The organism is Paracholeplasma manati, assembly GCF_025742995.1.
Lineage (GTDB): Bacteria > Bacillota_I > Bacilli_A > Acholeplasmatales > UBA5453 > Paracholeplasma > Paracholeplasma manati.
Window position 1 is genome coordinate 57,672 of the sequence record NZ_JAOVQM010000004.1, and the last position, 57,671, is coordinate 115,342.

56 protein-coding genes and 1 riboswitch (2 of these 57 cut by a window edge) are annotated in these 57,671 nt (G+C 39.2%); of the genes, 44 read left to right on the plus strand and 12 right to left on the minus strand.

What is annotated here, in order from left to right:
• Positions 1-984, minus strand: partial view of an Rqc2 family fibronectin-binding protein gene (locus N7548_RS06080; protein WP_263608577.1) — the 5' portion only. It extends 558 nt beyond the left edge of the window; 984 of the gene's 1,542 nt are visible here — the first part of the coding sequence; it begins with the start codon at positions 982-984; its stop codon lies beyond the left edge, outside the window.
• Between the two features lie 153 nt (positions 985-1,137).
• Here N7548_RS06080 and gmk point away from each other — a divergent pair, with 153 nt between their 5' ends.
• From gmk to N7548_RS06105, 5 genes are read left to right on the plus strand one after another with little or no spacing between them, the layout of a single operon-like run.
• Positions 1,138-1,758 carry a guanylate kinase gene (gmk, locus tag N7548_RS06085; RefSeq protein ID WP_263608578.1) on the plus strand — a complete coding sequence of 207 codons (621 nt, stop codon included), beginning with the start codon at positions 1,138-1,140 and terminating at the stop codon, positions 1,756-1,758.
• 4 nt (positions 1,759-1,762) lie between these two features.
• Positions 1,763-1,996 carry a DNA-directed RNA polymerase subunit omega gene (rpoZ, locus tag N7548_RS06090; protein ID WP_263608579.1) on the plus strand — a complete coding sequence of 78 codons (234 nt, stop codon included), beginning with the start codon at positions 1,763-1,765 and terminating at the stop codon, positions 1,994-1,996.
• 47 nt (positions 1,997-2,043) lie between these two features.
• Positions 2,044-3,819 carry an excinuclease ABC subunit UvrC gene (uvrC, locus tag N7548_RS06095; RefSeq protein WP_263608580.1) on the plus strand — a complete coding sequence of 592 codons (1,776 nt, stop codon included), beginning with the start codon at positions 2,044-2,046 and terminating at the stop codon, positions 3,817-3,819.
• A complete protein-coding gene (locus N7548_RS06100) occupies positions 3,816-4,655 on the plus strand; it encodes a 3'-5' exonuclease family protein (RefSeq protein WP_263608581.1) in 840 nt (279 codons plus the stop codon). Before uvrC ends, N7548_RS06100 begins: the two co-directional genes overlap by 4 nt.
• Before the next feature lie 2 nt (positions 4,656-4,657).
• A complete protein-coding gene (locus N7548_RS06105; RefSeq protein WP_263608582.1) occupies positions 4,658-5,362 on the plus strand; it encodes a methyltransferase domain-containing protein in 705 nt (234 codons plus the stop codon).
• 22 nt (positions 5,363-5,384) lie between these two features.
• On the opposite strand, the gene N7548_RS06110 is transcribed toward N7548_RS06105, so the two are convergent.
• Positions 5,385-7,088 carry a ribonuclease J gene (locus N7548_RS06110; RefSeq protein WP_263608583.1) on the minus strand — a complete coding sequence of 568 codons (1,704 nt, stop codon included), beginning with the start codon at positions 7,086-7,088 and terminating at the stop codon, positions 5,385-5,387.
• Between the two features lie 114 nt (positions 7,089-7,202).
• Here N7548_RS06110 and N7548_RS06115 point away from each other — a divergent pair, with 114 nt between their 5' ends.
• Positions 7,203-7,979: an HAD-IIB family hydrolase gene (locus N7548_RS06115; RefSeq protein WP_263608584.1), complete on the plus strand. Its 777-nt coding sequence runs from the start codon at positions 7,203-7,205 to the stop codon at positions 7,977-7,979.
• Here the strand turns inward: N7548_RS06115 and coaD are convergent.
• Positions 7,971-8,459: a pantetheine-phosphate adenylyltransferase gene (gene coaD, locus N7548_RS06120; RefSeq protein WP_263608585.1), complete on the minus strand. Its 489-nt coding sequence runs from the start codon at positions 8,457-8,459 to the stop codon at positions 7,971-7,973. The two genes, N7548_RS06115 and coaD, sit on opposite strands and share 9 nt — an antisense overlap.
• A 93-nt stretch (positions 8,460-8,552) precedes the next feature.
• On the opposite strand from coaD, the gene N7548_RS06125 reads away from it, so the two are divergent.
• The 4 genes from N7548_RS06125 to N7548_RS06140 all read left to right on the plus strand — a co-directional run bounded on the left by N7548_RS06125 (position 8,553) and on the right by N7548_RS06140 (position 13,130).
• Entirely contained in the window at positions 8,553-8,951 is a 399-nt protein-coding gene (locus N7548_RS06125; RefSeq protein ID WP_263608586.1) for a hypothetical protein, read from the plus strand.
• Positions 8,952-9,075: 124 nt separating this feature from the next.
• Entirely contained in the window at positions 9,076-10,854 is a 1,779-nt protein-coding gene (locus N7548_RS06130; protein WP_263608587.1) for an ABC transporter ATP-binding protein, read from the plus strand.
• Positions 10,841-12,715: an ABC transporter ATP-binding protein gene (locus tag N7548_RS06135; RefSeq protein WP_263608588.1), complete on the plus strand. Its 1,875-nt coding sequence runs from the start codon at positions 10,841-10,843 to the stop codon at positions 12,713-12,715. The genes N7548_RS06130 and N7548_RS06135 overlap by 14 nt, the downstream gene beginning before the upstream one ends.
• On the plus strand, positions 12,702-13,130 hold the full coding sequence (locus tag N7548_RS06140) for a MarR family winged helix-turn-helix transcriptional regulator (protein ID WP_263608589.1): 429 nt from the start codon (positions 12,702-12,704) through the stop codon (positions 13,128-13,130). The genes N7548_RS06135 and N7548_RS06140 overlap by 14 nt, the downstream gene beginning before the upstream one ends.
• 43 nt (positions 13,131-13,173) lie before the next feature.
• Here N7548_RS06140 and N7548_RS06145 read toward each other — a convergent pair whose 3' ends face one another.
• Genes N7548_RS06145 through N7548_RS06160 form a run of 4 tightly spaced genes read right to left on the minus strand, consistent with a single transcriptional unit; the run spans position 13,174 to position 15,945 of the window.
• Positions 13,174-13,548: a Fur family transcriptional regulator gene (locus tag N7548_RS06145; protein ID WP_263608590.1), complete on the minus strand. Its 375-nt coding sequence runs from the start codon at positions 13,546-13,548 to the stop codon at positions 13,174-13,176.
• Position 13,549: 1 nt separating this feature from the next.
• Positions 13,550-14,359, minus strand: coding sequence for a metal ABC transporter permease (locus tag N7548_RS06150; protein WP_263608591.1), 810 nt, complete (start codon positions 14,357-14,359; stop codon positions 13,550-13,552).
• On the minus strand, positions 14,352-15,011 hold the full coding sequence (locus N7548_RS06155) for a metal ABC transporter ATP-binding protein (RefSeq protein ID WP_263608592.1): 660 nt from the start codon (positions 15,009-15,011) through the stop codon (positions 14,352-14,354). Before N7548_RS06155 ends, N7548_RS06150 begins: the two co-directional genes overlap by 8 nt.
• A gap of 1 nt (position 15,012) precedes the next feature.
• Positions 15,013-15,945: a metal ABC transporter substrate-binding protein gene (locus N7548_RS06160; protein ID WP_263608593.1), complete on the minus strand. Its 933-nt coding sequence runs from the start codon at positions 15,943-15,945 to the stop codon at positions 15,013-15,015.
• Between the two features lie 195 nt (positions 15,946-16,140).
• Here N7548_RS06160 and rimP point away from each other — a divergent pair, with 195 nt between their 5' ends.
• The 24 genes from rimP to N7548_RS06280 all read left to right on the plus strand — a co-directional run bounded on the left by rimP (position 16,141) and on the right by N7548_RS06280 (position 41,814).
• A complete protein-coding gene (gene rimP, locus N7548_RS06165; RefSeq protein ID WP_263608594.1) occupies positions 16,141-16,581 on the plus strand; it encodes a ribosome maturation factor RimP in 441 nt (146 codons plus the stop codon).
• A 16-nt stretch (positions 16,582-16,597) separates the two neighbouring features.
• Positions 16,598-17,674, plus strand: coding sequence for a transcription termination factor NusA (gene nusA / locus N7548_RS06170; protein ID WP_263608595.1), 1,077 nt, complete (start codon positions 16,598-16,600; stop codon positions 17,672-17,674).
• 12 nt (positions 17,675-17,686) lie between these two features.
• The gene (gene rnpM / locus N7548_RS06175; protein ID WP_263608596.1) at positions 17,687-17,956 is read left to right on the plus strand and encodes an RNase P modulator RnpM; all 270 of its coding nucleotides are present in this window, start codon (positions 17,687-17,689) and stop codon (positions 17,954-17,956) included.
• Entirely contained in the window at positions 17,949-18,227 is a 279-nt protein-coding gene (locus N7548_RS06180) for a L7Ae/L30e/S12e/Gadd45 family ribosomal protein (protein ID WP_263608597.1), read from the plus strand. Before rnpM ends, N7548_RS06180 begins: the two co-directional genes overlap by 8 nt.
• Before the next feature lie 14 nt (positions 18,228-18,241).
• Positions 18,242-20,068 (plus strand): translation initiation factor IF-2, encoded by a 1,827-nt coding sequence (infB, locus tag N7548_RS06185; RefSeq protein WP_263608598.1) that lies wholly within the window; start codon positions 18,242-18,244, stop codon positions 20,066-20,068.
• A gap of 2 nt (positions 20,069-20,070) precedes the next feature.
• Positions 20,071-20,415, plus strand: coding sequence for a 30S ribosome-binding factor RbfA (gene rbfA, locus N7548_RS06190; RefSeq protein WP_263608599.1), 345 nt, complete (start codon positions 20,071-20,073; stop codon positions 20,413-20,415).
• A 129-nt stretch (positions 20,416-20,544) separates the two neighbouring features.
• Positions 20,545-20,928: a hypothetical protein gene (locus tag N7548_RS06195; RefSeq protein WP_263608600.1), complete on the plus strand. Its 384-nt coding sequence runs from the start codon at positions 20,545-20,547 to the stop codon at positions 20,926-20,928.
• Positions 20,928-21,383 carry an NfeD family protein gene (locus tag N7548_RS06200; protein ID WP_263608601.1) on the plus strand — a complete coding sequence of 152 codons (456 nt, stop codon included), beginning with the start codon at positions 20,928-20,930 and terminating at the stop codon, positions 21,381-21,383. The genes N7548_RS06195 and N7548_RS06200 overlap by 1 nt, the downstream gene beginning before the upstream one ends.
• A gap of 21 nt (positions 21,384-21,404) precedes the next feature.
• Positions 21,405-22,343 carry an SPFH domain-containing protein gene (locus N7548_RS06205; RefSeq protein ID WP_263608602.1) on the plus strand — a complete coding sequence of 313 codons (939 nt, stop codon included), beginning with the start codon at positions 21,405-21,407 and terminating at the stop codon, positions 22,341-22,343.
• A gap of 80 nt (positions 22,344-22,423) precedes the next feature.
• Positions 22,424-24,697, plus strand: coding sequence for a replication restart helicase PriA (priA, locus tag N7548_RS06210; RefSeq protein ID WP_263608603.1), 2,274 nt, complete (start codon positions 22,424-22,426; stop codon positions 24,695-24,697).
• A 10-nt stretch (positions 24,698-24,707) separates the two neighbouring features.
• Entirely contained in the window at positions 24,708-25,643 is a 936-nt protein-coding gene (gene fmt, locus N7548_RS06215; RefSeq protein ID WP_263608604.1) for a methionyl-tRNA formyltransferase, read from the plus strand.
• Positions 25,621-26,172, plus strand: a complete 552-nt coding sequence (locus tag N7548_RS06220) for a phosphatidylglycerophosphatase A family protein (RefSeq protein WP_263608605.1) — start codon at positions 25,621-25,623, stop codon at positions 26,170-26,172. The genes fmt and N7548_RS06220 overlap by 23 nt, the downstream gene beginning before the upstream one ends.
• Positions 26,173-26,192: 20 nt before the next feature.
• Positions 26,193-27,470: a hypothetical protein gene (locus tag N7548_RS06225; protein ID WP_263608606.1), complete on the plus strand. Its 1,278-nt coding sequence runs from the start codon at positions 26,193-26,195 to the stop codon at positions 27,468-27,470.
• Positions 27,471-27,534: 64 nt separating this feature from the next.
• Positions 27,535-27,631: riboswitch (SAM riboswitch) on the plus strand.
• A gap of 55 nt (positions 27,632-27,686) precedes the next feature.
• Positions 27,687-28,838: a methionine adenosyltransferase gene (gene metK / locus N7548_RS06230; protein WP_263608607.1), complete on the plus strand. Its 1,152-nt coding sequence runs from the start codon at positions 27,687-27,689 to the stop codon at positions 28,836-28,838.
• Between the two features lie 18 nt (positions 28,839-28,856).
• A complete protein-coding gene (locus N7548_RS06235; RefSeq protein WP_263608608.1) occupies positions 28,857-29,693 on the plus strand; it encodes a DUF3137 domain-containing protein in 837 nt (278 codons plus the stop codon).
• A 12-nt stretch (positions 29,694-29,705) separates the two neighbouring features.
• Positions 29,706-30,266: a LemA family protein gene (locus N7548_RS06240; RefSeq protein ID WP_263608609.1), complete on the plus strand. Its 561-nt coding sequence runs from the start codon at positions 29,706-29,708 to the stop codon at positions 30,264-30,266.
• Positions 30,267-30,378: 112 nt separating this feature from the next.
• Positions 30,379-32,871, plus strand: a complete 2,493-nt coding sequence (secA, locus tag N7548_RS06245; protein ID WP_263608610.1) for a preprotein translocase subunit SecA — start codon at positions 30,379-30,381, stop codon at positions 32,869-32,871.
• A 56-nt stretch (positions 32,872-32,927) separates the two neighbouring features.
• Entirely contained in the window at positions 32,928-33,335 is a 408-nt protein-coding gene (locus tag N7548_RS06250; RefSeq protein WP_263608611.1) for a DUF1801 domain-containing protein, read from the plus strand.
• Between the two features lie 63 nt (positions 33,336-33,398).
• On the plus strand, positions 33,399-34,490 hold the full coding sequence (gene prfB / locus N7548_RS06255; protein ID WP_263608612.1) for a peptide chain release factor 2: 1,092 nt from the start codon (positions 33,399-33,401) through the stop codon (positions 34,488-34,490).
• Entirely contained in the window at positions 34,491-35,348 is an 858-nt protein-coding gene (locus N7548_RS06260; RefSeq protein ID WP_263608613.1) for a YitT family protein, read from the plus strand.
• Positions 35,329-36,717, plus strand: a complete 1,389-nt coding sequence (locus tag N7548_RS06265; RefSeq protein WP_263608614.1) for a S41 family peptidase — start codon at positions 35,329-35,331, stop codon at positions 36,715-36,717. The genes N7548_RS06260 and N7548_RS06265 overlap by 20 nt, the downstream gene beginning before the upstream one ends.
• On the plus strand, positions 36,707-37,483 hold the full coding sequence (locus N7548_RS06270) for a regulatory protein RecX (protein ID WP_263608615.1): 777 nt from the start codon (positions 36,707-36,709) through the stop codon (positions 37,481-37,483). The genes N7548_RS06265 and N7548_RS06270 overlap by 11 nt, the downstream gene beginning before the upstream one ends.
• Entirely contained in the window at positions 37,464-39,314 is a 1,851-nt protein-coding gene (glgB, locus tag N7548_RS06275) for a 1,4-alpha-glucan branching protein GlgB (protein ID WP_263608616.1), read from the plus strand. Before N7548_RS06270 ends, glgB begins: the two co-directional genes overlap by 20 nt.
• Positions 39,315-39,405: 91 nt before the next feature.
• Positions 39,406-41,814, plus strand: a complete 2,409-nt coding sequence (locus N7548_RS06280) for a glycogen/starch/alpha-glucan phosphorylase (protein ID WP_277617926.1) — start codon at positions 39,406-39,408, stop codon at positions 41,812-41,814.
• Positions 41,815-41,854: 40 nt separating this feature from the next.
• On the opposite strand, the gene N7548_RS06285 is transcribed toward N7548_RS06280, so the two are convergent.
• The 5 genes from N7548_RS06285 to N7548_RS06305 all read right to left on the minus strand — a co-directional run bounded on the left by N7548_RS06285 (position 41,855) and on the right by N7548_RS06305 (position 45,338).
• Positions 41,855-43,024: an ABC transporter permease gene (locus N7548_RS06285; protein ID WP_263608617.1), complete on the minus strand. Its 1,170-nt coding sequence runs from the start codon at positions 43,022-43,024 to the stop codon at positions 41,855-41,857.
• The gene (locus tag N7548_RS06290; protein ID WP_263608618.1) at positions 43,024-43,797 is read right to left on the minus strand and encodes an ABC transporter ATP-binding protein; all 774 of its coding nucleotides are present in this window, start codon (positions 43,795-43,797) and stop codon (positions 43,024-43,026) included. Before N7548_RS06290 ends, N7548_RS06285 begins: the two co-directional genes overlap by 1 nt.
• Before the next feature lie 12 nt (positions 43,798-43,809).
• Positions 43,810-44,220 (minus strand): DUF2178 domain-containing protein, encoded by a 411-nt coding sequence (locus tag N7548_RS06295; protein WP_263608619.1) that lies wholly within the window; start codon positions 44,218-44,220, stop codon positions 43,810-43,812.
• 2 nt (positions 44,221-44,222) lie between these two features.
• Positions 44,223-44,420 (minus strand): helix-turn-helix transcriptional regulator, encoded by a 198-nt coding sequence (locus N7548_RS06300; RefSeq protein ID WP_263608620.1) that lies wholly within the window; start codon positions 44,418-44,420, stop codon positions 44,223-44,225.
• Between the two features lie 99 nt (positions 44,421-44,519).
• Positions 44,520-45,338, minus strand: a complete 819-nt coding sequence (locus N7548_RS06305; RefSeq protein WP_263608621.1) for an HAD family hydrolase — start codon at positions 45,336-45,338, stop codon at positions 44,520-44,522.
• A gap of 128 nt (positions 45,339-45,466) precedes the next feature.
• Between N7548_RS06305 and N7548_RS06310 the strand changes: the two genes are divergently transcribed.
• The 10 genes from N7548_RS06310 to topA form a co-directional block, all read left to right on the plus strand.
• A complete protein-coding gene (locus tag N7548_RS06310) occupies positions 45,467-46,258 on the plus strand; it encodes a hypothetical protein (RefSeq protein WP_263608622.1) in 792 nt (263 codons plus the stop codon).
• Entirely contained in the window at positions 46,239-48,341 is a 2,103-nt protein-coding gene (locus N7548_RS06315; RefSeq protein WP_263608623.1) for a DNA translocase FtsK, read from the plus strand. The genes N7548_RS06310 and N7548_RS06315 overlap by 20 nt, the downstream gene beginning before the upstream one ends.
• On the plus strand, positions 48,338-49,144 hold the full coding sequence (gene lepB, locus N7548_RS06320; protein ID WP_263608624.1) for a signal peptidase I: 807 nt from the start codon (positions 48,338-48,340) through the stop codon (positions 49,142-49,144). Before N7548_RS06315 ends, lepB begins: the two co-directional genes overlap by 4 nt.
• Positions 49,141-49,992: a ribosome biogenesis GTPase YlqF gene (gene ylqF / locus N7548_RS06325; protein WP_263608625.1), complete on the plus strand. Its 852-nt coding sequence runs from the start codon at positions 49,141-49,143 to the stop codon at positions 49,990-49,992. The genes lepB and ylqF overlap by 4 nt, the downstream gene beginning before the upstream one ends.
• Entirely contained in the window at positions 49,970-50,599 is a 630-nt protein-coding gene (gene rnhB / locus N7548_RS06330; protein WP_263608626.1) for a ribonuclease HII, read from the plus strand. The genes ylqF and rnhB overlap by 23 nt, the downstream gene beginning before the upstream one ends.
• Complete coding sequence (locus tag N7548_RS06335; RefSeq protein ID WP_263608627.1) at positions 50,596-51,657, plus strand: glycerophosphodiester phosphodiesterase family protein; 1,062 nt, start codon at positions 50,596-50,598, stop codon at positions 51,655-51,657. The genes rnhB and N7548_RS06335 overlap by 4 nt, the downstream gene beginning before the upstream one ends.
• Before the next feature lie 149 nt (positions 51,658-51,806).
• Entirely contained in the window at positions 51,807-53,810 is a 2,004-nt protein-coding gene (locus N7548_RS06340; RefSeq protein ID WP_263608628.1) for a response regulator, read from the plus strand.
• A 6-nt stretch (positions 53,811-53,816) separates the two neighbouring features.
• A complete protein-coding gene (locus N7548_RS06345; RefSeq protein WP_263608629.1) occupies positions 53,817-54,473 on the plus strand; it encodes a hypothetical protein in 657 nt (218 codons plus the stop codon).
• 18 nt (positions 54,474-54,491) lie between these two features.
• Positions 54,492-56,642 (plus strand): glycosyltransferase, encoded by a 2,151-nt coding sequence (locus tag N7548_RS06350; RefSeq protein ID WP_263608630.1) that lies wholly within the window; start codon positions 54,492-54,494, stop codon positions 56,640-56,642.
• Positions 56,643-56,826: 184 nt separating this feature from the next.
• A protein-coding gene (gene topA, locus N7548_RS06355; RefSeq protein ID WP_263608631.1) for a type I DNA topoisomerase crosses the window boundary here: on the plus strand, positions 56,827-57,671 show its 5' portion. The gene runs 943 nt beyond the window's last position; only the first 845 of its 1,788 coding nucleotides appear in the window; its start codon is at positions 56,827-56,829; its stop codon lies off the right edge, out of view.

Below are 57,671 nucleotides of genomic sequence, written 5' to 3' on the forward strand. Positions count from 1 at the left end.
ATAAAGCGATTGAGCATTTTCATTCAATGTTTTTTGACTGTCTAAATGAATATCCCCCAATTGGCTGAGTTTTGAACTCAAATCAGCACCAGACTGATAAATACCATCGGCTTGAATCTTATATTGTTCATAACCCAAATTAGCATTTAAATCCGCGAATAAATGACTGAGTTTTAAATCCAATCGCTTTAGTTCTTTATCAATGAGTTTTTCAAGATCACTGTATTTGGGTGTATCGCTTTGATAAAAAGCTTCCATCAACTTAGATAAACTATCGAATCTTAGATGGGGTTTGGATGGGTCTGGATTGAATGGATAAATTTGTTTTTTAGGTTCAAGTACTAAGGTTGGATTGACAGGTATATCTAAAGGGTTTTGACGATGTTCAATCACATAGGTTGCTGTATCTAAAGCGAACCCAATGTATGTATTCATGAATTGTTTTGGGCTTTCAATTTGATACATCAAAGGCACATCTTCCATGGTGAACAACTTTTTATCGGATGGAAAAAAAGAAAACTCGCTCTTATTTAAAATGCTGCGTTTATCGATTGAAAACTGTTTATAGTATGCCTCAACAACCAGATGATTCTCGAGTAAAATCAGGTTTGTCGTACGGCCCATGGTCTCATAGACAAGCTGATAATGCTGATAGCCGAATATCGCATCCAACTTTTGGAAATCAAACACCATTACACGGTCCATCAAATGTTGTGATATTCGCGTGATTTCGGCATTTTCCAAATATCTTTTCAACGCATTCAGCAGGTTTGAAGATTCATCACCATAAGGTGCATTGTCGGATAATCTAACGTGACTTTTATTGGGGTTTAGTTCAAAAATAACGTAGTGTTCGCCTTTTTGATAATAGCTCAAAACAAACGTATCTTTTGACGTCTGTCTGACTTTTTTGATGCGTACCCCGAGAAGGGCTTGATTGAGTTCTTTGGTTAAATGGTACATGAAATACCCATCTAGTGGCATACAATCACCCCTTGTTAGTATAACACAGTTAAATTTTTTTATTCCCCCTAATGTAAACGTATACTTCGGAAATTGCGTGTAATGGCTTTACTATTATGAAATAATCGGTTATAATTTATAAAAGTCAGTGTAAATGAGAAAGGGGTAGATACTGTGAAGTTAAACGATCGTGGTTTACTAATCGTCATCTCCGGTCCATCTGGTGTCGGTAAGGGTACAGTACGCAAAGCCCTCTTTGAAATGAAAAATCATGACCTCATTTACTCCGTTTCGATGACGACCAGACCACCTCGTCCAGGTGAGGTGGATGGGGTAGATTACTACTTTGTCACGAAGGAAGAATTCTTAAAACGCATCTCTGAAGGTAAGTTTTTAGAATGGGCTGAATTTGTTGGAAACTATTATGGCACCCCACTCGATAAAGTGGAAGAACAACTCGATTTGGGTAAAGAAGTTGTCCTTGAAATCGAAGTTGAAGGGGCTCTACAAGTGAGACAAAAAGCCAAAGATGCTGTCTTTATTTTCATTGTACCGCCAGGTAAAAAAGCGCTTTATGACCGTTTAATTAAACGGGGTACCGATTCACCAGAAATGATTAAAAAACGCATGGAAAAAGCAGATCGTGAATTCATCCTTGCACACAAATATGACTACATCGTTGTGAATGATGATGTCAATAACGCTGCGGATCGAATCATGGCGATCATCCGTGCTGAACATGCGAGAACAGAACGCACCATTCATGCTTATATGAAAATGCTCAAGGAGGACTAAACGTATGATAGAACACAAAAATGGGATGAGATATCCTTCGATTGACGCCTTACTAGAAAAGGTGGACTCCAAATACAAATTGGCTTATATTTCAGCCAAAAGAGCGAAATCCATTCAAGAAGATAACGACCATTCATCGATTGATAAGCCGTTATGCAAGAAACCAGTTGGGATTGCGCTAGAAGAAATTTTACAAGACAAAATCCAAGTAGAATTCGTAGACAAAGTAGCCGAGTAATGGCTACTTTTCTTTTTTTATGTTAAAATATGTCCGAGGTGTTTAGTTTGGATTTAATCAAAGAAAAGCTCAAAACACTCCCGGAATCACCGGGTTGTTATATGATGCTGAATGCGAAAAACGAAATCATCTATGTCGGTAAAGCCAAAAACCTGAAAAATCGCGTCAGAAGCTATTTTACCGGTTCTCATAACTTAAAAACAACAAAACTCGTCAGCGAGATTGTTGATTTTAATTATGTCCAAACCAATACCGAACGCGAATCATTGATTTTAGAGCTCCATTTAATCAAAGAAAATTTACCAAGATATAACATCAAACTGGTCGATGACGCGACTTATCCATTCATCACAATCACCGATGAAAAAGACCCTCGTTTGATTGTTGAACGTGAATCCACCAGACATTTAGGCAAGCGCTTTGGTCCGTATCCGAATGTCTATAAGGCTAGAGATACCGTCAAATTACTGAATAAAATATACCCCTTACGCAAATGTGATAAAATGCCCAAAAAGGCATGTTTATATTATCATTTGAATCAATGCTTAGCCCCATGTATCCAAAAAGAACCGATTGACTATAAACCCATCATCCAAGAAATAACCGCTTTCTTAAAGGGCGATACCAAAAAGGTGGTTCAAGACCTGAAGACAGAAATGTATAAAGCGTCTGATGCAATGCAGTATGAACAAGCCTTAGAATACAAAGAAATGATCGATTCGATTGAGTTTACGACTGAAAAGCAACTGATCAGTTTAAACGATTTCCAAGACCGTGACTTTATTGCTTACCATGGCGATCATGAAGATGTTTCAATTCAGATATTGAAAATGCGTGCGGGCAAAATCATCGATGTTAAGTCGGAAATTTTCGGTTATGTCGGTGCCATTCAAGACGCTGTCAATGAGTATGTTTTACAAACCTATGAAGATAAAACCAAATGGCCAGATGAACTCTTGTTTTCCGATTTATTCTTATTAGCCGACATCGAAATGATGTTTGGGAAAAAAGGATCCATCCCGAAAATTGGAGATAAAAAGAAATTGGTCGACATGGCGTTTAAAAACGCGAAATATGATTTTGAAAATTACCGCTATCTAAACCGTATCGAATCTGAAAAAACCAAAGAAGCCGAAGACGCGTTTAAAGCACTGATTGGTTTAGAAAACATCGAACGTGTCGAAATCTTTGATAATGCTCACTTATTTGGTGACGCTAGTGTATCCGCGATGGTTGTGTTTAAAGCCGGTAAGCCATCGAAGTCGGATTATCGTAAATACCATATCAAACAAGCAGCGAAAATGGATGACTATGGCGCGATGCGCGAAGTCATCTATCGCCGTTACCAAAAAGCATTGATGGAAAACACCCCATTACCTGACCTCATCATCATCGATGGTGGGAAGGGACAAGTCTCGGTTGCGAAAGATGTCACAGAATCGCTGGGTTTAACCATTCCGATGATTGGTTTGAAAAAGAATGATAAGCATCAATTAGAAGCGATTGTGTATCAAAATGACGTATTTCCACTCGATAAATCGAGTTACTTATATACCTATTTAGGTAAAATGAGCAACGAAGTTCATCGTTTCGCCATCTCTTTTCACAAACAAACACGCGCCAAAGCATTGATTCGAAGCCAACTCGATGGTATCATAGGAATTGGTGAAAAGCGTAAAACGAAATTATTAGAAACCTTTGTTACCATCGACGCGATGAAACAAGGCGATCTTGAAACCTATCAAAGTATCGGCATCAATGAAACCTTGCGTGAGCGAATTATCACCCACTTAACGCTATTAGAAAAGAAGGAAACTGAATGAAACGAGTCATTCATCAAATCAACGAAGACCACCACTACTTTACCTGTATCGTCGATGGTAAAGAAGAAGCCTATTATTTAACCAAAGCCCAAGCCAAAAAGTTCTTTGATTATTTAGACCGTGGCTATATAGTCGATTTTGAATTATACAACAAAAGAAAAATCATTTTCGGTCGTTATGCTTGGCAAGTCGCGTATTTTTCCGCGATTGAACGCCCCGCTTACCGAACCAACAAAATGCTCTATGATTTATCCAACATCAGACATCAAATGAAATCCATTTTACAAGGGTTTGGTTATTTGTTGTTTTTAGATTTAGAAATGACGATGCCACCCTATTATAAAGGCCCATTTGAAGCTGAAATCATTCAGGCTGGCTACATTTTAAGAAGCCCTGCGGGTGAAGTTGTTCAACAAGGGTCGATGTACATTAAACCAACCAAATATAAGAAGATTTCACCCAGAACTGAAAAGTTTTTGAAACTGGACCAATCCTATTATGATTTAGCCATCGATTACCATATCTTTTATGACCAATTACGTGATATGATAAGCATGTATGATCCAAAAATCATCGTTTGGGGTAAGAATGACATGCTCGCTTTAAAAGCGTCTTATGTCATTAACGAAGTAGAACCTCTGGCTGACATGAATGCGTTTGTGAACCTATTACAGATTCATAAAACCTATTACAATCTCTCCGACGATTTAGGGTTATTTAAAGCCTATGAAATCTATTATCACGACACGTATCACCAATCCCATGATGCTTTGGATGATGCGAAAGTGACTTTAATGGTGTATGAAGCTTTACTCAAAGAAATGAAGGGGGCTTAACCATGAACTTTTACAACAATTTCGCCATGTATTATGACAAGATATTTCCAAGAAACCCTAAAGTGATTCAATTTATGGATCGTACTTTTAAACAAGGCCATATCTTAGATGTCGCTTGTGGTACAGGGGAATACTCTGTTTCGCTCGCGCATTTAAACTATCAAGTGACAGGGCTCGATTTGTCCGATCAAATGATTGAATATGCGAAAGCGAAAGCGGTAAAAGAAAATGTCGATGTCCATTTCCGTGTTCAAAACATGTTGGACTTACAAGATCAATCACTTTATGAAGGTATCATCTGCATCGGTAACTCACTGGTCCATTTAGATAGTGAATCCGAGATCAAGCAAGCGATTGCGAATATATATCAAGCATTAAAACCCCATGGTTCTGTGATCATTCAAGTCATCAATTACGATCTAATCTTAGAAAAGAAGTTGCCTGGATTATCCACCGTAACCAATCAAGAATACTCATTTTATCGAAACTATGAATTTGACGGTAGTAAGATTCATTTTAAAACCCGCTTAACCGATGGACTTAGGGTATTTGTCGATGAAACCTTATTGTTCCCATTAAAACACCAAACACTGATTGATTTACTTACCAATGCAGGGTTTAGAGACCTTAAAACCGTTGGTGGGTTCTCCCATGAATCATTCGATTTAAAACAAGACATCACGTATGTCGTTACAGCGAAAAAATAAAAGGGCCAAAGCCCTTTTTTTCTTAGTCTAATGCAGGTTTTTGAGTAAGCGACATGATGATGGGAATCAACATTGGCTTACGTTGGGTTAAGTTTTTAACGTAATCAGTGACTTGATCCACCAATGCTTGTTTTAACAAGGTTTCGGTGAATTGTTTACGACTGAATTCTTGGTTGAGCACTTCACGCGCTTTCGCTGCGATGCCATTGGTGATTTCCTCATTGCCTTTCATATAAATGAATCCACGGGAAATGACGGTTGGATCGGTGAGTAACTTACGATTGACTGGGTCAATGGTTAAGACAATGGATAACAGTCCATCTTCAGATAATAATTTACGTTCTTTGATAATAGCACTGCCGATATCACCAATACCTGTACCATCGATGTAAATATCGCCTGCTTGGACTCTACCTGCATAACGGATGGACTCATTGGATAATGCAGCAACATCACCGTTATCCATGATGAGGACATTGTTCGGTTCAACACCCAGTTGAACAGCGAGTTCTTTATGGTGTTTGAGCATACGGTGTTCCCCATGCATCGGAATGAAGTATTTAGGACGAATGAGCGATAACATCAATTTCAAGTCAGGTTGATTACCATGACCAGAGGTATGGGTATCCGCGACTGGACCATTGATGATGACAGACACATCTCTACGATACAATTGGTCAATCGTTTTATTGACAGATTCTTGATTACCAGGGATCGGTGAACTGGAGAAGATGACCGTATCGCCAGGTTGGGTTTTGATTTGACGGTGGGTACCATTCGCGATTCTAGATAAGGCAGCTAAGGGTTCACCTTGAGAACCAGTACATAAGATGGTGACTTCGTTCGCTTTAAAGTTATTGATTTCATCGGCTGTAACAATGACACCTTTAGGGGCTTTTATATACCCTGTTTGTTGTCCAATTTCCATGGCACGTTCCATCGAACGACCAAAGACAGCCAACTTACGGTTATTTTTATAGGAGGCTTCCACGATTTGTTGCATACGATACATATTGGATGCGAAAGTCGCGATGATGATACGACCGGTTAACTTCGAGAAAATCTCATTGATGGCATTCCCAACCGTACGTTCAGATGGGGTTAAGCCATCGCGTTCTGCGTTGGTGGAATCTGATAACAAACATAAGACGCCTTCGTTACCGATGGCAGCGAGTTTTTCATATTCTGCAGCTGGCCCTACTGGGGTATAGTCAATCTTAAAGTCGCCTGTGTGGAATAAGATGCCTTGTTTGGTTCTGAAAACAAAGCCAAACATGTCAGGTATGGAGTGGTTTAAACGAATGAATGAGAGTTCTACGTTACCAAAATTGTAAGTATGGTGCGATTTAAACTCGATAATCGTTGGTGGTTTAACGTCTTTGTGTTCTAAAATTTTGTGTTCAATAAAATCTACAGCGATGCCAGCAGCGTATACTTTCGGTATTTTCACTTGTTTGAGCAAGTAAGGAATACCCCCAATGTGGTCTTCATGACCATGGGTGATGAATAGACCCACAATGCGGTCTTGGTTGTCAGCTAAGTATTGGTAATCCGGAATGACATAGTCAATTCCAAGCAATGAATCATCTGGGAACAAAATCCCAGCGTCCACCACAAAAATTTTATCTTCAATTTCGTAGACATACATGTTTTTACCGACCTCACCGAGGCCGCCTAAGGCAAAAATGCCAATTTCGCCGTCTTTTAGCAGCGTGTTTTTACTCATATTAAAATCCTCCTTTTCAGGATATCGCAGTAGTTTATATTTATTTTACATGATATGAACTTAAATTCATAGTCTAATGCACAAAATAATGGTAAAATGATGCAGGTGATAAAGATGAAGACTGCTATATTTTTTGATGTGGATGGCACCATGTTCGATAACGAACACCAATGTATCCACCCATCCACACGTTATTTAATTGAAACCTTAGCCAAGGATGACCGTTATGTTTTAGGTCTCGCAACCGGCAGAAGCTTAGAACAATTGGACGCGATTAGGGATATCCGTGACTACTTTAAAGTAAAGATTGTCATCAACGGTGCGGTATCCTATATTGACAATGATTTTGTCTATGGAAGACCCATCGATGTGAAAGACTGTGAGGCTGTATTAAAATACGCCAACAGCATCCATACAGGCATCGGTTTCATAGGCAAAGACCGCCACTGTGTCACGATGAACAACGAGACTGTCAGAGAAGCATTGAGGGATTTCTCCATGGCGATGCCAGAAGTGAACCCAACCTTTTACCTTGAAGAACCTGTCTATCAAATTTGGGTGTTTTCAGATAATCGAGCCCTCATTGATAAGTTTAAACAAAAGTTTAGCCACTTGAGAATATTCAATTGGCATAAAGATGGCGCGGACATCGTTCACCCTGAGGTATCTAAAGGTGACGCCATCACACACCTTAAACCCTTGTTAGGGGTCGATCAAGTCATCGCGTTTGGCGATGGTGAAAACGACGTCGAGATGATTCGAACAGCGAACATTGGGGTGGCTATGGGCAATACCCGTAGCGAAGCACTAAAAAAAGGGGCGACCTTGATCGCACCCAGAATCGATGAAGATGGTTTGTTTCAAGCAGCGAAGCAATTAAACTTACTTTAAAGCGCGTTTGATACCTTGAATGATTTCAGGCAATATCTCATTTGGAACATACATCGAAATATCGGCGTTGTAAGCAACCAATTCCTTGATGGCAGACGATGACACATACGTATGTTTATAGGACGGGAATAAAATCACCGTTTCAATGTTCGAATTTAAGTTACGGTTAAAATGGTATAATGCAATTTCATTTTCAAAGTCTTTCATATTACGCAACCCACGAATCAGTGTGGTTGCTTTATTTTTTTCTGCGAATCGGACAACCAAATCATTGGTTTTAGAAACGTAGATATTGGGCACTTGTGCAGTCACCTTCTTAATCATTTCGACGCGTTCCTCAGGGGTAAATATCGGGTGTTTTTCACTATTTTCAGTCACCAATACATACAGTGTTTCGAATTGTTTGGCCGCTCTTAACATGATGTCAAGATGTCCTAATGTGATGGGATCAAAAGAACCGGCATATACGGCATTGCTCATGGTATCACTCTCTTCTAATTTAAGTATACCATAATTCAAAATGTGATTCTCAAAAAACAAGCTTTGTGATAAAATAGCCGTGAGGTGTTTCACATGCATGCATACAAAAGAAGTGTTGTTTTACAATTAGGCGTTTTTGGATTTTTCTTTTTTTACGGTTTAGATCATATTTTATCTGTATTGGTGACACGTAACTTACCCATCCTCATCGCGGAAGGTATCATCACGTTGATCATTTTGGGTCTATTTATATACTTTTACACCAAAACACCGAAAGATGTCGTCTATTTGGTCAAAAAACCATCGATGGATAAAATTAAAATTGTGCTCTATACGATTGCGTTCGCACTCATCCTCAGCATTATCTTCACTGGTTTTCAACCCATTGAAGGGTTAGAATTGTACATCGAAATCGTCGCTGGAACCATCACCAGTTTGGCTGGGTTGTATGGGGTTTATATCGGTATTGAAATCATCCAACAAAACAAATAATCATCCCAGGTGGATGATTTTTTTACGTTATTTTTCACACAAATACAAAACAGTTGACCACTCAACTAAAAGTGCGTATAATAGACTCAGTTGATGAGTCAACCATATATTAAAGGAGATATTTATGCTCAAACTATTCAAGTATTTTAAATGGTGGTATTACCCACTCATTGTATTGATCTTGGGTCTGACTTTGATCCAAGTCGAACTCGATTTAAACCTCATTGATTACATGCGTGAAATCATTACGCTGGTTGGTAAAGCCAACATCACTGGTGAATCTCAAACCAATGCGATTTTAAACCAAGGGTTAGAGATGTTAGGAATTTCTTTGTTATCCATCTTAATTACCATCGTCGTGTATTATATTTCTGCACGTATTGGTGCGAATTTTGTGAAGCATTTGAGAAAACAACTTTACGATCGTATCCATGATTTTTCAATGGAAGAAATCAACCAATTTCAAACCAGTTCGTTGATTACCCGTTCGACAAACGACATCACGCAAGTTCAAATGGTCGTCATCGTATTGTTACGATTGGCATTCACAGCACCAATCATGGCGATTCGTGCCATTCAAAAGATTGTCGATATCGATTTGACTTTATCGATGCCGATTGCTGTTGCGATCATTGTGATTGTGTTGATGATTTCCGTCATCTTCATTTTTGTGACACCATTGTTTTCTAAGGTTCAAAATCTTACCGATGATTTAAACCAAGTCACCCGTGAAAACTTGACAGGGTTAAGGGTTGTTCGTGCCCACAATGCAGAAGGGTATGAACATTCGAAATTTAAAAAGGTCAATAATGAATTGACAAGAATGAATTTATATGTGAACCGTGCGATGCAAATGATGATGCCGGGGATGATGCTCGTGATGAATGGGGTATCCTTAGCGGTCACATGGATTGCTGCCGTGATGATTCAAGAACAAACCTTAGGTGCCAATCCACTCGAAGGGATTGCGATTCAATCCCAGTTCTCGATTTATGGTATCCGTATTTTATTCGCCTTCATGACCTTGACCATGTTATTCATCATGGTACCTCGTGGTGCTGTATCAGGTAAACGTATTTATGAAGTGTTGAATACAACGCCGAAGATCAAAGACCCAGAAAATCCAAAAGAAATCCCTGCTGATCAAGCCGTTGAAGTTGAATTCAATGATGTTTGTTTCAAATACCCACTAGCCAATGAATGTGTACTTGAACACATTTCATTTAAAGCCAAAGCGGGTCAAACCGTTGCATTCATCGGTTCAACCGGTAGTGGTAAATCCACTATCATCAATCTAATTCCTAGATTCTATGATGTCTCGAGTGGTGCCATCACATTGAATGGCGTCGATATTCGTGATGTCAGACAAAAAGACTTATTGGATTATATTGGTTACATCCCTCAAAAAGGGTTGTTGTTCTCCGGGGACATTGCTTCTAATCTACGCGTAGGCAAGCCAGACGCCAGCGAAGAAGATATGCAAAACGCTTTGAAGACAGCCCAAGCCTACGATTTCGTGATGGAAAAAGAAGGTGGCTTGAATGCCGATGTCGCCCAAGGCGGTAAAAACTTCTCTGGTGGACAAAGACAACGTTTGTGTATCGCAAGAGCCATCATTAAACAACCGAAAATATACATCTTTGATGATTCATTCTCGGCCCTCGACTATCAAACCGACCGTAAATTACGTGCGGCACTCAAAGAACAAACCAAATCATCGATTAATTTTATCGTTGCACAACGCATTGGTACGATTATGAATGCCGATCAAATCATCGTACTAGACAAAGGTAAAGCCGTTGGCATTGGTACACATCAAGAACTATTGGCCAACAACAAAGTATACCAAGAAATGGCATACTCACAATTATCGAAGGAGGAACTCGAAAATGCAAGCCTCTAATAATAGAAAACCAGCACCTGGCATGGGTGGTGGACATGGCCCTGGCGGCATGGGTCGCTTCATGGGTCAAAAACCGAAAAATTTCAAGCAAGCAATGAAAAAATTGATTGTTCACTTGAAACCATTCTATCGACCTATCCTCATTTCATTGATTCTTGCTGCAGCATCCACTGTGTTTAATATTTTTGGCCCTCGTTTGATTGGGGACATGATCAACGCCGTCAGTGACGGTGTCAGTATGGGTGGACCTGGTAGTTTCATCGTCGATATCGATTTTGAATTGGTCAACCGCTTGGGATTCATACTCATTGGTTTATACGTGACCAGCTATGTGTTTAACATTGCACAATCGTTCTTATTAACCAAAGTCACTCAACGTTTGAATCAATCCTTAAGAAATGACGTATCCACTAAAATCAACCGTATGCCTCTAGCCTACTTTGATTCAAGAAGCTATGGGGATGTGTTATCGGTGGTTACGAACGATATCGATACCATCAGTAATTCTTTAAACCAAGCAGTGACTGCGATGATCACAGCCATTACCTCGATGATTGGGATTCTCATCATGATGTTGACCATTTCGTGGCAACTCACTTTGGTGACCCTCGCCTTATTACCATTATCGATTTTAGCCATTAAGATCATCATGGGTAATGCGAGAAAATACTTTAGAGCTCAACAAAGTACTTTAGGTAAACTCAATGGACACATTGAAGAAATCTATAGTGGACACCAATTGATCAAAGTATTTAATGCGAAACAAAATGTCGAATCTGAATTCAACACCAACAATGAAGGTTTAGAATCGAGTGCCTATAAATCGCAATTCTTATCCGGTTTAATGATGCCGGTGATGGGTTTCATTGGTAACTTATCTTATATCTCTGTAGCGGTATTTGGCGGTTATTTAGCAGCTACTAGACAACTACAAGTCGGTTATATTTTATCCATGATTCAATACAACCGTCGTTTCACCAACCCAATGGACCAAATTGCGCAATCCTTAACACAACTTCAAAGTGCAGCAGCAGCCGCAGAACGCGTATTCGATTTCTTAGATGAAAAAGAAATGGCCAACGAAGCAGCACTGGCAGATAGTGTCGTGAATAAGGCAGGTAATATCGAATTCAAACACGTGAAGTTTGGTTATACCCCTGATCGTGTCATCATTAAAGACTTCAATTTAAGTGCCAAATCAGGACAAAAAATCGCGATTGTTGGACCTACCGGTGCCGGTAAAACCACGCTGGTTAACCTCTTGATGAAATTCTATGAAATCAATGAAGGTGACATCATCATTGATGGTCAATCGATTCATAGTTTAAGACGTGAAGCCGTTCACCAACAATTTGGGATGGTTCTACAAGATGCTTGGTTATTTACTGGTACCATTTATGATAACCTTAGATATGGTAACCCTAAAGCCACCAGAGAAGAAGTCAAACAAGCAGCCATCATGGCGAATATTGACCACTTCATCGAATCCTTACCAGGGGGTTATGATTATGTCATGACTGAAGAATCTGGTATTTCATCCGGTCAAAAACAATTGCTTACAATAGCTAGAGCGATGGTGACCAACGCCCCAATGCTGATTCTAGATGAAGCGACTTCCTCAGTCGATACCCGTACCGAAATGCTCATTCAACAAGCAATGGATAACCTCATGAGTACCCGTACTTCATTCGTCATTGCACACCGCTTATCCACGATTAAAAACGCAGACATCATCTTAGTCATGAACGAAGGCGATATCATCGAAAGTGGTAGCCACGATGTGTTAATGGCCAAAGAAGGTTTCTATGCGAAACTTTATCAGTCACAATTTGACAGGAAGAATCAGTATGCAACAGAATAACGATTCAGAAGTCGTCAAATTACCACTGCTGATGGGGAAAATCATGAAAAAACTCCATAGTGTTGGTGACCCCATTCTTGAAAAATACGCATTATCGAGAATTCATGTACATTATTTAATGGCCTTGTCAGACTGTCATAAATCATTATCATCGAAGGAATTATCAGAGAAATTATCTGTTGATAAAGCCAATACATCGAGAGCCATAAACGACTTATTAGAACGTGGATTTGTTGAAAAAGAAGCGGAAGACCAAAAATCCTATCCGCTTCGATTAACAAAACAAGGTGAAATGGTTGCGAGAGAGCTCAAAGAGCACAATGCGAAAGAATTGATGGCGATGCTATCGGTTTTAACCGCTGAAGAAAAGATTCAAATGAAATCCATTTTAACCAAGATTTCAAACAATATATAAAAAAATGCCTTAGCCGATTCGTTCGGTCTAAGGCATTTTGATTTTATGCTTGAACTTGACAGTTTTCACAGTAACCATAGACGGTTAAATCATGGCCTGTAATTTTAAAGTGGTGTCTTTCTGCATCTTCATCGGCTACCCCGTGAAAATGACAGTCCATCTCAATCATTTTATGGCATTTTAAGCAAACCATATAGTGTTTGTGTTCTGAGGAAGCAATCTTATAATAAGCAGTGTTATCCAAAAAGGTCTTTTCAACCAAATGATACTGTTGAAAGGTATCCATGATACGGTAAACCGTGGATAAGTTCATCGAACCAAGGGGCAGTTTTGCATAAATCATTTCAGCGGACAATGGTGCCTTTTGTTTTTGCATGAATGATAACAATTGTTGACGTTGTTTTGTCATTTTTAACATGTCAGTCACGACCTTTCAATTTGGTATAAGAAAATAATGTCATAAATAGTATACCATGAACCACGATGATGGTTGAACCCGCTGGAATACCTAAGAAATGCGCGAACATAATACCCAAAATACTCACCACTGCATTGATGATCAACCCACGAACTACCATTTGTTTAAAACTCTTTGAAATCATCTGTGAAGATACTGCTGGGAAAATGATGAAGGCTGAAATCAATAGGGTTCCGATGGTTTTAACCCCAATCACAATGATGATGGCGGTTAAAATAGCCAACGCGTAATCATAGTACGCAATCTTAATCCCAGAAAAGCGGGCATAATTATCATCAAAAGTGATGGAGAATAATTTAGCGTAACCTGAGATGATGAATCCAGAAGTTAGCACCAATACAATGATTGAAACCCATATGTCCATCCAGGTGGTTGAGAAGATGGAACCGACCAACATCGATTCAATCGAGCGATTGAAACCATTGGATGTCGATATTAAGATTAAACCAATCGCGAAGGAAAATGAGGATACCAAACCGATGGCAGTGTCGCCTTCAACCAGTTTATTGCGCATTAACCATTTGATAACGATGGCTGCGGCGATGACGAATGGGATGGCAACCCAAATCGGTTCTCCACCGAGTAAGACACCAATAATGATGCCTGTAAAACTGATGTGTGCTAACCCATCACCGATTAAAGATTGGTTTTTGGATACTAAGAAACTGGATATGAATCCGGTTGATAATGCTAAGGTGAGTCCGATCAACAAAGCACGAATCATGAAAGGCCATAAAAGAAAATCAAACATGGTGATGATGACCTCCCTTTTTGTGACCCAACAATTGGTATTGTTCAAATGTACCAAAGAATTTGACCACTTGATCCAACTCTAAAATCCTTGAACCATGGCGTAACCCATCACTGAGGTCGTGGGTCACGTGGATGATGGTCATCCCGTTGTCGTTGAGTTTTTCAATATAAGCGTAGAAGAATTTTCTAAATTCAGGGTCTAAAGCGGAAGTGGGTTCATCTAAAATCAACACATCTGGATTGGATAATAACGCTCTAATGATGTAGACACGTTGTTGTTCACCACCCGAAAGTTTGCGCATCGGATGATACATCAATTCTAGCATACCCATGTCCGATAACAGCTTTTTAATCGCTTCATCGGCGGGTTTTTTCGCATTTGAAAATTTCAATACTTCATACACATTGGCAGGTAATTGTGCACTTTGAGATAAGTGCTGTGGTAAATAGCCAAAAACCACAGGGGCAATGTTTAGTTTGCCCTGTGATGGTTTTTGTAAGTTGGTTAATAATTTAATAAGGGTGGTTTTGCCTGAACCATTGGGTCCAATGATATTCAGGTAATCGCCTTTGTTCACATAAAAGTTGATGTCAGACAGTACTACCGAGTGTCCATATTCAACTTTTAAATGCTCGGCTTCAATGATCATGTTATAAGACCTCGTCTGTAAATGTTAAGCTGATATTGTTGTAGTTTTCAGTCCAAAGTTCAAGCAATGTGGTTTTCGCTTTGTATTGGTCTTTAGTCACATTGTGCATGCTGTGCAGCGGCAATAATACTATATCATAATTGTATGCAGATTTTAAGTCACTTTTAATGGTATTGACAACGGTCATAGATTCAAAAGGATCATAATACACATAATCAGCACCAGCGGTACGAATCGCTTCAATCATTTGAGAAATCTGTGCAGAAGTTGGGTCAGCATCTGGACTAAATGATTCGGTTAGACTAATGATATTGAGTCCAAATTCCTCATTTAATGAACTAAATACATTGTGCCCAACGAAATAGATAGGACGAGATTCTGGGTTGTTAATGCTCAAAAACTGTGTACGAATCGCTTTTAATTCATTTTTTAATGTTTCAGCATTCGCAGTATAAATGTCTGCGTTCTCTGGGTCAATTTGAATAATGCTTTGTAAAACAGCCTCAACCATATGGACTTGTGTGTGCACGGATACCCAATAATGAACATCGTGTTCATGGTCATGATCGTGTTCTTCATGTGGTTCATCAGGATGAGCTGCTTCGTGGATTTCTTCCGTTAGAACTTCTAAATCAACCGCAATCACATCGCTATCAATGATGTCTTGTGCCCATGTTTCTAGTTCAATGGAAGTGTATAAAAATAATTTAGCTTGGTTGATTTGAATGACTTGACGTGAAGTTGGTTCAAAGTCATGGGCTTCAACCCCTGGGGGTAAAATCATGGTGTAAGTTAAATCTTGATCCCCGACAATGGCTTTAACCATATCGTATTGAGGGTATAAAGTGACCACAATATCGTATTTTTGTGGCTGGCACGCACTGAGGATGAGTGTCGCGAGTAAAACAGGTAAAACCATCAATAATTTTTTCATAGATACAAAACTCCTTTGTTTACATCACCCATTATAGCACCAAATATTTTAATTGCAAATAGTTTGCATTCGCATTTTTCAATCAAATTACAATTTTTATTTGATATGAAAGCCTATATTATGATATAATATGAGCCGTAAAGGTGAGTGGATTAGGTTCCACTCATTTTATTAGTCAAAAGTAGGTGAGTAAAAATGGACTTAAAGCAATTAGAACCAATCATAGAATCCGTACTGAAGAATCATCAATTGTCCTTATACAGTTTAAAAACAAAAAAGGAATTTGGTGAACACATCCTAGAAATCTTGGTGGATGGGGATGACCTATCGAGTGACCACCTAGGGATCGTGAATACCGAAATCAGTGAAGCACTCTCTGATGACTTATTCGATCCAGACTATTTCTTAGAAGTATCCTCACCTGGGGCAGAACGACCGATTCGAAATGAACAAGAAGTCGAAAAAGCCATCGGGATATATGTGCACATTGAAACCCCTGAGTTGAATAGCGATGGCTATTTATTGGATTTCAAAGCAGGCATCATCACTTTCCAAATCAATTTAAAGGGACGACTTAAAAAGGTTGAAATCCCTTATACAACCGTTAAATCCATGCGTTTAGCGATCAAGTTTTAGGAGGAATGAAACGAAAATGGTAAGCAAAGAGTTTTTTAGATTGTTAGAAGTCATCGCAGAAGAACGTGGTATCTCTGTCGACCTCATTACAGATGCATTTATTAAAGGTATGGTCGTCGCTTTTAAGAAGAGTAAAGGACATACGTCTTGTCGTGTTGAACTCAACCCAGATAAAAATGAAATCTTGGTATTTGAACAACACCTCGTCGTACCTGATGAAGGGTATGATTTAGAAGCTGACCCAACACTGAAACAAATGAAGCTCAGTGAAGCGAAACAACGCAAGAATAGAATTAAAGTAGGGGATATATTAGAAGAATCCATCAACCCAAAAGAATTCTCACAAACCGCCGTTGTCAACTTAAAGAATGTATTGAATCAAAACTTGAAGAACATTGAAAAAGAAAATGTCTATCAATTCTTCAAAGCAAAAGAAAAAGAAATGGTGATTGCGAAAGTCATCGGTGAAGATGAAGAATACTACCGATTAGACTTAGGCAAAGAACTCACCACGTTGTTGCCAAAAAGAGAAGCACTACCAACCGACAAGTTTGTGGTAGGTGAATCGATTAAGGTGTACATTGCGAGTGTTGAGATGAAGACCAAAGGCCCTAAAGTCTTGGTAACCAGACTCGATAAGAGCTTAGTGACACGCTTATTTGAAAACCTTATCCCAGAAGTCAAATCTGGTGTGGTTGAAATCATGGGTATCGCCAGAGACCCAGGTGACAGAACCAAAGTCGGTGTCATGTCGAATGACAAGAACGTTGATGCGATTGGTGCGTGTATCGGTGAAGAATCCGCACGTATCAAAGAAATCGTTCGTGCCTTGTCTGGAGAAAAAGTCGACCTATTCTTATGGAGCACCAACGAAAGAGATCTCATTGCCAATTCCTTACAACCAGCAGAAGTCTTGGCTGTAACCCAAATCAACCCAATCAAACGAACAGCTTTAGCCATCGTTAAAGACGATAAGTTATCCCTTGCGATTGGTAAAGGTGGACAAAACGTTAAGTTAGCAGTTCAAGCCATTAATTGGAAGATTGATATTAAGAGTGCATCCATGGCAGAAGCTGAAGGTATACTCTTCTAGTGGAGGTTTCTCATGAAAGAAAAGAAAGTACCGATGCGTACCTGCGTCGTGACCAAAGAAGTTAGACCCAAAAAAGACCTCATCCGCGTTGTTGCTACCCAAGATGGACAAGTTTCTGTGGATGTTAAAGGCAAAGCCAATGGCCGTGGTGCTTATTTAATCCTTTCTAAAGAAGTGATTGAAAAAGCAAGAAAGTCAAAAGCTTTAGATAAAAAATTAGAAGTAACTGTACCAGAGGCTATTTACGATACCTTGTTATCGTTGGTAGAAGCCAATGCCTAATCGTTTGGGTTTAGCCCAAGTCGCAGGCAAGGTTAAATCTGGCACAGATTTCACAGTCGAAGCCATTCGTAACAAACAAGCCAAACTCGTCTTTTTAGCATCTGATGCGTCGGATAATACGAAAAAACGTGTATTGGATAAAGCCCGTTTCTACGAAGTGCCTGTACTGGAAATATTTGATACGGCTACGCTATCCAAAGCGGTTGGAAAAAACAACATCAAGGCTTTAGCATTGACCGATCAAGGGTTTGCCAATATGTTTAAAAAATAGAAGGAAGTGATGATATGAACAAACGTCCTAATTCAAAGAAAAATGAATCTAGAACGTCGAACATACCAAGAAGAGACGCCAACGTCGTTCGTGGTAAAACGATTATTTACAAGCCAAACATGAAAGTATCAGAAGTGGCTGAAGGGTTAGGCATTTCGAATGCTGAAATCATTAAAAAGCTCATGATGCTCGGGGTGATGACCTCTGTGAACCAGTCGATTGACCGTGATACGATTGAACTCATCTCCGAAGATATGGGATTTAAAATCCAAGACGAAGTGATTACCGATATTACCCGTTTTGATGAAATGAAGTTTGAAGACGCCGCTGAAGATTTGGTGAAACGTGCACCAATCGTGACCATCATGGGTCACGTTGACCACGGTAAAACCACCTTATTGGATACCATTCGCCACACCCGTGTGGTCGCTGGTGAAGCCGGTGGTATTACACAGCACATTGGTGCTTACCAAGTAGAACGTAATGGTGAAAAAATCACCTTTATCGATACCCCAGGACATGCAGCATTTACTGAAATGCGTGCACGTGGGGCGAAAGTCACCGATTTATGTATTTTGGTGGTTGCTGCCGATGACGGCGTGATGCCACAAACGGTAGAAGCACTTGAACATGCGAAAGCAGCCCAAGTACCGATCATCGTTGCAGTCAATAAAATGGATAAGCCACAAGCCAACCCAGAATTGGTGATGACGGAATTATCTAATTTAGGATTGATTCCAGAAGCATGGGGTGGTAATACCCCTTATGTAGAAGTCTCTGCCCTTAAAGGTAAAGGCATCGACACTTTATTGGATGTCATCCAATTGGTTTCTGAAATTGAAGATTTGAAAGCCAACCCGAACCGTCTTGCCAGTGGTACTGTCATTGAAGCTAGACTGGATAAAGGTAGAGGAATTGTTACCACTGTCATCGTTACCAACGGGACATTAAAAGTCGGTGACAACGTGGTCGCAGGGAATACCTATGGTAAGATTCGTACCATGAATGACGACACCAAACGTCGTTATGACGAAGCCATCCCAGGTCAACCTGTGGAAATCACTGGTTTATTTGATATGCCTGAAGCGGGCGATATCTTCGTCGCGTTGAGCGATGAAAGACAAGCGCGTCAAATTGCTGAAGAACGCCAAGCACGTCAACGTGAAGGCGAAATGGCAAAACAAAAGAAAGCTTCTTTAAAATCCATGATGGAACAAGCAGAAGCGGAACAAAAAGAATTGGTACTCATCATCAAAGGGGATACCCAAGGGTCGATTGAAGCGTTGAAAGGCTCACTTGAAAAACTCGATATTGAAGGTTTACACGTCAATGTCATTCGTTCTTCAGTCGGTGCCATCACCGAAAGTGATGTATCTTTAGCCAGTGCATCCAACGCCATCATCATCGGGTTTAACGTTAGACCTACCAGTGTTGTTCGCGAATTCGCGAAGAGCCAAGGGGTTGAAGTGAGACTGTATAACATCATTTATAAAGCCATTGAAGACATCGAAGCAGCCTTGACAGGTATGTTAGCACCAGAGTTTGAAGAAGTGGTGACTGGACAAGCTGAAGTACGTTCCGTATTTAGAATATCTAAAGTCGGTGCCGTTGCCGGTTGTTATGTGACCGATGGTGTCATCGAACGTAACTCATTGGTGAGAGTCATCCGTGAAGGTATCGTTGTTTATGAAGGCAAAATGGCTTCATTAAAGCGCTTCAAAGACGATGCTAAAGAAGTCAAAGCTGGTTATGAATGTGGTATTTCCATTGAAAACTTTAACGATATTAAAGAAGGCGACATTATGGAAGCCTCAATTGAAAAAGAAGTGGAGCGTGGTTAACTATGTCAAGCATTTCCATCGAAAGATTGAATTCGTTATTCTTAAGAGAACTCGCTGTCATCATCAATCGTGAAAACAAATCCGATGTGGTGAACTACTATAATTTAACAGAAGTACGCATCACACGTGACTTGTCTTTCGCAACCGTGTTCTACACGATCTTGAATGATGATCCAGAAGTCATCAAAGTTGCGCAAGCCAACTTGGACAAAATCAACAAACAAGTGCGTAAAGAACTCGCATCTAAAGTCAACAATCTACGTAAAATGCCGGAATTGGTTTTTAAGTATGATGAAGCCTTGGCTTATGGCAACAAAATTGATAAAATTCTTAAATCCATCGAATAGGACCCTACTGGGTCCTTTTTGTTCTAAGTACCCCCATGATTTCACACGATATTAATAAATTCAAAAAAATTCAAAAAATGTATTGAAAATTCACAAGATGGTGTATAATAGAAGTAAGGAGGGGGAATTATGGCAATAGAATGGATTATGCCGAAGGACACTTTAGGCACTGTTACCTTCTATGACTCGAACATTACACTCAATAAAGTGGCTGCATCCTATTTTGTAGATGCATATAAAGTCATCGTTGGCATTGACAGAGAAAAAAGACGTGTCGTCATTAAAAATTTAAGTAAAGAAGAAGCCACTCGAGGCGATGTCAATAAAAATCATTTACTAGATGTCGCCATTAAGAAGAGTTATGGTCGAATCAGCAGTAAAAAAGTAGTGAGCGATATCGCATTGGTGACCAAGTTCACATTCACAAAGGATACCAATTATAAATATCGCGCTAAGTGGAATGCCACAGAAAGATTACTCGTCATTGAACTGGATGGGGAGGTAAAGGGCTAATGGAATTTTTAAATGATTATTTGATGATTATTATTTGGGCAGTTGTATTGGTAGGGACCATTTTAATTGAGTTTGAAACCTCTGATTTGGTCACTATTTGGTTCTCTGTCGGTGCGATTGGTGCATTGATTGCAGCCGCATCAAACGTGAATTTCTTTGGACAAATCGCCATTTTCATCGTCGTATCGTTGGTTTTATTGGCGTTAACTCGCCCATTGACCAAACGTTTCATGGACAAGGAAGTCATTAAAACCAATGCTGACCGTACGGTTGGTATGCATGGTGTCGTGGTTACTGAAATACCGTTTGATGGTAAAGGTGAAGTCAAAGTAGATTCTCAAATTTGGAGAGCCTTTACAACACAAAAAGATCCTATTCCAGTAGGTACACGTGTGGTTATTTTAGATATCGTGGGCAATAAGTTGCTTGTCGATGTCCTTAAAGAAGACTTATAAAAAAGAAAGGATGATTTATAAATGTTTAACTTATTAGCTGTAGAACCGGGTACGATTGCATTAGTCATTCTACTCATCTTGTTGTTACTTGCAGTGATCATTGCTTTATCGAGTATTCGAATTGTCAGACAAACACAAGCATTGGTTATTGAAAGATTGGGTCGTTATTATGCGACATGGAACACAGGGATTCACCTATTGGTACCATTCATTGATCGCGTATCAAAAACAGTAACCCTTAAAGAAATTGTTAATGACTATGCACCACAACCAGTCATTACCAAAGATAACGTTACGATGCAAATCGACACCGTCGTCTATTATCAAATTACCGACCCTAAAGCATTCGCTTATGGTGTAGATAATCCTAACCGTGCCCTTGAAACATTGACAGCAACCACGGTTCGTAACATCATCGGTGCCCTTGACTTAGATGAAGCGTTAACCAGCCGTGAACTCATCAACAGCAAAATGCGTATCATCTTAGATGAAGCGACAGACCCATGGGGTATCAAAGTCGTTCGTGTGGAATTGAAGAACATCATCCCACCTAAAGACATCCGTGAAGCCATGGAAAAACAAATGAGAGCAGAACGTGAAAAACGTCAATCGATTTTGATCGCAGAAGGGGAAAGACAATCCGCCATCTTAAAAGCTGAAGGTTTCAAAGAATCTCAAATCCTTGAAGCACAAGCTCAAAAAGAAGCAGCCATTCTTAGAGCTGCCGGTGAAGCTGAAGCTATTTTAAAAGTCCAAGAAGCGACTGCAAAAGGGATCGAAATGGTTAAAAAAGCAGGTGCTGACCATTCAGTACTTACATTAAAAGCCTATGATGCATTGGTTGAAGTTTCTAAAGGTCAAGCAACCAAACTCATCATTCCTTCCGAACTTCAAGGCTTAGCAGGTTTAGTGACCTCCGCCAAAGAATTGTTTAGCGAAGATAAAAAATCGACAAAATAAACCAAAGAAACAGGCCTAAAAACCTGTTTTTTGTCGCGTTAAATGCCCTAACTATGATATAATTTGATGTAGGTGATATCATGATTGCAGAAGTGATGCTGGATTTAAAAACCACCCAAATCTTATCTGCTTACGATTATCTCATCCCCGATACATTGAAGGGATTTTTAGTCGTCGGGATGCGTGTGGTGGTGCCTTTTGGTAGCACCACCCGTGTGGGTCTCATCACTGGGATCAAACCAACTTCTCTTGACGCAACCAAGTCCATTATAGAACCATTTGATTTAGAACCCCTGATAACCAAAGAACAGCTTCATTTGATCGATTATTTGGAAAAACAAGCCATGATACCTAAGCATATAGCCTATGATAAAGTTGTCCCAAATGTCTTAAAAATCGACTATACCAAAAAGGTTCATGTTTTACAAAGACACTTATTGAAGTCACCTTTATTGGAACTTTTAACAAAGGACCATTCGGTATTTCAAAAAACATGGATGAAACACTATCACGCATTTAAAACAGCAGAATCCAAGAAAATCATATCTATTGAAACCTTCATAGAACAAAAGAAGTCGATTCAAATGATGATTTCATATGAAGCGACCGACTTTAAACCAAAGACCCCAAAACAACAAGCTTTATGGCACTTTTTATCCACCGAGAGGACCATCGATGATATCCTGTCGGAAGGGTATACCAAAGCCATGTTGAAAATACTGATTGAACAAGGGTCTGTCAGCACCAAATCGATTGAAAAAATATCGACCCATCGTTCCTGGATTGCACAAGATCATAAAGTGTTAACTACCGAACAAAATCAAGCGATTGAGGATATCGCAACCGCCTTTAAAACCTATCAACGCTTTCTGCTCAAAGGGGTCTCGGCCTCTGGTAAAACCGAGGTATTTTTACAACTTTGTCGTAAACTACAACAGACCAATCAACAAGCACTCATCGTCACCTTAGATGAAGCATTGGTCGAACAAATGGCGGATTATATCTCACCTTATTTGAGTGTTTCAAAAATCCATTCCGGATTGACAGAACAACAAAAACTCGATGCTTACCGAGCGGTTCAACTCGGTGCATCTGATGTCCTGATCACAACCCCTTTTGGGATGTTTACCCCATTTCAATCTTTGGGATTGATTGTGGCTGACGAAGCTCAAGATAGCATCTATCTCGATTATGCAAAAACGGTCCATGGTTTGGATGTCTTGGTAGAAAGAGCGAAATACCATAAAGTGCCTTTGGTTTACGCATCCGCCACCCCACCAGTTCAACTATTGTACGATGCCCAAATGGGAAAGTTAAATTGGATTGAACTCACCGAAAAAGTCTACCAAACTGAGGATGACGTTATCGTAGTAGATATGAAAAAAGAACTCGAAAACGGGAACTTATCGATGTTGTCTAAAACGCTTCATGAAGCGATTAGCCAAACATTGAGAAATAGACAACAAGTCTTGATTTTAGCCAATCGACAAGGCTATGCACCTTATGTGATGTGTCGTAGCTGTGGACATGTCCCTACCTGTGAAAAATGCGATACCCCGTTGGTGTATCATAAAGAAAAACATAAACTCAAATGTCACCACTGTGGGTATACCATCCCACCGGTGTATGTATGTGATGCTTGTGGCAGTGAGAAAATTAAACCGGTTGGGATCGCGATTGAACAAGTTGAGTCTCATATCAAAATGGCTTTTCCAAGAGCCAAAGTGAGTCGATTAGATGCGGATAACACCACTAAAAAAGGTGTTTATATCGATACGATTAAGGCATTCAAAGATAAGGAAATAGATATTTTAATTGGCACACAAATGATATCCAAGGGACATGATTTTGATATCCCTTTGGTCGGTATTTTATTGATTGACTCGATGTTAAAAGCACCTACCTATTTGGCCAATGAACGAACGTATCAATTGATCCGACAAACGATGGGTAGGGCTGGTCGAAAACAAGCGGGATTGTCGATCATACAAACGTATCAACCAAATCATTTTGTGATCAAAACCATTCAAGATGAATCGGCGTTTTATGAACAAGAACTCAACCGTCGAATGTTGGCGAAAAACCCACCCTATACCCAGTTGTTAACCTTGGTATTTAGAGGGAAAACATCAGAACAGACCGAAAAAGCCATCCAACGATTGAAACAAACCGTATTGGCTCGTTATTCTCAGTTTGAGATCATTGGACCCAGCGAATATCAACAACATACCTATAAATTGATGATTAAAACCCAAAAACGCCAAGATTTAAGTACCCTCATCGAATGGATCAAAAAAACATATGAAAATCCATCGCTATCGATTTCATTTTATCGATATAATGATGAAGTTTAGGAGAATTTAGATGAAAATAGTCTTCATGGGAACACCTGCGTATGCGGTACCTACCTTACAAATGTTACATGAACAATATGGGGTTGCACTGGTGGTCACCCAACCAGATAAAAAAGTGGGTCGTGCAGGCAAGGTTGAATTTTCACCCGTAAAACAATATGCCATGGCACACAATATCCCCCTATTTCAACCCATCAAAATGAAGTTGGACTACCAACCCATTTTGGATGTAAAACCGGATATCATCGTCACAGCTGCTTACGGACAAATGATTCCAAAAGCGGTGCTTGATGCAGGTATATCTGTCAATTTACATGGGTCATTACTGCCCAAGTATCGAGGTGGCGCTCCTGTTCAATATGCCATTAGAAACGGTGAATCGGAAACAGGTGTTACTTTGATGTATATGGCACCTAAAATGGATTCAGGTGACATCATCGAGATGAAAAACGTCCAGATTGAGTCAAATGATACCACCGATAGCTTGATGGAAAAACTCAGTTGGGTGGCGAGAGACTTGCTTGAACTAAATCTACCCCTACTCATGAATGGCAAAGCCAAAAGAATTGCCCAAGATGAATCCTTGGTGAGCTTTGCATATAATTTAAAACCATCCGATGAATATTTAGACTTTAGACAAACCTATCAGCAAATCGATTGTCATTTGAGGTCACTATTATCACAACCTGGCGGTTCAATATTCATTCAAAATACACGGATTAAGGTATACGAAATCGCAAAAAGTGATATAATATTAAGCGGAGTCCCTGGCGAGATTTTAAGCGATAAGAAGCACTTATACATCCGTTGTCAAGACGCGGTGGTTGAGCTTATTAAAATCCAACCTGAAAATAAGAAAATCATGATGGCAAGAGATTTTCTGAATGGACAAAAACTATTCGTCAAAGGAGACATCGTAACATATGAAGAAAAAAGTATTATTTAGCCGTGAAGAGATGACTCGTCTATGTGTCGAAGCATTGAAGAGCCGTGGCGTTTCTGTCGATGATATCGCGGACATTGCTTACAAACAACAAGCCCGTTATACAGACAACATTAAATTTGAAACCTGTCGTGAATCTGTCCTTAAAGTCTTGTCATTAAGAGACATTTTCCACCATGTTTTATTATCTGTTGAAATTGATAAATTGGTTGAAAAAAAGATGTTCTCATCACCGATTCAAGACATCATCGAACAAGATTTAGGTCTATTTGGTGTGGATGAAGTCTTAGGGTTAGACGTTGCGAGATTATACGGCGTCATCGGTATGACCAACTTTGGTGACATCGATGTCAATAAACATGGCATTGTAAAACAGTTGAATGAAGATGGCAAAAAAGAAGGCATCGTTCATACATTCTTAGACGATATCGTTGGTGCGATTGCGGCTGCAGCTTCCACTAGAGTGGCACAAGTCATCAATGAAGACATCGCTCAAGAAGAACCACACAAACAAATCTCATTATTTGACTAACTATTTTTAGGGGGACAAGCGTGAAAAAGGATAAATTTAAGCATTTAACCAAACACTTTTTTAGCCGCTTGTTTGGCTTTGAAGAAAATATCGATATCACAGACGATGTGATGGTGTTACACCGTCGAAACATCGTCATCAAGAATATCATCTTTTTATCGAATATCGTTTATTCGATCATATTATTCTTTATCGCAGCGGTAAACAATGAGCCATCTGACTGGCTCTTTTCTGCGTTGTCATTCCCATTCACTTTTTTCCTAAACAATGTCATTAACCGTTTGATATTTGGGGAAAGACACGATAAGACCAAACAAGAAGTCGCGATGTATGTTGAAGCGATTTATATGTTTATTTCAGCCATTTTGATCTATGCGAGACTGTATGGTAACTTTGAAACAGCAGCTTATATTTTGATTTATTATGCGGTGGTCGTTATTTCACTGTATCAAAGTCGTCGATTGATCATGTGGACGTTCCAAGGCATGGTCGCGGGGATTACATTTATCCATTTCGTTTGGACATACAAACTGACCGAACAGTATGAAGGTTTAGGTATCCTTGAGTTTTTAAAACAATTCCTACCAACCAAAGAAGCCCAAGATTTCTATCTGCGTATCGTCCTATTTACGATTTTCATGTTGGTTATTTATTCGATTGTATCGATGGGTGCTTACATGCAAGAAGAACGTAAAAATGAACTCATGAAACGTCGGGAAGTTCAATCGGATTTCACCAACATTGTCACGGATTTATACGCTGTGGTGTTATCTTCAAAACGGGCATTTTTGGATCGTCAACACATCGATTTGGTCTCCAAAATGAGCAGTCGTTTGGGGGCATATTATGGACTTAACAATAAACAGGTAGAATACATCGAACAATACGCTGTCATTCACATGCGAGCCCATGAAATCGAGGATTTGGTTCAAAAAGGGATTGAAAGTGAAGATTACGATAATTTAAAGAAGAAAACATCCTTAGGAACTATGATTGCAAAACGATTTCAATTGGCTCAAAAAGCCGAAGATATCGCAAGAGCACACATCGAAGGGGTGGCCAACGATAAGTTCGTCACAGAGATGAGGGCTATCCAACCGGCCATTGAATCTCAAGTCATTTTGTTGGCGGATTTATATGTCACGATGCGCAGTTCTAAATCGTATAAGAGACCTTATCCGAATGCTGCAGTCATCCAATTATTCGAAAAAAGCTTCTATGTTTATTTCGAGTCTACTTTGGTTGAACGCTTCTTAAAATTCAAAACAGACTTCGAAAAAATTTACAATGAATATTGATTCAAAATGACTTGCAAAAACAAAAACACATGTTATAATAGGTATGCTTAATTAACTGAATCCAATCTTATTAAGAGCTACGGAGGCTAGTCGCCTGTGATGTAGCAGCAACCTGCTTAAGCAAGGTGCTAATGACGAGGGGTACAACCCAACAATGAGAGATTAGAAACTCTTTTCGTTGGGAAAGAGTTTTTTTGATGTTTGGAGGTAAAAAACATGGAAAGAAAACTATTTACATCAGAATCGGTGACCAGTGGTCATCCAGACAAAATATGTGACCGTCTATCTGACGCCATTTTAGACGCGATTTTAAAAGAAGACAAGGACGCTCGAGTCGCTTGTGAGACAGCTGTGACCACCGGACTTGTTTTGGTGATGGGTGAAATCACCACTAAAACGTACGTGGACATCCAAACCATTGTCAGAAATACCGTTTCAGACATCGGATATGATCGTGGTAAATATGGATTTGATGCTGAAAACTTAGCGGTTTTGGTATCGATCAACAACCAATCGCCTGACATCGCGATGGGTGTCGATGAATATGAAGGCCATGAACAAGGGGCAGGCGATCAAGGCTTGATGTTTGGATTTGCATGTGATGAAACCGATAATTATATGCCGCTACCCATTGAATTGGCACACCGTTTGGTCAGACGATTAGATACCGTTAGACACGAAAATATCTTGGATTTCTTACGTCCAGATGGTAAAGCTCAAGTGACGATTGAATACGATGAACATGACCGTCCAGCACGTATCGATACCGTTGTTGTGTCTTCTCAGCACGCTGACATCGATATCGAAGTTGTACGTGCAGGCATCAAAAAAGAAGTCATTGATGCGGTATTACCAAAAGAATTGGTCGATGATCATACCAAATTTATGATCAACCCAACTGGTAAATTTGTGGTGGGTGGTCCTAAAGGAGACTCTGGTTTAACCGGTCGTAAGATCATCGTCGATACTTACGGTGGCTACGCAAGACATGGTGGTGGGGCATTCTCGGGTAAAGACCCTTCAAAAGTGGACCGCAGCGCCTCATATATGGCAAGATATATTGCGAAAAACGTCGTTGCGAGCGGGGTTGCTTCTAAGTGTGAAGTACAACTCGCCTATGCCATTGGTGTAGCGAAACCAGTATCCATTCGCATCGATACTTTTGGTACAGCCAAAGTCGAAGACCATCAAATCGTGGAAGTCATTCGAAATCATTTCGATGTTACCCCAAAAGGTATCATAAAAACGTTGGACTTAAAGCGTCCAATCTACCAACAAACCGCGAATTACGGCCATATGGGGCGTAGTGATGTGGAATTACCATGGGAACGTTTAGATAAGGTTGATTTCTTTAAGCATTTATTATAAAATAAAGTAGGTGATTCTATGGAATATAAAGACGTTTTAGCGACTTATGAAACGAAGCGATTGGAGATGTATCAAGCCTACCAATCGAACATGAAAAAAGGTTTCTTGTTATTGATTGTGTTGGTGGGCATCTATTTTCTAGCGAAAGCAGGACAAATCGCCAGTGAATACCGTAAACTCACCAAAGAAAAAATCATCAAAGCATTGATTGAATCCCAATATGAAGAAGCGGATTATAGACCACAAGATTCGATCTCATTGGCGCACATCAATGGTTTAAACTTCTATCAAAGACCTGACCGTTTTCACGGAGAAGATTTGATGAGAGGTAAATACAAGGGTGTTCGTTTTGCTTGTTCAGATATTCACATGGAAGAACGTGTTGAACATCGCGACTCAAAAGGCAACGTGACCTATTCATACCAAACGATTTTCAAGGGCCGTTGGTACACATTTGACTATGAAAGAGATTTTGCACAAATTCTTCAAGTCAAAGAAGGTCGATTTGTCGGTGCAGCCGCTCGAGGACTTAAAAAATATGAAACCGAATCGGTGCAATTCAACAAGAAGTTTAAAGTATTCGCATCCGATGAACAATATGTATATTACCAACTTACCCCAGTATTGATTGAAAAGATACTGGAAATGGAGAACATGCACCGAGGACACTACCAAATGATGTACTATGCAAATCACTTGGATGTCGCTGTGTATGATTCATCCGATTCATTCGAATTAAAATTGAAAACACCGCTAACGATGGAAACCATTGGACACATCTTAAATGATATTGATATGCCAGCCGCAATCATCAATGAGTTCAAGTTGGATAGCGAAAAGTTTAAAAAACAATAGGAGGATTGAAATATGGATACAGGACTTGTCGTTTTATTTGTAGTACTCGGTTTACTGTTAGTCATTGTTTTATGGGTCATCGGCACCCTCAATACCTTCAACAGACTTTTAGTCAAAGTTGATGAAGCTGAATCTGGTATTGATGTTGCTTTAACAAAACGCTTTGACTTATTAACCAAAATGGTTTCAGCAACCAAAGGTTATGCAGACCATGAAAGAAAGACTTTAGAATCTGTCATTGCTATGCGTCAACCAGCGCATGGTGCACCGATTGGTGAAAAGCAAGCATTCGCGAACCAATTATCCGATTCGATGGCACGTTTAAATGTGGTTGTTGAACAATACCCACAACTCAGAGCATCGGAAAACTTTGCTAAATTACAAAGTGCAAGCTCAGAAGTAGAAGAAAACCTTCAAGCAGCAAGACGTGTTTACAACGCGAACGTTTCTTATTACAATCAAAAGATTGTGGTATTCCCAAGTTCGATGATTGCCAATTGGAAAGGCTTTACAAAACGTGACTTCTTTGAAGCGGAAGCTCAAAAACGTCAAGACGTAGAATTTAAATTCTAATAAAGAAAAACGCTTCGGCGTTTTTTTGTGTTAAAAGATGGGGTTTGGTTGTAATCCAACCCCATTTATAGTAATATACTATAGAGATATTATCCAAAGAAAGTGTGATTTGATGTTTAAAAAATGGTTTGACTCTGGATTAAAAGAATTGAAAAAAGCGAAACCAGTCGCTGATAAAATTGAAAAACTGTCCTCTTCTGTGGCTGCTTTAAGCGATGAAGAGCTTAAAAATAAAACCGAAGAATTCAAGCAACGCTTCCAACAAGGGGCATCTTTAGATGACTTGATGGTAGAAGCTTATGCGGTGGTGCGTGAGGCTTCAAGACGTGTGACTGGCATGTACCCCTATTATGTCCAATTGCTTGGGGCGATTGCGATTCATGGTGGGAACATTGCCGAAATGAAAACCGGTGAAGGTAAGACATTGACCGCTGTTATGCCAGCTTATTTAAACGCTTTAAATGGGTTAGGTGTTCACATTGTCACTGTCAACGAATACCTCGCTAGACGTGAAGCTGAAGGTGAAATTGGCGATATTTACCGTTTCTTAGGCTTAACTGTGGGTCTAAATATCCGTGAATTGACCCCTGATCAAAAGAAAGAAGCCTATGCTTGTGATATTTTATACTCTACCAACTCAGAATTGGGTTTTGACTATTTAAGAGATCACATGGTGTTGTATGCGAAAGACATGGTTCAAAAACGTGGTCTAAACTACGCCATCATCGACGAAGTTGACTCCATCTTAATCGATGAAGCGAGAACCCCACTTATCATCTCTGGTGGTGCAAAACAAAATCAAAACTTGTATGCAGCCGCAGATCGTTTCGCAAAATACTTAAAAGATGAAGATTACATCATCGATATTGAATCTAAAACCATTGAACTATCCGAATCGGGTATAGTTCGTGCAGAACAAATGTTCCGTATCGAAAACTTATATGATATCAACAACGTTACCTTGTTGCACCATATCAATAATGCATTAAGAGCGAACTACATCATGTTTAGAGACAAAGACTACATGGTTGTCGATAACGCTGTTTTGATCATTGACCAATTTACCGGTCGTGTTTTACCAGGTAGACAATTTTCTGAAGGTCTTCACCAAGCACTAGAAGCCAAAGAAAATGTGGAGATTAAAAAAGAAACCGTTACGGTTGCAACCATCACCTATCAAAACTTCTTCAGAATGTATAAAAAGCTATCGGGTATGACCGGTACCGCTAAAACCGAAGAAGAAGAATTTAGAGAAATCTATAACATGTATGTCGTCGAAGTCCCTACGAATGAACCTGTCATTCGTGTGGATGCGCCAGACTTCCTATTTGTCACTTTAGAAGATAAATATAATGCCCTCATCGATGATGTCCAAGAACGTCATGAAAAAGGACAACCGATTCTACTCGGTACAGTGGCCGTTGAAACCTCAGAAGTATTATCCAAACTACTTACCCGTCGCGGTATCAAACACGACGTATTGAATGCCAAGCAACATGAACGTGAAGCCGATATCATTGCGAAAGCAGGTCATAAATACGCGGTTACCATCGCGACCAATATGGCCGGTCGTGGTACCGATATCAAATTGGGTGAAGGGGTTGTTGAACTGGGTGGTCTAGCCGTTATCGGTTCTGAACGCCATGAATCCAGACGTATTGACAATCAGTTGAGAGGTCGTTCAGGTCGTCAAGGAGACCCAGGTTACTCTAGATTCTACCTATCCGCAGAAGATGAACTATTGATGCGTTTCGGTGGCGAAACCTTCAAACAACGTATCGCGATGATCTCCAAACTCAATACCGATAAGGAAGCTACAAAGCCACAACCGCTCGAATCGAAAATGTTCTCTAGATTCGTTTCATCTGCTCAAAAACGTATTGAAGGTCAAAACTACGACACCCGTAAAACCGTCTTGAAATACGATGACGTATTAAGAAAACAAAGAGAAATCATGTACGCTGAACGTACATTTGTACTCACAGAAGCCAACATTGAACCATTTGTCATCAAAGCCATTGAATCCTATATCGATAGTGCCGTCGCACCACTCATGGTTCAAGTCGGTAAGAATAAATTTGAAATCAATGACGAAGCAATTCATGTCACATTCGATGGGGTTTTATTCGTTCGTGGCACAGTGGATAAGCAAAAACTTGCAGAACTCGATGAAAAAGGCATTCCAGCCTATTTGAAATCCTTGGCGATGCATGAGATTGAAAACAAAAAGGCTCAATTCCCTGAAGAAATCTTCAATGAATTCCTTAAAGTCATTTCTCTACGTGTCATCGATACGTTCTGGATGCGCCATATTGACCAAATGAGTGAACTTAGACAAGCCGTTACCCTTCAACAATATGGACAAGCTAACCCGTTACAAATTTATCAAAAAGAAGGTTTCAATAAGTTCCGTGAAATGACCTTAAACATTTCTAAGGATATCGCAACCTATGTATTGCGTGCCCAAATTCGTGTCAATTCTGAACGCGAAGAAGTGGTTAAAAACACCAAGACCAATGAAGGTGGCGAACTTCGAAACAAAAAGCCATCCAAGGTCAAACAAAACCACAACCAACGCAACATGCCTAACTGGAAACGTCGCTAAGCTTAAAACACTCTTCGGAGTGTTTTTTTTCGATATAATATAAGTGAGGTGGTTTTATGGATATCACAAATGAATCAATTCAATCGTATATAGAACAACTGAGCGCTGACCGTTATGAAGCCATTTTATGGATTGTTAACGAGATGAAACAAATCACGAATAGAGAACCTAAATTGTGGGGAACCATCATCGGATTTGGAAAACTTTATTATAAATATAAGACCGGACATGATGGTCATATGCCGATTTTAGCCTTATCCAGTCGAAAACAAGCCATTACACTTTATTTAACCTATAATATCGAACAGTATGAAGAAATTAAAACGCTTGGTAAATGTACCTATGGAAAAGGGTGTTTGTACATCAAAAAACTGAGTGATGTGGATTTGAATGTTTTAAAAAGATTGATGCGAAAATCATATGAAGATGCTTTGAAGTACGATTTTATAACCCTCATTGAATAACATATAACCGCTTTATCTAGTGTTAATCTTATAACTTTGTTATAATGGAATTGAGGTTATATTATGGAACGTTATGAATTAAATAAATACTTAGAGTCCTTTGATTCGCGTTTAGCGGATTTACAAAAAGCACTCGACATGGACAATTTAAAACAACAGTTTTTAGAAAACAGCCGATTGATGTCCGCGGCTGATTTTTGGGATGATGTCAAAAGCGCTCAAAAGATGATTGAAAAAACCAATCAACAAAAAGAACAAATTGACACCTATGAGTCGTTATATCAACAATACAAGGCATTAGAGGAACTCGCAGCCGTCACCGATGATCAATCGGAGGACTTTTTAATGATCACAGATGAGGTTTATGTCTTAGATAAAGCATTGAAGACTTTTGAAACATTGACTTTATTAAATGAACCTTATGACGATTTACCAGCCATTTTAGAACTCCATCCAGGGGCTGGCGGTACCGAGTCACAAGACTGGTGTGAAATGCTTTATCGCATGTATCAACGGTACGCGGTACGAAAAAACTATAAGATTGAAGTATTGGATTATCAAGCAGGTGAAGAGGCTGGCATTAAAAGTGTGACCATTCGCATCAAAGGTAAGTACGCTTATGGCTATTTGAAGAGCGAACATGGCGTCCATCGCTTGGTTCGAATCTCTCCATTTGATTCCAATGCGCGAAGACACACCTCGTTTGTGTCTGTCGAAGTGATGCCAGAAATCGATCAACGGATCGATATTCAAATCAAAGACGAAGACATTAAAGTGGATGTCTATAGAAGCAGTGGCGCAGGTGGACAAAGTGTCAATACCACCGATAGTGCCGTTCGTGTGACCCATTTACCGACCAACATCGTTGTTACGTGTCAAAATGAACGCAGCCAAATCAAAAATAAAGAAGTCGCGATGGACATTTTACGTTCAAAATTAGCGGTATTAGAGATTGAAAAACAAAAGAAATTACTTTCCGAAATCAAAGGGGAACAAAAAGACATTGGTTGGGGTTCACAAATCCGCTCCTATGTGTTCCACCCCTATCAAATGGTGAAAGACCATCGAACAGATTATGAAACCAGTCAAACGGTTTCTGTGATGGATGGCGAAATCGATGGCTTCATCAACGCGTACTTAAAGTCAGGTGATTAGATGATTAAAAAACTCGCAATTGAATATGCACAAATCGCTTTCGGGGTTACCATCATGACCCTTGGTTTTTACTTTTTTCTACTCCCTGAAAACCTCGTTATTGGGGGGGTCATGGGGATTGCAGTCATATTTAAAGCACAGATCAATCCTTCCATTATTGTCTTTATCCTCAATACATTTTTATTATTTTTAGGCTTAATTGTTCTAGGTAAAGATTTCTTTATGAAAACTATTTTCGGTTCACTGGCATCACCAGTGATTCTGTTTATATTAGAGACCCTCGGCGCGAATGACGCTTGGATTATGAACCAACTCACCGAATCGAAATTGCTCATCGCTGCAGTTTCAGGCTCTATTTTGGTAGGTGTAGGTTTGGGTATTGTATTCCGCTTTGGCGGTACTACCGGTGGGATGGATGTCTTACAAAGCATCATTCATAAAAAACTGCACATCCCTTACCAAATCATATTTTATTTCACCGATGGGTTAGTTGTTTTACTATCCTTGGTATTCTTTAGAGACATTGAACTATTCATTTATGCAGTCGCGAGCGTGTTCTTGATTTCAATCATCGTCGATAACGTATCGATTAAAGGACGCGCTGGTCAGACCATATTTGTGGTTACTAAGAAACCAGATTTAATCAAACAAGCGATTTACGATACGATTGACCGTGGTTGTACACTGATCGATTCTGAAGGTGGATTCAGTGGTCACAAAGGCAAAATGGTCATCTGTACGATGCGTAATCGTGAAGTCAATAAAATGCGATCGGTCATTGAACGCATCGATCCTGAGTCGTTTACCTTTATGACCGATACGAAAGAGGCGGTTGGACGTGGATTTAGTAAAGAATAAGAAAATCTATGTATCGATCATCATCAGCCTAGTCATAGGTTTTTTAAGTGGGTGTGAAGTCACATTACCCACTTTTTTAACTAAACCAGACCTGTATGAGATCTATTCGATTTTAGATCAGTACTACTACAAAGACTTGGATTTTAAACTAGAAGATGTGGAAAGTGTCGAAGCGTTATTTGAACGATTAGATGACCCATATACTTACATGTATGTCCCCAACACCCGAACCATTGAACTCGATGAATCCTATTATGGTATCGGTGTAACCATCATCGATGATGACTTGGGACTACTGGTTGGCAATGTCAATCCTTTGGCCAATTTGAATGGTAAAGTGTACATTGGTGACATCATCACCGCCATCAATGATACTGTACTAGAAACGTTATCTTATGAAGAAAAAACCGCTTTATTATCCGGTGAACTCAATGATGAATTCAATTTGACCATCCAACGGGGTGATCAAGTAACGACTACCACAGTGACGATCAGTGAAATACCCATCAATTCTGTGACATCAACAGTGTATGAGAATAAAATAGCTTATATTGATATCAACCGATTTGCTGGAAAAACAGGGCTCGCATTCAGAACTGAACTCGCCTTGGTTGGAGCCCAAAATCCGACAGGTTTGATCATCGATGTCAGAGACAATGGGGGCGGCTATTTAACCGCAGTTGTCGATATCATCGCACAGTTCGCAACAGGGAATGAACCTGTCGTGACCATGCACCGAATCTATGATGACCACAAAACCAATTATTATGGCAACCCTGATAATGTTAAGAAAACATATCCAATTGTCATTTTAATGAATGAACATAGTGCGTCCGCGTCAGAAGTATTGGCGATGGCGTTAAGAGAAAATGGTAGTTATCCACTATTAGGCACCCAATCTTTTGGTAAATTTGTGTATCAAACCACCTTTGTTTTGAATCGACAAGGGAAAGAAATGTATCTCAATATGACGGAAGGTTTTTGGTATTCTCCAAATGGCAACACTGTAGAAGGTGGAATTGTTCCGGATGTCGTCATCGAACAAAGCGGTTTACTATCGAGAACATATCCTGTTTATATACAGGAATGGATATTGGGCGATGATTTGACTGAATTTCAAGCGCTAATTGACGTCTTAAATATGACTGAAGATAGCCTTGAAGACCGCTTTGATGTGCTCACCTTGGATGCAGATTTATCGACAAAAATCAGTGCCTATCAAACGCAGTTTAATCTACAAGTCACTGGTACACTTAATTATGAAACAACCATGCACTTAATCGATGCCTATCGTTTATATCGAGAACAAGTCAATTATGACTTACAACTCCAACAAGCAATTGCCTGGATGGTGAACGATGAAAGTTGAGAAATTAGAACGTATTCGTTATGGGTATAAAGTTACCATCGATGGGCAAGTCTTTGCTTTAGATGAAGAGACCATCGTCGTATTCAAACTTCGTAAAGATACAGAGATGGATGATAAGACATGGAAAAAAGTACTAGAAGCAGATAAAATCAATATTCAAAAACGCAAGGCGATTGTGCACCTCAAAAAGCCACAAACCGTCTATGAATTTAAATCTTATCTAAGAAACTTAGGTGTGAGTGAATCAAACATTGAATCATGGACCTCAACCTATAAAAAACTGGGCTATTTAGATGATTTCGAATATGGTAAACTATTGGTAGAAGGGTATCAATCCAAATATGGTTCAAAAAAGATTGAATCACTCCTTAAAAACAAAGGGATTCATCCCGATGTGATTGAACGATTATTACCGAAAAACGACGATGTTTTAAAAAAACTTGTCCAAAAATCCTGTAAATCGATTCAAAAACCGACATATATTCAAGCTAAAAATACCATTATTAGACAATGGTTAGGTAAAGGCTTTATTTATGAAGATATCGAGAAGTATGTAAATGCCTATTTGGATCCAAATCGCTTCAATGAAGCAGATACGATTCAAAAAGAATTTAAGAAATTGAAAATCAAGTACGAGCGTACTTATCAAGGCTATCAACTGAAACAAAAAATCATCCAAGCACTTCGACAAAAAGGGTTTAACGGTCAAAAGATCGAACAACTATACCGAGAAATGGAGAATGATTATGTACAAGATTTCGAATGACGATGCTTATTTCTTTATGCAAGGCAAACTGTACGATGCCCATCGCATTTTTGGTGCTCACTTAATCAAAGATGACCAAGGGTACATCACAGGGACAAGATTCACTGTGTACGCACCGAACGCGGTCATGGTTTCCGTGGTTGGCGAGTTTAACAATTGGCAAGAACATGCCCATACATTAAGCAAAATCGACGATATCGGTGTCTGGTCGATTGAGATTCCTTGGAATTTAGAATGGGCAAAATATAAATACGTGATTTTCACCAACCAAGGTAAATTGTATAAGGCAGACCCTTATGCAAAATTTGCCGAAAATAGACCGAATACCGCATCGAAAGTCTATGATATCGATGGGTATGAATGGCACGACCAAGACTGGATGTATACGAAAACCAAAGTATATGACAAACCTGTGATGATTTATGAAATGCACATGGGCTCCTGGCGTACCAAATACGGACAATTCTTTCAATTCAATGAAATTGTCGAACAATTGATTCAATACCTCAAAGAACAAAATTTCACCCATGTGGAATTGATGCCAATATATGAACACCCACTCGATGATTCATGGGGCTATCAAGGCACAGGTTATTTCGCAGCTACCGCAAGATATGGGGTGCCCAAAGACTTGATGTACATGATTGACCGTTTACACCAAGAAGGGTTTGGCATCATCATAGACTGGGTTCCTGGCCACATTTGTAAGGATGCCCATGGTTTGTATTTCTTTGATGGTTCACCATTATATGAACACGATGAATCATGGAAACGTGAAAATGAAGTTTGGGGTACTGCCAACCTCGATTTATCAAAACCACAAACCAGAAGTTTCCTTATTTCCAATGCGTGTTATTGGATGGACTATTTCCATGTCGATGGGTTTAGAGTCGACGCTGTTTCTAACCTATTATATTACTTGGGTGACTCTCGTAACGGTACCGACCAAGGGGCCATTGACTTCTTAAGACAACTTTCTCACGTCATTTTTGGGAAAGATGACCGCATTCTATTCATGGCAGAAGACTCCACCGCATTTGAAGGTGTCACCAAGCCAGTAGATGCAGGTGGGATTGGTTTTAACTACAAGTGGAACATGGGTTTCATGAACGATGTCCTCAGGTATTTCAAACGTGATCCAATTCACCGTAAATGGCATCACCATGACATTACCTTTGGTTTAACCTATGCATTTTCCGAACAGTTTGTTTTACCATTCTCACACGATGAAGTCGTTCATGGCAAAGGTACTTTACTCACGAGAATGCCAGGCGATTATTGGCAAAAATTCGCGAACTATCGTTTGTTGATGGGGCTATATATGACCCACCCAGGGAAGAAACTCTTATTCATGGGTCAAGAGTTTGCACACTTTCAAGAATGGAGTGTTCACCGTCAACTCGATTGGAACTTATATGAATTTAAATCACACCATTCAGCCAATGAATTTGTCAGAGATTTACTCTATTTATATAAGTCTGAAGGTGCATTACATGAACTTGACCATCAAAAGGAAGGGTTTGAATGGATCGATTCGACCAACGCCGACCAATCCATTTTCTCCTATATTAGATATGGTAAAAATCGTGAAGACCATGTGATTGTCGTACTCAATATGACGCCAGTGGTCTACCATCAATATGAAATTGGTGTACCGATGAAAGGTACGTATGATGAAATCATCAACAGCGATCTTTTAAAGTACGGTGGATCAGACCAATACAACGGTTTACCGCTGCATACACATGAAGGTCAATGTCATGGACAAGAACAGTTCGTTAAGATGACCATTGGGCCGTTAACGGCACTTATACTGAAGTATTGCAAATAAAAATGTAATCGTTTGCAACAGAGAAGGCACCTTTTGATGAGGTGCCTTTATGGTATAATCACAATGGATCAATATTGTAAGGAGAATACACATGTCAAATATATTTGAAAATGCGTCTACGTTTAAGAAAGCATTCATCGAACAAGTGGAAAAGACATATGCACTCGATTTTAAAGAATCCAGTAGTTATCAACAATATGTCGCTCTAGGGACTTTACTCAAAGAGCACATTTCACTCGACTGGAAAGAAACCAAGAAAATCGAAGCGGATCAACGTCAAGTCTACTATTTCTCGATGGAGTTTTTGATGGGACGTATGATTACCAATAACTTAATGAATGCAGGGGTTTATGATGTCGTTAAATCGGCGTTTGATGACCTCGGATTAGACATCAATGAAATCGAACACAAAGAAACCGATGCCGGGTTAGGCAACGGTGGCTTGGGTCGTTTAGCGGCTTGTTTCATGGACTCTGTCGCTGCTTTAGCATTACCAGTCCATGGTAACTGCATCCGCTATCGCTACGGATTCTTTAAACAAAAAATCGAAAATGGCTATCAAGTAGAATACCCTGACCGTTGGTTAAAAGACATCCACGTTTGGGAAGTCAGACGCGATGAAGAAGCGGTAGATATTCCATTTTATGGGTATATCGAACTATCTGTAACCGATGGTAAGCTCAATGTGTTCCACCGCAATGCCGAATACGTTAAAGCTGTACCATATGATGTGCCAATTGTTGGGTATAACAACCAAGTCGTAAACACCCTACGTCTATGGAGTGCTGAACCCAGTGACCGCTATCAAAATCAAGGTGGCACATTTGATTACCATAAGAAATTAAGACAAATTTCGGAAATGCTTTACCCAAATGATGATACCGATGAAGGTAAAATCTTAAGACTTAAACAACAATACTTATTCTCAAGTGCAGGGGTTAACGCTGTCATCAAAAAACACAAGAAGTTGTTTGGTACTTTAGAAAACCTAGCAGAAAAAGCGGTATTCCATATCAACGATACCCACCCAACGTTAATCATTCCTGAATTGATGCGTATTTTGGTCGATGAAGAATCGATGGAATGGGATCATGCTTGGGATATCACCAAGCGTTGTGTCGCTTATACCAACCATACCATCTTAGCAGAAGCGTTGGAAAAATGGCCAATCCGTCTATTCCAACCCCTATTACCAAGAATTTATACCATCACAGAAGAAATCAACCGTCGTTTTGAAATTGAACTCAAACAACGCTTTGGCGATAATGCGAGAGAAGTTGAAAACATGCAAATCCTTAAAAATGGCATGGTTCACATGGCTAATTTAGCGATTGTTGGGTCATTTTCAGTGAATGGGGTTGCACAACTGCATACCGATATCTTAAAAGACATCGAAATGCGTGATTTTGCCCAATACTATCCGAACAAGTTTAACAATAAAACCAACGGGATTACCCACCGTCGTTGGGTCTTACAATCCAATCCGGAAATCGTATCGATTTTAAAAGACACCATCGGGGATGGTTGGATTACCGACACCTCAAAATTGGAAGGTTTGGTTCAATTCGCCGATGACGCATCGGTCCAAAAACGTTTTGAAGCGATGAAACTGGCTAGAAAACAAGCTTTAGCCGATAAGATTTATAAGGAACAAGGCGTAAAACTCAACCCGCATGCGATATTCGATATCCAAGTCAAACGTCTTCATGAATACAAACGTCAATTGATGAATGCTTTACACATCATGTATCTATACAATGAGTTGAAGTCAAACCCAGAAATGCGTAAACAATTCTACCCACAAAACTTTATTTTTGGTGCGAAAGCTGCACCGACTTATTGGTTTGCGAAAAAGGTCATCAAACTCATCAATACGATTGCTGAAAAAGTCAATAATGACCCTGAAACCAATGACTTATTAAAAGTGGTCTTTGTTGAAGATTATAATGTTACCTATGCAGAAACCATCATGCCGGCTGCCGATTTGTCTGAACAAATCTCAACAGCGTCAAAAGAAGCTTCTGGTACTGGGAACATGAAGTTTATGATGAATGGTGCGATTACCATTGGTACCCTAGATGGTGCAAACGTTGAAATCGCTGATTTTGTCGGTCAAGAAAACATCATTATCTTTGGTCTAAATGCCAAAGAAGTCACAGATATCTATAAAAAAGGCAATTATCAACCGTATGAAATGTATCAAAGAGATCCAAGAATCAAGAAAGTCTTAGACCAATTGACCAATGGATTCTTCACCAATGTACAACCCAATGAGTTTGAAGAAATTAGAAGAAACCTACTAGACAGAGATGTCTACTTGGTACTTAAAGATTTCGATGCCTATGTGGCAGCCCAAGCCAAAGCCAATAAGCTTTATCAAAACAGAGCAGCATGGCTCAAAATGTCGATCATGAATACAGCGAAATCTGGATTCTTCTCCACCGATAGAACGATGGAAGAGTATAACAAAGACATTTGGCACGTCAATAAAATTAAATAATGAAAAAGCGTCTAATGGATTTTTCCATAGACGCTTTTCTTTATTTATTAAACATGATTTTTTCAGAATTAAACATTCGTGTCAGCAACCATGTGCCTAAACCAACCAATACCAAGTTGATCACGATGGTGATGAATAGGTGTAAGTAATTTACCGATAACCCCAGGATAAAACCAATGGATTGAACTGAATTGTAAACAGGGATGAAATACATCAGGGTATCTGTGGTGCTTGATCCTAACATGCTCGATATCCCAACCAACATGATGATGATCATGAAAGGCATAGCCAGTGAAGATGCTTCCTTGATGGTTTTTGCGTATGCACTGATGATGGAAATCAACACAACAAAGATGAGAACGGTAGAGATGATTACACTGAATAGTAAAACGTACGTACCAACATCATACATGGCCATGGTGAAATCTTCACCGATGAGTTTTGGTAAGGATAGCATGAGTCCGATAAAACTAGATGCGGCACTGGCCAAAGCGGTGATGGATAGTGCGATGATTTTACCCAAGGCAATTTCACTTCGCTTCGTCGGTGTGGTTAATAGGGTTGTGATGGTTCCGCGTTCTTTTTCACCGGCAATCGATTCGCTTGCGATGCTCAAGGAAGCTGTGAATAGGAAAGTAATGAGCAAAAATGGCACCAACATCGTTACAAATTGAATCGACATATCGGTTGCACTCGCGAGATTATAAGGGATAGCGTCTCGATTGATGTCAAACTTATTGGTTATGGTCGATTCGAAGTTATTTAAACTATATAAATAATAATTATAAATGGTGTAAGATTCATTTTTAGAGGTATTATGGAATAGTTCAACCTTTGGAGCCATGGTACCTGAAGAGGTGTTATAAGCCATCATGAGGTTGTAAAAGTCAGGTTCATAAATGATCAACAAATCAACGGTTTTATCGGCTATCTGAGTTTTGATTGTTGAGATATCCTCAGTCGTGATGACATGAGTTTCAATCGTATAAAGATCGGTTTGATCGATCGGTACGAATTCTGTTACTGGATTGATGACGTAGACTTGATAGACATAATCTTCGGGAATGGTATCTGTTTCTTGCATGATAGACCCCATCAACGAGTATAGTAGAAAAATCATCAAACCAGGCAATATCAATGTGATGAGCATGCGTCGGTCAGTAAAAAAGCGACGCAATTCTTTTTGAACAATTGTTAGGATGTTTTGCATTAGAAGTTACCTCCATGAGATGCGTATAAACTGAAGAAGAGGGTTTCAAGATCAGATGTTTTTAATATTTCTGATACGGTATTGGTATAGACCATTTCACCATCAATGATGATGCCAACGCGGTCACATAACTTTTCAACCAAACTAAAAATATGGGTAGATAAAATGATGGTTTTTCCCTGGTTTTTTAAATCGATGAGGAAATCAGTGACGGTTTTCGCTGTGATGATGTCTAGCCCATTGGTAGGTTCATCAAATATGATGATGTCTGGGTCATGCGCAATGGAAATGGCTAAAGATACTTTTTGTTTCATCCCTGTGGATAAATCTGAAACCTTCACTTCACAAAAAGGGTGGATACCAAATTGATCAAATAGCATTTGTTTTCGTGTCTTAATGGTTGTTTCAGGAATCCCATGTAGCCTAGAAAAATAATCAAACAAGTAATTGGGTGTGAAAAAATCTTCAAGTTTGAGTTCGCTGGTCAAAAAACCAATACGTCGTCTGACTTCAGCTGGGTCTTTGACCACAGAAAAGCCTTGGATCAGGACGTCACCTGTATCGGGTTTTATGAGCGAGCTCGCAATACGTAGTGTCGTGGTTTTACCAGCACCATTGGGCCCTAATAACCCATAAATTTCGCCTTCATAAGCATCGAAGGATAGCGACTTAACAGCGACTTTTTTGGTTTCCTTGGTCTTCAAAATCTTTTGTTGTTTTTTGGATAAATTAAATGTTTTAGTGATGTCTTTTACAGAAAATAGTACATTCATAAGAGGTCTCCTTTAGTATTTTCTTTTATAATAGATGTTTAAAATCAGCATGATGATGTATTCAATGACAAAGAAACCTGCCAATGTTACAGATACCATATAAGTGGATTCAATCATACCAAACACAATGATGAGAATCACAACACCCCAATATTGAATCATGAAGGTGGTTGACATCACTTTACCGCGAATCATCATCAACCGTTCATCTTGTTCTGCAATCTTACTTTCTTTCATAAAGGACTTATTGAAAAGAAGTATACTCGATAGTACCAATATGGTGATGCCAAACGATAATGTGAAACCACTGAGGTAACTGGTTAGAAAATCAAATTGAATGTTCAGTAAAAATACGATGATGGAAACCATGCCGATAATTCTAAATGTTTCTAGATAAGTTTTTGTAAAAAAATGGTCTTTCATGATTATGCCTCCTCAAAAATAAAGATGTCTTCTACAGCAAGATTAAAATATCTCGCAATTTTTATGGCTAATATGATCGAAGGATTATATTTGCCCGTTTCAATGGAACTGATGGTTTGTCTTGATACACCTATCGCTTCTGCAAATGTTTCTTGTTTGACATTGTATTGTTTTCTAAGTGCTTCCAGTCGATTTTGCATAAGCCCCTCCTATGTCAAGTTAACTTTACACAACTACTATAGCATCCTATAAAAATAATGTCAAGCATACTTTACAAGAAAAAACTAGACATTGGCTGTCTAGTTTGATTGGATGTATTGTTTTAAGTATTCGATGACACCATCTTCAGTGTTGGGTTGATCTGTGATGGCTTTCGCAACCGCTTTGACCTCTTCATGCGCATTGGCCATGGCTACCCCATGATGAACCACTTGCAACATATCGATATCGTTTTTACCATCACCAAAGGCGATGACTTGATCCGGTTCAAAACCATAGAATTGACGGACAAATTCGACGGCCTCCCCTTTTGAAGTGCGTTTTTGATAGATTTCAAAGATGGCGTTTTTAGCATCACTACCCCAATCTCTAAAGTTGAGGACATCTTCGCATTCATTTAAGATGAAATGCTCAAACGCAGTTTTATAGGCGACATCGATGATATACATGAGCCCAGAGGGTTCAGGGTTCGTTGGGCTGGTAAATGGGCCTTCAACGAAGAAGGTTTCTTCGGTTTCATGATATAGCCAATTCAGACGATCGGTTGGTTTATAGACATATAACCCATTATCGACACTATAAAATGCTGTACGCGTAAATGGCTCCGCATAAATGAAGAGTTTATCCACCACCCGTTTAGGGATGGTGAGTGTCATTTTCTTAAAATGTGGATCTCTAGGATTTTCGATTGAACCGCCATTATCCGTTATTAACGGGGTATCTAATTCGAGGGTCTGATAATAGTGGTAACAACCTCTAAATGGACGACCTGTCGCAATAATCACTTTGTGGCCTTCTTTAGCACGTTGTTTTAAGTAGTTTGTAGTTGTGTCTGATAGTTCAGAATTGGCATTCAATAGTGTGCCATCTAAATCGCAGACAATCATTAATTGTTTCATTTCATCACCGTTTATATTATCGCACATTTAGGGTTAAAAACCTAGTCTTAAAAAACAGACCTCCAAAAGATAATTCTTTATCTTTTATAGCGGTTAAGGTATAATTAAACCAGTAAGGATGTGAGAAAATGGACTGGCAACAATTCTTTTCATTTAGACTAGAACTGGGTTATCTCGGTATTTTTTTCGCTGGTGTCATGTTTGGATTTCTCTTCCTCTTGTTATTTTATTTCTACACCGTTTTACAAACCATGCGAAACAAGAACTTTTATAAGAAGGCCATTGAACCGGATATCGATGCGGAAGAAATCAAAATTTTGATTAAAGATGCACAAGAACAGTTTAAAAATAAGAAAGATCGTGATGATGCTGGCTTGGTCAACCATCTACGTTCAATCGCTTTAGAATTGTCAAAAGACATCGCCACCAAATTCTACCCATCCTCTAAATACCCACTGCTTGAACTCACCATTCAAGAAACCCTATTGTTGGGGCATTATATCACAGACCGTGTGGATCGACTATTTGATGCGAAACTATTAAAAATTTTTAGAGGTAAAACCCTCGCATCTTTAATGTCTTTGTATGAAGTGAAGGAAAAAGTCGATGATTCGGCTGTGATGAAAGTCGAAAAGAAGTTCAAAGTAAGAAAACGCATTGGCGATATTTTTTCAGCCATCAATATCGCAAACCCGGCATACTGGATTAAAAAAGTCACGGTGGACAAATTAACCCAAACCATCATTGTTAAAATTTGTCTGGCAATCATTGGGATTGTCGGTGAAGAAACCTATAAAATTTACAGTAAAAATGTCTTTGAAGTTGAAAAAGTCATTGATACTGGTGTCGATGGTCTCTATGAGTCCATTCAAACAGATACAGAGAAGGAGGACATAGACGATGAGCTTGTTCAACCGTAAAGCCTATACAGAATTCGTTAAGAAAGACTTTCAAGGGTTCAAAATTCATCAATTCGTCAAAATTGAAGGCTTAAAACAACAAGGCCACAAAAAGTTCAAATCCTCTGAATTCATTTCTCCGATTTTTGGATTGTCTGTTAAAGATGAAACGGTCGCACCATTTGTGATTCGAAATACAGGTGATGTGAAAAAACGTTATGATGCTTTCCGAACAAAACCGATGACAGATTTATCCGAATATGCAGAGTTTAAGTCGACCATTTTAAGCAATCAAGACCGTAGAAATATTTTTGGTCAAGACGCTGTGATCAATACCGAACGTAAATATGAAGACCAACGTAAGAAGACCGTTGAACTTGAAGTACCCTTCATTCAAAAAGCAAAAGAAGTCCCAACATTTACAAATCCTACCCCACAAAAAACCATCATTGAAGATCGTGTGGTTTCTAGTGACTTTGACTATATGGAAACAAAACCACAACCTCAAACAGTGGATGTGGTGAAAAAGACCGATGTGCTATTCGATCGATTTAACCCTAAAGTCGCAGATAGTCCGATTGTTAATCCAGACTATAGCTATGAAAAACCGGTTAAAACCCCTGAAAAAGTGGAAAAAACAATACAGGTACCTATGGAAGAGGCACCAAAACCAAGTTTTGTTCGACCGAATAGACCTTATAAGTTCCCAACGGTAGATATGTTTTCAAAAGTCCATCGTGACCAAGATGCGAGACCGGCTTGGTTGGTGGCACAAGAAACGACTGTTAATGAAACGCTATTACAATTTTCAGTTCCGGGTCATGTGCACAACATCACCAAAGGGCCAACCGTTACTCGCCATGAAATCGAATTAGAACCAGGCGTTAATGTCAAAGAAGTCAACCGCATCAAAGATAACTTGATGATGAATTTAGCGGCGAAATCGTTAAGAATTGAAGCACCGATTCCAGGTAAAGCTTATGTGGGTTTGGAAATTCCAAATGCGATCCCTGAAATCGTTGCTTATGGAAATGTGGTCGATCATCCAGACTTCATGGATGACCAAAGTCACCCATTAAAAGTCGCGCTAGGCGTCGATATCGATGGTAAAAACATTTACGCAGACATCGCGAAAATGCCGCATTGTTTGATCGCAGGTGCAACCAACTCCGGTAAATCTGTTTGTGTGAACACCATCATTGTGTCGTTATTGATGAAGAATCACCCAGATGACTTAAAATTCATCTTAATCGACCCTAAAATGGTTGAATTATCGATGTACAATGATTTACCTCACTTAATAACACCGGTCATCACAGACCCTAAAATGGCTGCAACCGCGCTCTCTTGGGCGGTCGAAGAAATGGACAAACGTTTCATGACTTTCGCAACCAACCGTGCCAAAGATATCAAAGGGTACAATGAACGCGCCAAAGAAGATCCTACATTAGAAAAAATGCCATATATCGTCATCGTCATCGATGAATTGGCAGACCTCATGATGGTATCTGCGAACGATGTTGAAGAAGCCATCCAACGCATTACCCAAAAAGCAAGAGCGGCTGGTATCCACTTATTGGTTGCGACACAACGTCCAACAACCGATGTCGTCAAAGGTACCATCAAAGCCAACATCCCATCACGTATCGCCTTTAGAGTCGCTTCTTATGTGGACTCTACAACCATTTTAGATGGGGCTGGTGCAGAATCGTTATTGGGTAAAGGGGACATGTTATTCAAAGAAACCGAACGTCCAATCCGTCTCCAAGGTGCATTTTTGAAGGACAGTGAAATTGAACGTATTACCGATTTTATTCGTGATCAAATGCCACCGAATTTCTTATTCGATCACGATTCATTGAGAACATTTACCATTAAGAAGGAATCCGCTGCCTCAGATGATTTGATGTATCCTGTCGCTCAATTTGTCGTACGCGAAAACAACGCCTCCATCAATGCCATTCAAAAAGAATTTGGCATTGGTTTTAACCGTGCCCAACGCATTGTCGAACTCTTAGAAGAACAAGGCATTGTCTCTAAAAATGAAGGCACGAAAGCCCGTCAAGTCTTAGTGACGATGGCAGAATTGGAAAATATGTTATGACCTTAAAAGACATCGCACTTCTTGTATCAAATCAAGAGGATTCAGCAGAAGCATCCCAAACTTTAACCAAAAAAATCATTGTAAAAGTGGCGACCTTGAACGTCGTCGCTTTGCTTATATTTGGTGTCGCGTTGGTCTATACCATCAGAGATTACCAAACATTTACAGGCAGCACGCAAAAATACCTACTGATTATTTTGAGCGGGTTTTTTGTGGTCATCTCAACCCTTGGTCTTGTGTATCTCAATCGAACAACAATCACCCCATTGGCTAAACTATTCAAATTATTCAAATGGGTGGATACGGTTCAGTTTTTGACCATCAGTTTACTCATCGTTTTACACATCATCACATTTTATGTGTTTACGGCAGAAGTATTTCAAAGTTCGATGAACCCAACCTTACAACAGCATGACCGCTTGATAGTGTATCAATTTGATTACACCCCTAAAAGAAACGACGTGGTGGTCATCTTCATCGATGGTGACTATTATGGCATCGATGAATCTCACTATGTTAAACGCGTGGTTGGATTACCAGGTGATACCATCGCTGTGAATGCATCCAATCAGTTGTTGATCAATGGCATCGTTGTCCAAGATTTACCTTTAAGCCAAGTGGATAGTGTCAAAGATTGGATCGAATTTTTGCCGGAAGGTAAAATCATGGATGGCTTTTACTTTGTTTTAGGTGACAATGTGGCTAATTCCCACGATTCAAGAAATATTGGTTTTATCCGTGAACAGGACATTAAAGCCAAAGTCATATTCCGATTTTATCCGAAAGTGGGGGTCATTGAATGAAACAGGTACAATGGTTTCCTGGACATATGTCCAAAGCCTTAAGAGAGATTAAAGAGTCATTAACCCTTGTTGATATTGTTTTCGTATTACTAGATTCACGTTTACCAGAATCATCCATGAATCCACGCATTCAAGAAATCATTGAGAATAAACCAGCATTGATTTTATACACTAAATCCAGCATGGCAGACCAAAAAGAACTGAATAAATGGTTATCTTATTACGCCAATCAAGGTCTAAAAGGATTAAAAATTGACGCGATTACTGGGTTAAATATCAATAAAATTAAAGAAGCAACCTTAGAAATATTGGAAGAAAAGATTGCGAAAGACCGTCGTCGTGGGATTTTACCAAGGGCCATTCGTACCATGATTATCGGTATACCCAACGTAGGTAAATCGACTTTGATCAATACATTATCGAAGAAAAAGGCAGCTAAGACCGGTAATACGCCAGGTATAACCAAAGCTCAACAATGGATTAAGATTTCTGAAGATTTTGAACTATTAGATACCCCAGGGGTATTATGGCCTAAATTTGATGACCCAAAAGTAGGGTATCATCTAGCCCTCAGTGGCGCGATTAAAGACGCCATTTTACCCAATGAAGAAGTGGCTGTATATGCCCACAGATTTTTAAGTGCTTATTATCCGGATGCTTATAAAGCGAGATACGATCTTACAGATTTATCCGATATTGCACAAACGTTTGAGATGATTGGTCGCAAACGAGGTACTTTAATGAAAGGCAATCAAGTCAACTTTGATTTGGTTTATGATATTATCCTCAAAGATATTCGTGATGGTGCGTTTGGAGGGATTACCTTTGACCGATTTGAATCTGTATGAATATGAAGAAGCACTTTATGAAAAAGGTGTTACGGTTATTGCGGGAACCGATGAAGCAGGCCGAGGTCCCTTGGCAGGTCCAGTGGTTGCTGCTGCGGTAATATTACGTAAAGGTGCGAAAATCGAAGGTGTCGATGATTCCAAAAAACTCACCGATAAAAAACGTCGTGCTCTCATCGAAACCATTAAAAAAGAAGCATTGGCTGTCGGCATTGGCATCGTTTCACCTCAGGAAATTGATCAAATCAATATTTATAGGGCCGCCAAGGAAGCCATGATTTCAGCCATCAAAGCATTAAAAATCAAACCCGAATATATCCTCGCGGATGCGATGATGTTAGAAGAAGAATTGGGCATCCCAACCGAATCCATCATCAAGGGTGATCAAAAGTCAGCCAGTATCGCTGCGGCAAGTATCGTTGCGAAAGTGACTAGAGACGAATACATGATTGAGATGGATAAGTTATTTCCCATGTATGGCTTTAAAAAACACATGGGTTATCCGACCAAAGCACACATTGAAGCCATTGAAACCTATGGCATCTGTCCGATTCACCGTAAAACATTTGAACCGATTAAATCCATCATCAGGGAGAAATTGCTATGAAATGGTTAAAACACCTTAAGCGTATTTTTATTGTATTATTGGTCATTGTAGGGTTTCTAGCAGCGCTGGAATTCAGCCCATGGGCATTGTCATATTCAAAGACGAATGCGTGGATCAATGAAACTTCAAAACCTTGGATCATCCCCCACGGTGGTGCCAAAGCACTTTATCCTGAAAATACCATTTATGCGTTTAATCAAACAGCGATGTATGATGCATTTGAAGTCGATTTAACTTTAACCAAAGACAATGTGCTTATATCGCACCATGATTTAGATTTACGACACGATTTATTATTGGATGAAGTCAACGATGGTTTAGTCATTCGAAAATTAACTTACGAAGACATTGTTGACCTGATTGTGGATAACGATTATCCTTATGTGAGACAATTTGTGGATGTTGATGGCAATACGCCATACGCAACCACAACGGATACAGCCATTTTAAATCAAATGTTGCCAATGAAACTGGAAGATTTATTCCAAGCATATCCCGATAGAAGATATATACTAGAGATTAAGGATGTCCGCACCGATGATGAGGATACATTCAATTTAGCTGCCAATCAGTTGTTATCATTAATCGAACAATATGACATGGCGGACAAAGTTATGGTATCGTCATTCTCCGATGAAGTTATCGAACACTTTCTAGACATTTCTGAACATAAAATTCACGCATCGACAGCGACCAATGAAACACTTAAAATGGTGTTATTATCTGCATTCAATCTCGATTTCTTTTATAAACCAACTTATGCAGCACTCGCCATTCCAATCGATTCAGGGTTATCCGATAGTCAAGGTGACCTGATTGGGCGTTTACCAAGTTTAATCAGCAGTCGAATTGCCCATCAAGTCGATGGACAGTGGCGCACCAATTTGGCACAAGCCTCTTTGGTTAAAGATGCCCATAGACACAACATGTCGGTTATTTTTTGGACAGTCAATAGCGAAGAAGATATGCTTAAGCTCATCGAATTGGGTGTTGATGGGATCATTACCGATCGTCCAGATTTACTATTTCAACTATACGAAACGCTAGGCATAGCATAAAATGATTAAAAAAGATGTGAGAAACGAAATATTCTCACATCTTTTTTGAATTTCAAACCAAATATCGCAAGACTTTTGCAATTCATAACCCTTATAAATAGCCTATATGATAAAATGAATATATATTAATGTGAATATTAGGTGATTATATGAGTATCCAAACCCCTTATGAGTTTATCAAATTGCATCAGATTGGTCCGATCAAAGTCGATGAAGCATTGTTATTCAATGGTTATTTATACTATTCGGATAAATCGACTATTTTGATTGATTTACCAACTTCAGAATGGATGAGCCAATACAAAGAACGCATTGAACTCATCATTCCTGTTGACTCTATTCAAAATTTAATCATCGCGCATCCGAATTTTTCAATGATGATGTCACTCAAAATCTTGATTCAAATGGGATTCAAGGGATCCATCATCACCACTAGAAATATCGCGAAGCAAATCGTTCAAAATGGCATCAAACTGCCAGTAACCACCATTGAAAAACTCGATTATCAGTGGTATGGACAAGACTTTAAACTGAATTTTCTACCAATTCAGTTTTTACCCTTTACTTACGCATTTATGATTTATGAGTCAGAAACCCGTTCGTTGATTTCGAATACCTTGTTTTCAAGTTTTAAAGTGGATAATCCTGCTGACTTGATACAACTTAAACAAGGGATTTTTGCCTATCATAAAACCAATTTTCCATCGTCAGAATATCTAAAAGACCCCATCCGACGCATCCGTCAACACCGAATTGATGCGATATGTCCATCGTATGGATACGTCTTAGAAAACGATGTCGATGGTTGGATCGAATATGAATATCAGTTGGATTTTTATAATGCTGGGCAAGTCTTTAAATACAATGAAGAGTTCATTAAAGAATTTAATTATGTGGAAATCATCAATCATATGATCAACCAATTACACAAGTCCTTAGACAGCAAAGAAATCTTGGATACTTTTGCAAAATCTGACTTCATTTTGAGTGAAAAACCACTGGAATTGGTTCAATCTACCCATGTCGGCTACAAACTATGGCACGCCTTTTTCGAATACATTTACGCGAAAAAGGGCTCGGTCTGGTTAACCATTCTAGAACCATTAATCAAACGATATCACAATATTTTTGGTTTGGATTTACCAGCCATCTATGTGTCGAAAATGATGGAAGTCACCAAAACCAATGAATTATTGGCATTGGATAAAAAGACATTAGAAGAAAACCTACAAAGACTAGAAGCCCAAATCGAAGAAACCAAAGAAGCGATGCTTAGATGCCCAATCACGAAGCTATACACAGAAGATGTGATGCGAGCGTTGCTTAAAAAAGATCTAGAATCGTCTGAATTCTTTGAAAAACAAAATGGATTTATATTGATTCAACTGGATCAATTGTTTGACATTAACAAGCGTTATGGTAAAGATACTGGAGATGAAGCGATTCGAAATCTCGCTTATGTCATTGGACAAATCGCACCAGATTCAGTGAAGTTATTCAAACAAAATGGGCCAGGTATCTTGGTTTATGCTTCTTGTGAGAAGAAGGAAAAAATCACAGAATTTGCTGTTTCTGTACGAAATGCAGTCAGGGATTCCGTATTATTTATCGAAAAAGTCACAGCAAGTGCGTCTCTCGTCTTTTATGAAGAATTGAACCCTGTGTTGACACGTGATAATAAAATCAAAGAAATATTCATTCTACTCGAACAACGAATTCGCTTAGCAAAACAGCTGGGCTATGGGGAAATTGTTGACAACAGTGCCGCATTACCAGCGCTTAAAGAAGGGATTATTCTCTTGGTTGATGAAGATGACATGAATCGTAATATGTTGGTTCGTGTGTTTAATCGTTTGAACTTTGAAGTCAAAGCAGTCACCTCAGTTGAGGATGCCCTCCATGTCTTAAGAGAATACCCAATTGACATCATCATCTCTGAAATCAATTTATCCAAGATGGATGGCTTCGCTTTAAAACGTGAACTCAATGAATCCAAAACATACACCAACATCCCGTTCATCATGGTTTCGCATAATAAGACCGTTGAAAACATCCGTCGTGGGAACTTGCTCAATGTGGATTTGATCATTGAAAAGCCTATCATTCCAGAAGAATTGATTGGACATGTCAAGCGCTATCGAGAAAGAAGGTAAGACCGTATGAACTTACCAACTTTGATCACACTCATCGCTTTTTTAAGTTTGGTTTCCTTACTCATCGCGATGATTATTTTACAAAAAATCCATTACAAACGCCTCAGTAAAAAACACATGTTGGCGCGTGATTATTTATTCAAAAAATACTTCGATTTAGAGGATGTTATGCCAAAAACATCGAGTCGATTCTTTTTTGACGCTTATATCGATATTGAAACCCAAATCACCATTGAAGAGGTAGTTAGAAAACGCATCATTGATGATCTTGAGGCTTTAAAATTCACTCGAAAACAATTTAAAAAACTTCATAGTTTTTCACCATTTAAGCGCCGTGTAGCGGTATATTATCTCAACACGCTCAATACAAAACAATCGCGTGATGCTCTATCTAAACGTTTGACAGTTGAGAAAAACGATTCCGTTCGTTTTTATATCATTTACGCCATTAAAGAACACATTACCCCATCAGATTTCGAGTTCATTTTACATACCCTTAACGCATCGAAAGCATCGTATCCTCATTGGATTTACGCGATCTTAAAAAACCGATTTGAAGTCATTAAACCTTACCTCAATGACTACATCCATGATTCACGTAAGAAAGTGAAACAATTCTTTTTATACTTATCCAATCATATTTATAACGATCAATTGAAATAATACGCCATCGACCGTTTTATGGATTTGAATGAGGATAAAGATATTCGAAAAGAAGCCATTCATGCACTCTCAAACATGTATCCTGAAGAATTGATCAACGACACTTATCTGTTACATAGCGATGAAGCCATCCGAAAGATGGCAATCCGTGCTTGTTCGACAGTTGTCAACAAAGAGATGACCCAAAACCTGTTGAATCAAATGGATGGGTCCATGATGGATATGGAACGTGCCAATGCGTTGTCTCGTATCGTATTTGATTCGAAAAAGCTTCTGATTTATTTGTTAGAGTATTACCCATTAGCCGCGAATGACCATCAAAAGATGGCCATATCACGTGTGCTTTCACACCATTTAGACTATTTGACTTTAAAGTTAAAATCCCATGAGTACCCACAAGTCAAACTGATCATTCAGGACTTGTTAAAGATGCACATCACAGAAGACTTGATTGATTTTATCAATATGAACAAAGACAAAGAAGTTGAGAATGACCTGATCAAAATCATCAAGACTTTCGCAACCCAAGATAAGTATTTATTGGATGAATTCAGTGTTTATTTGAATCAGACTGTACTCAACAAGTTGGGCCTAATTAAAAAACCACTGCCAACCTCCATCCGTGAAAAAACCCCATTCGAATTGAACAAGGTGGTATGGATCAGTTTTTGGATCTCAATCGCAGTAACACTATTCCCTATTTTATTCTTAATATTGAATTTTAGACTCGTATTATCAGGGGAACCCCTATTAGAAATCTTTATGGTCAACATGAACCGATACTTGTCATATTACTTTATCGTTATCAACACGATTTATCTGATTTTGATGTTATTTTCCATCAAAGGATCTGTTGAGCGTATGGCCATGTGGCGAATCAAAAAACAAACGCTCTTGTTTGAACATGATTTATTGCCATCCATTTCGATTATTGCGCCAGCTTACAATGAAGAAAAAAGCATCATTGAAAGTATCACTTCATTGCTGAATCTCAAATACCCTAAATATGAAGTCATCGTTGTCAATGATGGATCAAAAGACGACACCATTGGGACCTTGGTAAGGCATTTTGAAATGGAACGAAAACACCCCTTCTTTCAAATGAAACTGAGAACCAAACCATTGAGAAGTGTGTATGTGTGTAAGCAAATTCCGAACCTGATTGTCATCGACAAACAAAATGGTGGGAAAGCGGATGCGTTAAATATGGGTATCAACGCTGCAAAGAATGACTATATATGCGGGATTGATGCGGACTCCTTATTGGAAGAAGATGCATTATTGAAATTGATGAGCATCACTTTAGATGACGCAACCAACCATATCGCGATTGGAGGAAACATCGTTCCTGTCAATGGCTGTAACGTGGATAAAGGTAAGATTGAAAAGAGCGGATTAGGTAAAAACCCAATCGTTCGTTTTCAAACATTAGAATACTTAAGAGCGTTTACGACAGGTCGTATTGGGTGGTCAAAACTCAATAGCCTACTCATCATCTCTGGTGCGTTTGGTCTATTCAACAGACGTTCGCTTATCGACACCGGTGGGTATCTCACCATCAGTGGGGATTTAAAGAAAGACACCGTTGGTGAGGACATGGAACTGGTCGTCAGGTTGACGCACAAAGCCATTCAAAATAAACAACCGTATCGTGTTGCTTATGTCCACAATGCCAACTGTTATACAGAACTGCCTTCCGACATGCGCTCTTTATTAAAACAGCGCAATCGTTGGCAACGTGGTTTATTGGACATCTTGAGTTACCATCGACAAATGTTGTTTAACCCTAAGTACCGTCAACCGGGACTATTGGGCTTCCCTTATTTCTTCATCTTTGAAATGATGGGACCGTTCATTGAAATGTTGGGTTATATTGCGTTATTTGCGTCCTTATTCATTGGTATTTTGAATTTTGAACTGGTCGTCTTGTTATTTTACGCGAGTATCGGTTATGGCATTTTGATTTCACTCTTCAGTTTGTGGATTTCAGAACGTCAAAGTGGCTTTTACCGCATTTGGGATGCCATCATATTAATTATATTGGCGATTGCAGAAAACTTTGGCTATCGTCAAATCATGAGTTTACATCGTGTCAGAGCAACCTTCGCTGCCCTTCGTGAAAATGGGTCTTGGGGTAGTCTGTCGAGAACAGGTTTTCAAAAGAAGTGATCCGTCATGGATGACTTCTTTTATTTATATATATATAGGGATTTTGTGTGAATCATCGCCAATCAACCGTGTGAAAAATCATATATATTATATTAAAATATATATCGAAAATGGGGGATTGTTTTCTTCTTGACAGGCCTTGAACACATATATATAATTATAGAAAGTGAAAGAAGTGGATTATATGAAAACCGTCATTATTGTCGAATCCCCTGCCAAATCCAAAACCATCCAACATTATTTAGGTAAAGATTTTATCGTTGAAGCCTCCGTTGGACACATTCGTGAATTGGCTAAAAATGGACCAGGTGGCTTAGGTGTGGATGTCGAAAATAACTTTAAAGCGACCTATAAAGTCGATAAAAAACACGATCAAATCGTCAAAGACTTGATCAAAGTGACCAAAAACAAAAAAGTCTTAATCGCGACCGACCCGGATAGAGAAGGGGAAGCGATTGCGTGGCACATCGCGGATGTGCTCAATCTAGACTTAAATGATTTAAATCGCATTACCTTTAATGAAGTCACCAAACCAGCCATTCAAAAAGCGATTGAACACCCTCGTAAAATCGATATGAATTTGGTTAAGTCACAAGAAACCAGACGCATCTTAGACCGTATCATCGGATTTAAGTTATCACCGCTCTTACAAAAGAAGATTAAATCGGAATCGGCCGGTCGTGTTCAAAGTGTGGCTTTGAAGATGATTGTCGATTTGGAAAAAGAGATTGAGGCGTTCGTTCCAGAAACGTATTACACCATCAAAGCACGATTTTCTAAGTTTGAAGCGGATTATACTAAAAATAAAGATAAATCCTTGAAAACCCCAGAAGAACTTCAACAAATCATTGAAAAATTGAATGGGCCTTTTACGGTAACGAAAGTGAATCACCGTAAACGCAGTCGTGCAGCTCAACCACCGTACACGACCTCAACCTTTCAACAGGATGCGGTATCCAAACTTAGTTATTCTCCATCCAAAGCGATGGGCATTGCACAAGAGTTATATCAAGGGATTGATATTCAAGG

Bases quoted from the DNA above. Each gene is read 5' to 3' on its own strand.
- rpoZ (WP_263608579.1), top strand. From the start codon at position 1,763: ATGATAGAACACAAAAATGGGATGAGATATCCTTCGATTGACGCCTTA.
- N7548_RS06100 (WP_263608581.1), top strand. From the start codon at position 3,816: ATGAAACGAGTCATTCATCAAATCAACGAAGACCACCACTACTTTACC.
- N7548_RS06105 (WP_263608582.1), top strand. From the start codon at position 4,658: ATGAACTTTTACAACAATTTCGCCATGTATTATGACAAGATATTTCCA.
- N7548_RS06110 (WP_263608583.1), bottom strand. From the start codon at position 7,088: ATGAGTAAAAACACGCTGCTAAAAGACGGCGAAATTGGCATTTTTGCC.
- N7548_RS06115 (WP_263608584.1), top strand. From the start codon at position 7,203: ATGAAGACTGCTATATTTTTTGATGTGGATGGCACCATGTTCGATAAC.
- coaD (WP_263608585.1), bottom strand. From the start codon at position 8,459: ATGAGCAATGCCGTATATGCCGGTTCTTTTGATCCCATCACATTAGGA.
- N7548_RS06125 (WP_263608586.1), top strand. From the start codon at position 8,553: ATGCATGCATACAAAAGAAGTGTTGTTTTACAATTAGGCGTTTTTGGA.
- N7548_RS06130 (WP_263608587.1), top strand. From the start codon at position 9,076: ATGCTCAAACTATTCAAGTATTTTAAATGGTGGTATTACCCACTCATT.
- N7548_RS06135 (WP_263608588.1), top strand. From the start codon at position 10,841: ATGCAAGCCTCTAATAATAGAAAACCAGCACCTGGCATGGGTGGTGGA.
- N7548_RS06140 (WP_263608589.1), top strand. From the start codon at position 12,702: ATGCAACAGAATAACGATTCAGAAGTCGTCAAATTACCACTGCTGATG.
- N7548_RS06145 (WP_263608590.1), bottom strand. From the start codon at position 13,548: ATGTTAAAAATGACAAAACAACGTCAACAATTGTTATCATTCATGCAA.
- N7548_RS06150 (WP_263608591.1), bottom strand. From the start codon at position 14,359: ATGTTTGATTTTCTTTTATGGCCTTTCATGATTCGTGCTTTGTTGATC.
- N7548_RS06155 (WP_263608592.1), bottom strand. From the start codon at position 15,011: ATGATCATTGAAGCCGAGCATTTAAAAGTTGAATATGGACACTCGGTA.
- N7548_RS06160 (WP_263608593.1), bottom strand. From the start codon at position 15,945: ATGAAAAAATTATTGATGGTTTTACCTGTTTTACTCGCGACACTCATC.
- rimP (WP_263608594.1), top strand. From the start codon at position 16,141: ATGGACTTAAAGCAATTAGAACCAATCATAGAATCCGTACTGAAGAAT.
- nusA (WP_263608595.1), top strand. From the start codon at position 16,598: ATGGTAAGCAAAGAGTTTTTTAGATTGTTAGAAGTCATCGCAGAAGAA.
- rnpM (WP_263608596.1), top strand. From the start codon at position 17,687: ATGAAAGAAAAGAAAGTACCGATGCGTACCTGCGTCGTGACCAAAGAA.
- N7548_RS06180 (WP_263608597.1), top strand. From the start codon at position 17,949: ATGCCTAATCGTTTGGGTTTAGCCCAAGTCGCAGGCAAGGTTAAATCT.
- infB (WP_263608598.1), top strand. From the start codon at position 18,242: ATGAACAAACGTCCTAATTCAAAGAAAAATGAATCTAGAACGTCGAAC.
- rbfA (WP_263608599.1), top strand. From the start codon at position 20,071: ATGTCAAGCATTTCCATCGAAAGATTGAATTCGTTATTCTTAAGAGAA.
- N7548_RS06195 (WP_263608600.1), top strand. From the start codon at position 20,545: ATGGCAATAGAATGGATTATGCCGAAGGACACTTTAGGCACTGTTACC.
- N7548_RS06200 (WP_263608601.1), top strand. From the start codon at position 20,928: ATGGAATTTTTAAATGATTATTTGATGATTATTATTTGGGCAGTTGTA.
- N7548_RS06205 (WP_263608602.1), top strand. From the start codon at position 21,405: ATGTTTAACTTATTAGCTGTAGAACCGGGTACGATTGCATTAGTCATT.
- priA (WP_263608603.1), top strand. From the start codon at position 22,424: ATGATTGCAGAAGTGATGCTGGATTTAAAAACCACCCAAATCTTATCT.
- fmt (WP_263608604.1), top strand. From the start codon at position 24,708: ATGAAAATAGTCTTCATGGGAACACCTGCGTATGCGGTACCTACCTTA.
- N7548_RS06220 (WP_263608605.1), top strand. From the start codon at position 25,621: ATGAAGAAAAAAGTATTATTTAGCCGTGAAGAGATGACTCGTCTATGT.
- metK (WP_263608607.1), top strand. From the start codon at position 27,687: ATGGAAAGAAAACTATTTACATCAGAATCGGTGACCAGTGGTCATCCA.
- N7548_RS06235 (WP_263608608.1), top strand. From the start codon at position 28,857: ATGGAATATAAAGACGTTTTAGCGACTTATGAAACGAAGCGATTGGAG.
- N7548_RS06240 (WP_263608609.1), top strand. From the start codon at position 29,706: ATGGATACAGGACTTGTCGTTTTATTTGTAGTACTCGGTTTACTGTTA.
- secA (WP_263608610.1), top strand. From the start codon at position 30,379: ATGTTTAAAAAATGGTTTGACTCTGGATTAAAAGAATTGAAAAAAGCG.
- N7548_RS06250 (WP_263608611.1), top strand. From the start codon at position 32,928: ATGGATATCACAAATGAATCAATTCAATCGTATATAGAACAACTGAGC.
- prfB (WP_263608612.1), top strand. From the start codon at position 33,399: ATGGAACGTTATGAATTAAATAAATACTTAGAGTCCTTTGATTCGCGT.
- N7548_RS06260 (WP_263608613.1), top strand. From the start codon at position 34,491: ATGATTAAAAAACTCGCAATTGAATATGCACAAATCGCTTTCGGGGTT.
- N7548_RS06270 (WP_263608615.1), top strand. From the start codon at position 36,707: ATGAAAGTTGAGAAATTAGAACGTATTCGTTATGGGTATAAAGTTACC.
- glgB (WP_263608616.1), top strand. From the start codon at position 37,464: ATGTACAAGATTTCGAATGACGATGCTTATTTCTTTATGCAAGGCAAA.
- N7548_RS06280 (WP_277617926.1), top strand. From the start codon at position 39,406: ATGTCAAATATATTTGAAAATGCGTCTACGTTTAAGAAAGCATTCATC.
- N7548_RS06285 (WP_263608617.1), bottom strand. From the start codon at position 43,024: ATGCAAAACATCCTAACAATTGTTCAAAAAGAATTGCGTCGCTTTTTT.
- N7548_RS06290 (WP_263608618.1), bottom strand. From the start codon at position 43,797: ATGAATGTACTATTTTCTGTAAAAGACATCACTAAAACATTTAATTTA.
- N7548_RS06295 (WP_263608619.1), bottom strand. From the start codon at position 44,220: ATGAAAGACCATTTTTTTACAAAAACTTATCTAGAAACATTTAGAATT.
- N7548_RS06300 (WP_263608620.1), bottom strand. From the start codon at position 44,420: ATGCAAAATCGACTGGAAGCACTTAGAAAACAATACAATGTCAAACAA.
- N7548_RS06305 (WP_263608621.1), bottom strand. From the start codon at position 45,338: ATGAAACAATTAATGATTGTCTGCGATTTAGATGGCACACTATTGAAT.
- N7548_RS06310 (WP_263608622.1), top strand. From the start codon at position 45,467: ATGGACTGGCAACAATTCTTTTCATTTAGACTAGAACTGGGTTATCTC.
- N7548_RS06315 (WP_263608623.1), top strand. From the start codon at position 46,239: ATGAGCTTGTTCAACCGTAAAGCCTATACAGAATTCGTTAAGAAAGAC.
- lepB (WP_263608624.1), top strand. From the start codon at position 48,338: ATGACCTTAAAAGACATCGCACTTCTTGTATCAAATCAAGAGGATTCA.
- ylqF (WP_263608625.1), top strand. From the start codon at position 49,141: ATGAAACAGGTACAATGGTTTCCTGGACATATGTCCAAAGCCTTAAGA.
- N7548_RS06335 (WP_263608627.1), top strand. From the start codon at position 50,596: ATGAAATGGTTAAAACACCTTAAGCGTATTTTTATTGTATTATTGGTC.
- N7548_RS06340 (WP_263608628.1), top strand. From the start codon at position 51,807: ATGAGTATCCAAACCCCTTATGAGTTTATCAAATTGCATCAGATTGGT.
- N7548_RS06345 (WP_263608629.1), top strand. From the start codon at position 53,817: ATGAACTTACCAACTTTGATCACACTCATCGCTTTTTTAAGTTTGGTT.
- N7548_RS06350 (WP_263608630.1), top strand. From the start codon at position 54,492: ATGGATTTGAATGAGGATAAAGATATTCGAAAAGAAGCCATTCATGCA.